41 protein-coding genes and 1 pseudogene (1 of these 42 running past the window's edge) are annotated in these 57,671 nt (G+C 37.1%); 33 read left to right on the top strand and 9 right to left on the bottom strand.

Annotation, left to right across the window (positions count from 1 at the left end):
- The 8 genes from DHU68_RS00220 to DHU68_RS00175 form a co-directional block, all read left to right on the top strand.
- A protein-coding gene (locus DHU68_RS00220) for a TonB-dependent receptor (protein ID WP_108820967.1) crosses the window boundary here: on the top strand, window positions 1-2,948 show its 3' portion. The gene continues 280 nt to the left of window position 1, outside the view; the window shows 2,948 of its 3,228 coding nt (coding positions 281-3,228); the start codon falls outside the window, past its left edge; its stop codon occupies window positions 2,946-2,948.
- Window positions 2,949-2,960: 12 nt separating this feature from the next.
- Window positions 2,961-4,922: a RagB/SusD family nutrient uptake outer membrane protein gene (locus DHU68_RS00215; protein WP_108820966.1), complete on the top strand. Its 1,962-nt coding sequence runs from the start codon at window positions 2,961-2,963 to the stop codon at window positions 4,920-4,922.
- A gap of 46 nt (window positions 4,923-4,968) precedes the next feature.
- Window positions 4,969-8,079: a SusC/RagA family TonB-linked outer membrane protein gene (locus tag DHU68_RS00210; RefSeq protein WP_108820965.1), complete on the top strand. Its 3,111-nt coding sequence runs from the start codon at window positions 4,969-4,971 to the stop codon at window positions 8,077-8,079.
- A gap of 18 nt (window positions 8,080-8,097) precedes the next feature.
- Complete coding sequence (locus tag DHU68_RS00205; RefSeq protein WP_108820964.1) at window positions 8,098-9,867, top strand: RagB/SusD family nutrient uptake outer membrane protein; 1,770 nt, start codon at window positions 8,098-8,100, stop codon at window positions 9,865-9,867.
- 34 nt (window positions 9,868-9,901) lie between these two features.
- Window positions 9,902-11,917, top strand: a complete 2,016-nt coding sequence (locus tag DHU68_RS00200; protein WP_108820963.1) for a hypothetical protein — start codon at window positions 9,902-9,904, stop codon at window positions 11,915-11,917.
- A 54-nt stretch (window positions 11,918-11,971) separates the two neighbouring features.
- A complete protein-coding gene (locus tag DHU68_RS00195) occupies window positions 11,972-12,580 on the top strand; it encodes a hypothetical protein (protein WP_108820962.1) in 609 nt (202 codons plus the stop codon).
- A gap of 705 nt (window positions 12,581-13,285) precedes the next feature.
- Complete coding sequence (locus DHU68_RS00180) at window positions 13,286-15,106, top strand: glycoside hydrolase family 2 protein (RefSeq protein ID WP_108820960.1); 1,821 nt, start codon at window positions 13,286-13,288, stop codon at window positions 15,104-15,106.
- A gap of 158 nt (window positions 15,107-15,264) precedes the next feature.
- Window positions 15,265-17,742: a glutaminase family protein gene (locus DHU68_RS00175; protein WP_108820959.1), complete on the top strand. Its 2,478-nt coding sequence runs from the start codon at window positions 15,265-15,267 to the stop codon at window positions 17,740-17,742.
- Window positions 17,743-17,829: 87 nt separating this feature from the next.
- Here the strand turns inward: DHU68_RS00175 and DHU68_RS00170 are convergent, their stop codons facing one another.
- The 9 genes from DHU68_RS00170 to DHU68_RS00130 all read right to left on the bottom strand — a co-directional run bounded on the left by DHU68_RS00170 (window position 17,830) and on the right by DHU68_RS00130 (window position 34,199).
- Complete coding sequence (locus DHU68_RS00170) at window positions 17,830-21,849, bottom strand: hybrid sensor histidine kinase/response regulator transcription factor (protein WP_108820958.1); 4,020 nt, start codon at window positions 21,847-21,849, stop codon at window positions 17,830-17,832.
- A gap of 187 nt (window positions 21,850-22,036) precedes the next feature.
- Window positions 22,037-23,023, bottom strand: a complete 987-nt coding sequence (locus DHU68_RS00165; protein ID WP_108821605.1) for a DUF4973 domain-containing protein — start codon at window positions 23,021-23,023, stop codon at window positions 22,037-22,039.
- Window positions 23,024-23,042: 19 nt separating this feature from the next.
- Window positions 23,043-25,106 carry a RagB/SusD family nutrient uptake outer membrane protein gene (locus DHU68_RS00160; RefSeq protein ID WP_108820957.1) on the bottom strand — a complete coding sequence of 688 codons (2,064 nt, stop codon included), beginning with the start codon at window positions 25,104-25,106 and terminating at the stop codon, window positions 23,043-23,045.
- A gap of 12 nt (window positions 25,107-25,118) precedes the next feature.
- Window positions 25,119-28,229, bottom strand: a complete 3,111-nt coding sequence (locus tag DHU68_RS00155; protein ID WP_108820956.1) for a TonB-dependent receptor — start codon at window positions 28,227-28,229, stop codon at window positions 25,119-25,121.
- Window positions 28,230-28,258: 29 nt separating this feature from the next.
- Complete coding sequence (locus DHU68_RS00150; protein ID WP_255412387.1) at window positions 28,259-29,698, bottom strand: IPT/TIG domain-containing protein; 1,440 nt, start codon at window positions 29,696-29,698, stop codon at window positions 28,259-28,261.
- A gap of 604 nt (window positions 29,699-30,302) precedes the next feature.
- Window positions 30,303-31,421: a family 43 glycosylhydrolase gene (locus DHU68_RS00145; protein ID WP_108820954.1), complete on the bottom strand. Its 1,119-nt coding sequence runs from the start codon at window positions 31,419-31,421 to the stop codon at window positions 30,303-30,305.
- 34 nt (window positions 31,422-31,455) lie between these two features.
- Window positions 31,456-31,929 carry a 23S rRNA (pseudouridine(1915)-N(3))-methyltransferase RlmH gene (gene rlmH / locus DHU68_RS00140; protein WP_108820953.1) on the bottom strand — a complete coding sequence of 158 codons (474 nt, stop codon included), beginning with the start codon at window positions 31,927-31,929 and terminating at the stop codon, window positions 31,456-31,458.
- Window positions 31,930-32,025: 96 nt separating this feature from the next.
- Window positions 32,026-33,600, bottom strand: coding sequence for an Rne/Rng family ribonuclease (locus DHU68_RS00135; RefSeq protein WP_108820952.1), 1,575 nt, complete (start codon window positions 33,598-33,600; stop codon window positions 32,026-32,028).
- A 302-nt stretch (window positions 33,601-33,902) separates the two neighbouring features.
- On the bottom strand, window positions 33,903-34,199 hold the full coding sequence (locus DHU68_RS00130) for an HU family DNA-binding protein (RefSeq protein ID WP_369831328.1): 297 nt from the start codon (window positions 34,197-34,199) through the stop codon (window positions 33,903-33,905).
- Window positions 34,200-34,337: 138 nt separating this feature from the next.
- On the opposite strand from DHU68_RS00130, the gene mutY reads away from it, so the two are divergent.
- The 25 genes and pseudogenes from mutY to DHU68_RS00005 all read left to right on the top strand — a co-directional run bounded on the left by mutY (window position 34,338) and on the right by DHU68_RS00005 (window position 57,316).
- Window positions 34,338-35,405, top strand: a complete 1,068-nt coding sequence (gene mutY, locus DHU68_RS00125; RefSeq protein ID WP_108820951.1) for an A/G-specific adenine glycosylase — start codon at window positions 34,338-34,340, stop codon at window positions 35,403-35,405.
- A gap of 66 nt (window positions 35,406-35,471) precedes the next feature.
- Complete coding sequence (locus DHU68_RS00120) at window positions 35,472-36,398, top strand: glycosyltransferase family 2 protein (RefSeq protein WP_108820950.1); 927 nt, start codon at window positions 35,472-35,474, stop codon at window positions 36,396-36,398.
- A gap of 202 nt (window positions 36,399-36,600) precedes the next feature.
- Window positions 36,601-36,954, top strand: coding sequence for an NADH-quinone oxidoreductase subunit A (locus DHU68_RS00115; RefSeq protein ID WP_108820949.1), 354 nt, complete (start codon window positions 36,601-36,603; stop codon window positions 36,952-36,954).
- Complete coding sequence (locus DHU68_RS00110) at window positions 36,945-37,508, top strand: NADH-quinone oxidoreductase subunit B (protein ID WP_108820948.1); 564 nt, start codon at window positions 36,945-36,947, stop codon at window positions 37,506-37,508. The genes DHU68_RS00115 and DHU68_RS00110 overlap by 10 nt, the downstream gene beginning before the upstream one ends.
- A gap of 25 nt (window positions 37,509-37,533) precedes the next feature.
- Complete coding sequence (locus tag DHU68_RS00105; protein WP_108820947.1) at window positions 37,534-39,162, top strand: NADH-quinone oxidoreductase subunit D; 1,629 nt, start codon at window positions 37,534-37,536, stop codon at window positions 39,160-39,162.
- A gap of 34 nt (window positions 39,163-39,196) precedes the next feature.
- Window positions 39,197-40,306: an NADH-quinone oxidoreductase subunit NuoH gene (gene nuoH, locus DHU68_RS00100; RefSeq protein ID WP_108820946.1), complete on the top strand. Its 1,110-nt coding sequence runs from the start codon at window positions 39,197-39,199 to the stop codon at window positions 40,304-40,306.
- Between the two features lie 18 nt (window positions 40,307-40,324).
- Window positions 40,325-40,798, top strand: a pseudogene (locus DHU68_RS00095) (4Fe-4S dicluster domain-containing protein); the annotation flags it as partial.
- 248 nt (window positions 40,799-41,046) lie between these two features.
- Window positions 41,047-41,550, top strand: a complete 504-nt coding sequence (locus tag DHU68_RS00090) for an NADH-quinone oxidoreductase subunit J (RefSeq protein ID WP_108820944.1) — start codon at window positions 41,047-41,049, stop codon at window positions 41,548-41,550.
- Window positions 41,551-41,563: 13 nt separating this feature from the next.
- A complete protein-coding gene (gene nuoK, locus DHU68_RS00085) occupies window positions 41,564-41,908 on the top strand; it encodes an NADH-quinone oxidoreductase subunit NuoK (RefSeq protein WP_108820943.1) in 345 nt (114 codons plus the stop codon).
- Between the two features lie 20 nt (window positions 41,909-41,928).
- Window positions 41,929-43,863, top strand: coding sequence for an NADH-quinone oxidoreductase subunit L (nuoL, locus tag DHU68_RS00080; RefSeq protein ID WP_108820942.1), 1,935 nt, complete (start codon window positions 41,929-41,931; stop codon window positions 43,861-43,863).
- Between the two features lie 22 nt (window positions 43,864-43,885).
- Complete coding sequence (locus tag DHU68_RS00075) at window positions 43,886-45,364, top strand: NuoM family protein (RefSeq protein WP_108820941.1); 1,479 nt, start codon at window positions 43,886-43,888, stop codon at window positions 45,362-45,364.
- A 47-nt stretch (window positions 45,365-45,411) separates the two neighbouring features.
- Window positions 45,412-46,833, top strand: a complete 1,422-nt coding sequence (locus tag DHU68_RS00070) for an NADH-quinone oxidoreductase subunit N (RefSeq protein WP_108820940.1) — start codon at window positions 45,412-45,414, stop codon at window positions 46,831-46,833.
- A gap of 92 nt (window positions 46,834-46,925) precedes the next feature.
- Entirely contained in the window at window positions 46,926-47,639 is a 714-nt protein-coding gene (locus tag DHU68_RS00065; protein WP_108820939.1) for a MotA/TolQ/ExbB proton channel family protein, read from the top strand.
- 21 nt (window positions 47,640-47,660) lie between these two features.
- Window positions 47,661-48,071, top strand: coding sequence for a biopolymer transporter ExbD (locus DHU68_RS00060; RefSeq protein WP_108820938.1), 411 nt, complete (start codon window positions 47,661-47,663; stop codon window positions 48,069-48,071).
- A 127-nt stretch (window positions 48,072-48,198) separates the two neighbouring features.
- Window positions 48,199-48,747 carry an RNA polymerase sigma factor gene (locus tag DHU68_RS00055; RefSeq protein WP_108820937.1) on the top strand — a complete coding sequence of 183 codons (549 nt, stop codon included), beginning with the start codon at window positions 48,199-48,201 and terminating at the stop codon, window positions 48,745-48,747.
- A 1-nt stretch (window position 48,748) separates the two neighbouring features.
- Window positions 48,749-49,975, top strand: coding sequence for a hypothetical protein (locus DHU68_RS00050; RefSeq protein WP_108820936.1), 1,227 nt, complete (start codon window positions 48,749-48,751; stop codon window positions 49,973-49,975).
- A 22-nt stretch (window positions 49,976-49,997) separates the two neighbouring features.
- Window positions 49,998-50,807: a hypothetical protein gene (locus DHU68_RS00045; protein ID WP_160111025.1), complete on the top strand. Its 810-nt coding sequence runs from the start codon at window positions 49,998-50,000 to the stop codon at window positions 50,805-50,807.
- A gap of 155 nt (window positions 50,808-50,962) precedes the next feature.
- The gene (locus DHU68_RS00040) at window positions 50,963-51,424 is read left to right on the top strand and encodes a single-stranded DNA-binding protein (RefSeq protein ID WP_108820934.1); all 462 of its coding nucleotides are present in this window, start codon (window positions 50,963-50,965) and stop codon (window positions 51,422-51,424) included.
- Between the two features lie 190 nt (window positions 51,425-51,614).
- Window positions 51,615-52,166, top strand: coding sequence for a DUF1599 domain-containing protein (locus tag DHU68_RS00035; RefSeq protein WP_108820933.1), 552 nt, complete (start codon window positions 51,615-51,617; stop codon window positions 52,164-52,166).
- 7 nt (window positions 52,167-52,173) lie between these two features.
- A complete protein-coding gene (locus DHU68_RS00030; protein WP_108820932.1) occupies window positions 52,174-53,514 on the top strand; it encodes a BT_3928 family protein in 1,341 nt (446 codons plus the stop codon).
- Window positions 53,515-53,547: 33 nt separating this feature from the next.
- Window positions 53,548-54,294 carry a triose-phosphate isomerase gene (gene tpiA, locus DHU68_RS00025; protein WP_108820931.1) on the top strand — a complete coding sequence of 249 codons (747 nt, stop codon included), beginning with the start codon at window positions 53,548-53,550 and terminating at the stop codon, window positions 54,292-54,294.
- Window positions 54,295-54,358: 64 nt separating this feature from the next.
- Entirely contained in the window at window positions 54,359-54,862 is a 504-nt protein-coding gene (locus tag DHU68_RS00020) for an SPOR domain-containing protein (RefSeq protein WP_108820930.1), read from the top strand.
- Between the two features lie 26 nt (window positions 54,863-54,888).
- Window positions 54,889-55,452: a GTP cyclohydrolase I FolE gene (gene folE, locus DHU68_RS00015; RefSeq protein WP_108820929.1), complete on the top strand. Its 564-nt coding sequence runs from the start codon at window positions 54,889-54,891 to the stop codon at window positions 55,450-55,452.
- A gap of 80 nt (window positions 55,453-55,532) precedes the next feature.
- Window positions 55,533-56,201: a TatD family hydrolase gene (locus DHU68_RS00010; RefSeq protein ID WP_108820928.1), complete on the top strand. Its 669-nt coding sequence runs from the start codon at window positions 55,533-55,535 to the stop codon at window positions 56,199-56,201.
- A gap of 56 nt (window positions 56,202-56,257) precedes the next feature.
- Window positions 56,258-57,316, top strand: coding sequence for an asparaginase (locus DHU68_RS00005; protein ID WP_108820927.1), 1,059 nt, complete (start codon window positions 56,258-56,260; stop codon window positions 57,314-57,316).
- Window positions 57,317-57,671 lie beyond the last annotated feature (355 nt).

Raw genomic sequence — 57,671 nt, 5'->3', positions numbered from 1 at the left:
CTAATGCCACACTTGATTTCACCTATATAGGGATGGAAGCGAAGTCTGTTAAACTAGACGGAAAAACCTATATAGAAGTAGTTCTGAAAGAAGAAACTTCCGCTCTGAGTGAGGTCGTAGTAGTTGGTTATGGAACTCAATCGAAAGTATCCGTTACTGGAGCTGTATCGGCCGTCAAAGGCGATGATATAAAGAAAGCAACAGCAACCAGCTTTGGGAATGCACTGCAAGGACGTATCACAGGTCTGTCTATTACACAGTCTGACGGAGCATTGCCGGGTCTTGACGATGCACGTATCTTCCTCCGTGGACGAACCACAATAAACGAATCGTCTCCTTTAATTCTGATAGATGGCGTTCCCAGAGAGAACTTCAGAACGCTGGATGTAAATGAGATAGAATCAGTCAGTGTACTAAAGGATGCTTCTGCAACTGCAGTATTTGGAGTAAGAGGTGCAAATGGTGTAATTATGGTTACAACCAAAAGAGGACAAGTAGGAAAAGCCGAACTGTCAGCATCTATCCACCAAACATTCACAGCCTTTACGCGCAAACCAGACAGACTCTCATCTATTGAATACATAGATATGCGTAACGAAGCTTTTAGGAACGACGGGTTACCAGAGGCCTATTCTCCAGAAGTAAGAGAAAAGTTCATGAACCCTTATCTAGGTTTAGACCCTAATGCCGAAGATTATGAACATCAAATGGCTTTAAGAGACTATCTGTATCCCAATCATTATTACTATGGTATGTATTTTAAAGACTGGGTTCCCGAGACAAGAGCAAATGTAAACGTCAGAGGAGGTACCGAAACGGTGTTATACTATATGAACGTAGGATACATACATCAAGGAGGACACTTCAATACAGAAAAGAAATCACAGTTGGGCTATGATCCGTCTTTGAAACTCGACAGATGGAGTTTCCGATCCAATATGGATTATAAACCTACAAAATTCTTAACTACGCGATTAAATATAGGGACTTATATAGAAAAGCAAAATACCCCTCCTATCAATCAGTTCAAAGACGTAGAAGAAATGACAAGAGGAGTTATGCAAGAGATAATGAGAATGAACCCGACTACACTAGGCCCAACCACAGGCGAAGGTCTATTTCCGGACGTGATGCCTAATATGATGATCAAACCTCGTGTAGGAGACAATTCTCCGGGAAACCTTATAAACAGATCGGGATATCATAAAAACACCCGAATCAACTTAAATTCATCCTTAGAGGTAGAGCTAGACCTAAGTTCCTTTATAACAGAAGGATTAAGTTTTAAAGGCTTAATCTCGTTTGATACTTACCCAAGAACAACCATAATAGGGCAAAGAACAGAAAGAGACTATTATGCTGATCCTAATTATGAAAATGATACTGTTGAACTACAAGAAAAAACAACCCATGACTCTCCTATGAGTTTAGGGCGATCTAGTAGTAATCATTATAAATTCAATGCACAAGGGTCTATCAACTATAACCGAGCCTTTGGCAAGCACAATGTTACAGGTATGATACTGATACAAAGAGATCATTGGGAGTCAGAAGGAGCTGAGATACCATATAATGTGCTATCTTTTGCCGGACGCGGAACATACAATTACGATTCAAAATACTTTGTTGAAGTAAATCTGGGATACAACGGAACCGAACAATTTGCGCCTAGCAACAGATTCGGATTCTTTCCCGCAGGATCATTAGGATGGGTACTGACTAACGAAAGCTTTATTCCTAAGAATGGCATACTTACTTTTTTGAAACTAAGAGCTTCTTACGGAAGGGTAGGAAATGATAAACTCGGCTCTAGCAGATTTTTATATCAGGACAATTATCAATATGGAGGTAAAGATCAAGGGGTAGGAGGACTTGGCGAAGGTCAGGGAGTAAACATAATCCTATTAGGAAACAAACATATACAATGGGAAGTCAGCGACAAACTTAATTTAGGAGTTGATCTCCAGATAACCAATGATATAAAAGGAAGTTTCGATTATTTTAAAGAAAACACATCCAAAATGTTAATAAACAGAGGTGTGATTCCTCTCATACAGGGACATCCTGCCAGCGCTTTGCCAAAATCGAATATAGGAGAGTTGGAAAATTATGGATATGAATTTGAGATATCTTACAACAAACAAGTAACTCCTGACTTTTTTATCTCAGTGAATGCAAATATGTCAACAAACAATAATAAAATAACCTCTCATGATGAAGCCATGTATGACGATTCTTACGCATACCAATATCGTAATACGGGTTATCAGATAGGTCAGCAATGGGGTTATCTGGTTGACTGGGACTCTCCCGGAAAAGGTTATTGGACTTCTCAAGAAGAAATAGACCAAAGTGGAGTAAAGTATCCCAACCCTCCAAGACCAGGCGACCTTGTCTTTAAAGACCTGAACGGAGACGGAGAAATAAGTGAGAAAGATCATGCTCCTATCGGTTTTTCAGGCTCAGTTCCGGGTTATAATTACGGATTTGGACTTGATACCAAATACCGAGATTTCGATTTTTCCATCTTCTTTACCGGAGTAGGTGATATAAAAACCTATTGGTACGGACTAGGAGTTAATGAAGTTGAAGGTAAAGGAACTTATTACAAATACCACAAAAATGCATGGACATCGGAACGATATGCTAACGGCGAAAAAATAACCTATCCTGCACTTTCATCGAAAAGCAATTATAATCATTCGTCTAACGAATTCTTTGTTCAGAACAGAGCCTTTTTACGCTTAAGAAATCTAGAAATAGGATATACCATACCTAAAGGTTTTTTATCCAAAATAGGAGTAAATGACTTAAGAGTATATGTAACCGGACAAAACTTATTCGTATGGGATAAACTTCTTATCGACCAATACGATCCGGAAGCTGAACACCCTCGAAAATACCCTATTCAGAAAGTTCTTGGATTTGGAGTTAATGTCACATTCTAAAGTAAAACAGTAATGAAAAAAAATATATATAAGATACAGAATAGCCTCATATTACTCCTCATATTAGGACTATTAAGCTGTAATGAAGTACTCGATCAGGCACCTGATGGAAAAATAACCTTAAAAGAAGTATTTGAAGATCACTTCAAGACGGGTGCATACCTAAATACATGCTATCGTAAGATTCCACAAGGAGGCTTACACTATTGGTATACTACCAGAGGACCAGTTGTGGTAAGCGACGAGGCTTGGGACAACGACGACATCGAATATCCCCAAGGAGTAGCAGGAATGATGTATAATGGAGAGGCAACAAGTGCCCTTTATCCAATGACAGAATTGATTGGCTTCACAGGCTACGGCGACGGAAAATATTTCGAACGTCTTTATGAAGGGATTAAGGACTGCTGTGTCTTTATAGCAAACATCAACGAAGCCACAGTCAATACCGAAGCCGAAAGAAGAAGATGGAGGGCTGAAGCGCATATGCTTCGTGCATATTACTATTCGGAGCTACTGAAATGGTATGGCACAGGTCTTCCTATTGTCAGAGAACCGTACGAGGATCCCATAAATGCAGATTATACCACACTTGAGAAACCAACTTACAAAGAAGTCATAGATTTTATCCTCGAAGACATAGCTGTGGGCATGAACACCGAAGAACTACCTTGGCGGATTACCTCCAGTTCCGAAACTGCACGAATGACTAAGGCCGTTGGAGAAGCTCTAAAATCACGAATGACTCTATATGCAGCCAGTCCGCTCTACAATGAAGGTGAAAATTTTTGGGAGCTAGCATACAAAATAAATAAAGAGGCATATGATAATCTTTCCAAAAACGGCTATGAACTATATAACAAAATTAACTTTCCCGGCATTTACCAAAATGACATAGACAACCCTAACAATCAATCACATCTCCCCAATAAGCATGCCGCTCTAATGAATGAATATTTCACTCGCGACCCTGCTTATTCTACCAATCCAGTAGATAAAGAAACAATCTATTTTCATTGGAACTCGGCTGGAGCTAGTTTCGACATCGAAGGCATTGGTGCGCAGAGTGGTAAAGCAGGAACTGTCCCTACACAGGAAATGGTAGATGCCTACGAAACTATAGATGGTGAAACAATTCTCGATCTGAAAAAGCCATATTTAGATGAAAAACATCTACAACCGAATTTCAATCCTAAGAACACATTATATAAAGAAAATGATCCGTATGTAAACCGCGACCCACGTTTTTATGCTTCCATCTACTACAATGGTTCAAAACGAAGTTGTAAATGGTCAACATCTGAATCTGAAGAATGCAAAGACAATTGGAATTACAGTCCTAACGGAAACGGACCTGTTTTCAGAACCCGCATTATCTCTACTTGGGTAGGAGAACCTCTTACCGGAATACATCCTACCTCCAGAGCAGCAACACGCACAGGATATTACATCCGGAAGTTCTTAACTCCTAATCATGGCGATGGCTACGAAAGCAATGAACCTAAACCAAAACTATTCAGATTGGGCGAAGTTATGCTTAATCTGGCTGAAGCAGCCGTAGAAACCAACCATCTGGAAGAAGCAACTCTACTCATTAATCAGATAAGAGAGAGAGCAGGCATGCCTAAACTTAAGTCCGAAATAACTTCAAACCAAGAAGAGATGAGGCTTCGTGTACGACACGAAAGACGTATCGAGCTAGCTCTAGAAGGACATCGTTTTTTCGATATTCGCAGATGGCAAAAACCTGATGGTAACTTGCTGGCAACAGACAGATGGGCCACTGCTATGGAAATCACAAGACACGAAAAAGCTGATGGAAGTTTCTCTCACTACACATATAAGAGACGCAATGTAAGAGCTCAGGAAAGATCTTGCTACGACAACAAATACCTGAAAGCTCCAATCCCTCAAGCCGAAGCAAATAAGTTTTATACACTTACAGGAATGAGTTGGCAAAACCCTGGTTGGTAGTCCCACTATACACTATGCGTACTTCAAATTTGTAAAAAAGACAACTATGATAAACAAAAAGATTATACAGTTAATACTCGCTTTTGCATTTGTTGCATCATCCATTTTTGCGCAAGAAGCCATTACAAGCATGAGCGGTATTATAAAAGACAAATATGGAGAGCCTTTGGTTGGCGTTATGATTGTTTCCGAAAACGGGAATAACATGACTACTACTGGTATAGATGGGGCTTTCATTTTAAATGTGAATGATGATAGTAAATACATTACTGTTAATTATTTAGGCTACAGATCACAAAGGTTCGATACCGATACCGATCAACCCCTTCAAATAACACTGAAAGAAGACATTTATAATCAAAATCAGATGATTGATTTAGGATTGAATAGGGTAGAAAAAGAAGTCTTTGCCGGAGCAGCATCCACAGTAGCGGGCAGAGAGTTGGAAAAGACTCCTGCCTCCAACCTAACAGCGACATTCACAGGTAGACTACCTGGATTGATGGTCAGGCAAACCGGAAATTCATGGCATGATATGAGTCATCATCTTAAGATCAGAGGATACAATACGAATAATGGACAAGATGAGCTAGTCATCGTTATCGATGGATTGATTATCCCTGCCGATGGTATCCAATACCTTAATCAGATTACTCCTTCGGAGATAGAAACCGTTACAATCCTTAAGGACGCTTCGGCTTTGGCTCTATATGGTATGAAGGGTGCCAACGGAGTTATTGTAGTCAATACCAAAAGAGGAGAAATCGGAAAACTGGATATTGGCATCAGGGTAGAAGGAACAATGATGGAGTCTATCAAGAAACCATTCAGACCAAATTCAGGATTATATGCAACCTTGAAAAATCAGGCAGCCTATAACGACAATCCGGGTCTTGGAAAAAATCAAATATTCACTGATGAGCAAATTGCAAAGTTTAATTCAGGCGAAAACCGGAATTTATATCCTGACAACAATTGGTACGACGAATACTTGTCAAATTACCATTATATGCAACGAGTAGGACTCAACCTATCGGCCGGTAGCGAAAAAGCCCGTTTCTTTTCCAATGTGAATTTCATGCACAACGATCTTCCTGTTAAAGTTAGAGGAAACGAGCAATACAAGAATCCGCCTTCGTATTATGGAGTAAACCTCAGAACAAATCTGGATGTAAATCTGAACAAATACCTTAAGAGTTATCTCAATATAGCTGCTAGCATAAAGAGAGATAGAGGGCTCACATCCGACTTAGGGGATGTGTACCGGTACATTCTAATGACTCCCCCTACCATTTTTGGTCCTGTAACTCCTCAATTAGTGGATAAAGACGGGAATATTGTACACGAAGGAGGAAAAATATTAACAACACCCAATATGCCGGGAAACGAGAGTGTATATAGAATGATCAACAGATCGGGGTACAACACTATTACGACTACATATATATACACCAACGCTGGACTCGAACTCGATTTGTCTTTCCTTACCAAAGGCTTGAGCATTGGAGGAGATATCGGTTATGCCGTTAGTAGCAATAAGCGAAACAATACGGGACAAAACAGAGAACGTTGGATCAGAGTAATCGATTCTCTCGAAGACTGGGATGCCTATAAGTATGAGAAAATAGGAACTACCGAAGATTCTCCTTTGTCATACAACGGCGGCAATGACAATTTACATAACTTAAATCTAAAAGCCTATGTTAATTACAAGAGATCATTCGGACTTCACAATCTGTCGCTAAATGGTTATGCTTTATATCAGAATCTATCATCGCCAAGCGAAAGCATAGATGCTAAATTCATCTATTCTGGGGTCAATGTATTTTATGACTTCGACAAAAGGTATGCAATATCATTAGGCACTGGATATTCTGGGTCGGATAACTTTGCACCGGGAAACAGATTTAAAGCAACACCTGCCGTTTCGGGAGCATGGATAGCGTCTAACGAGAGTTTTATAAAAGAAAATATCAGTTGGTTGAGTCTTCTGAAATTTAAAGCATCTTATGGTATTAACTCAAGCGATCAAATTGCCGCACCATATCGTTATCCATACCTAGACAAATTTGATTTCTCTGGTCAGATCAGACAAGGAAATCCTCTACTTGAACCGGAAAAAGTAAAAAAACAAAATTACGGTATCGAGTTAGGATTATTCAACGAATTCTATATCGGGTTCAATCTCTTCCGTCACAAAATGAATAACATGACTATTGGTGTCACTGGATGGATTCCAAGCTATCATGGTGATAGAGGCTCTTATCCTAACGTACAGCAAGGAAAAATGTCCAACAAGGGCTATGAGTTGGAGCTAAACTATACGAAACAGTTCAATAAAGACCTGACCATAGGAGTCGGAGGATATGTAGCCTTCAGCAAAAATGAATTCATTGACGTTCAAGAAATGGAACGAGGCGAAGACTACGTTTACCCTATTCGCACCGAAGGTTATTCCATAGGAACTTCGTGGGGTTACCTTGTCGACTATAGCAATGGGAATGGCTTCTTCAACACAAAAGAGGAACTGGATGAATACTTGAATAGAATTTCTTACGGTTCGAACACACCTCGTGTAGGAGACCTAAAATATCAAGATCTGAACGAAGATGGGATGATAGACGACAAAGATCAGGTGCCTCTCAATAAAGGTGCAATCCCTAGATACAACTATGCTTTCAACATTTCGGCAGCATACAAAGATTTTGATCTCAGCATTATGTTCCAAGGGATAGGCGACTATAAATCTATTGTTAGCGGATCGTATGGTTTTTGGGAAAACCCAGGCGGAGGTTCGACCGAGCGGGTTTATTCAAAAATGCATTTAGATTCTTGGACTCAGGAAAAATACGAAAATGGGGAAACAATCAAATACCCGGCATTGACAGACAGACCTGCTTCTCCTAATACCAACTCTAGCGATTTCTACTTGCTCGACAAATCATTCCTCAGGCTTAAAAATGTAGAAATAGGTTATACACTTCCGCGTCATATCACACGACAAGCTAAGATGGAACGAGTTCGTTTTTGGCTGAGCGGCAATAACCTCATCACTTGGGACAAATTAGGTGACGTAGATTTTGATCCGGAGAACAACCATATAGGAGAAATACCTATTTCCCGGTCTTACAACATTGGTCTCAGTATTGATTTCTAACTTTAAAAATGAACTGCTATGAATAAAATATACATAAATATAACACTGGGTCTGTTACTGCTGTTAGGATCATGCTCCGGAACGCTAGATCATGAAGATCTGGGGTATCAAACACCGGAGGTCATATTCGCCAACAGATTTAAGATAGAAACATTCAAAAATATGTGCTTAAACATAGGTGTTGCCGGTCCCGACATACACTCAGCCAGTGTAACCGACGAAGCTTTTGCTGGCAATTATTTTGAAGATGCGTCTTTCCAGAATTGGTACGACGGAACTATCACTTCTACTTCCTTTTTGAGCTGGAACAGGCATGGAGGAAACCCTTGGGATGAACTGTTTTCATATATACGCCGTTGCAATATTTTCTTGAAATATATAGATGAAGAAACTGCCGGACTGATAGATGATGAAAGAAATGGGTGGAAAGCTCAAGTGTATGCAATGAGATCTTACTACATATGGATGCTGGCCAAACGTTATGGAGACATTCCGCTGTCTCTTGAAATGATGGGAGCCGAACATGATTTCACTACAGATAAGAAGATCTCATTCGGAGAAGTTGTCAAGCAGATTATCAGTGACGGAGAACTCGTAATGGAAATAGGACCTGAATCTATTTCTGGTTACCCATGGAGTTTTGTAAGCAAACTGGAAGGACAACTTACCAAAGGCGGAGTTCATGCTATCATGTCACAAGCCGTAACTTATGCCGTAAGTCCACTTTGGGACGATGGCACATTTACAAAAGAAGAAGCTGCGAAAATAACAGGCAGATCTCTATCCGAATGTTTAGCCCACGGATACGAACTGTTTAAAACAGAGTCGCCTGATGCAGTAAATGCATATGCCAATTATTTCTACAGTGTAGATAATTCAAGAACCGAAGACAAGGAAACTATATTCCGAGTAGGAGGACGCATCGGAATGTGGGACCAGGTAGGATTACCTACCACACCGGGACAGGTAAATTCGGGTCCATGTCCTACTCAAAATCTGGTAGATGCATACGAAATGCAAAGCACAGGACTTGCTCCTATAACCGGCTATTCGGATAAAGAAAAGTTGATTCCAATCGTTAATACCGCTTCGGGCTATGATCCTGAAAATCCGTATGAAGATAGAGATCCTCGCTTCTATGCCACCGTATTTTACAATTCGGCAGCCGTTGACCCTAAAGATCCTAACGGAAGAAAAGTAGAATCGTACCTAGGCGGAGGAGATGCTTATCGACAAAACAACAGAAAATACAGTTATACTGGATATTATACACGAAAATATGCTCATCCCGGCTCTAAACAAGGTACACATATCGACGGAACGATGAGAGTATTCCGTCTGGCAGAACTTTATCTCAACTTTGCCGAAACAGCCTATCAGGCCTATGGCCCCGATCAAGCTGTAGATATAGGAAATGGCATGAAAATGAGTGCCCGCGAAGCAGTCAACACAGTCCGCGCCCGTTCCCAAATGCCGCCTATACCAACTGGTCTGACAAAAGAAGCATTCGAAAAAGTCTATCGTAACGAAAGAAGAGTAGAACTGGCCTTCGAGGCGCACCGCTTTTTCGATATACGTCGATGGAAAGTATTGTCTGGCGAAACATTTATTTCGGGTATAGAGATCACTCGCGATGATAATAGCAAGTATTCTTACAAACGAATTCCTTTGGGAGAACGTAAGTCAAATACCGATAAATTCCTGATTTTCCCTATCCATCCTGCCGAACTGAGAATCATATTCAAACAGACAGGAGAACAATGGCAAAATCCGGGATGGGATTATTAATCACCAAGCGATTATAAACTAATATTTGTATGAAATGAAAATAAATATAAAGCAAGCACTACTGTTGTTAAGTTTTTCTGCATCCTACATGATACTCCCAGCCCAAGATAAAGAGGCATATAGAGACATCTACCCCGACACTTGGGTGGCAACAGATGCCTTAGGGCGTATCATGCCAGACTATGAAGAAGTTGGTCCTAGAAAGAACGACCAGCGCAGAGTAGTGGGCATATTCTATATTACATGGCACGCTGATAGTCATCACAATATTCCCGGAATAAGGATGAACGTAACCGAAATACTAGAAAAAGATTCTTCGGCCAGGCTAGATGGGAAACATCCCCTTTGGAATAACTCTTCTTTCCATTGGGGAGAACCCGAAATGGGTTATTTCTTATCAAAAGACGAGTACGTTATCCGAAAAGATATTTCGATGCTCGCCGATGCCGGTGTAGATGTTTTGGTAATGGATGTCACCAATGCTGTAAGGTATTGGAGCGAATGGGATGTACTCTTCAACACCATGTTGGATATGCGCAAGAATGGAAACAAAGTTCCTCAATTCTGTTTCTGGTCCTACAACGGTCCTGCTATAGAAGTGGTACAAGACCTCTACGAGAAAGTGTACAAAGTCGGCAAATATAAAGACCTTTGGTTTTATTGGGACGACAAACCATTGTTGCTCTACAATGCACACCCCGAATTCGACTCGGGAGGCAAAGCTCCTAAAAGTAAAAACCCTAATTATTCCTCCATTGCCGCCAACAATCCGGCAAGCATGTATTATGGAGATCCGGATTATGCCTTAGAATATTACGAAGATTACACCAAAGAAGTGAAAGAATTCTTCACACTACGTAATATGTGGTGGGGACGCTACATGTGGGGAGGCGAACGCTTTGTAGGTACAGAAGGCAACTGGAGTTTCGGCTACGAACTGGGAGACGAACCAATACCGGGCGAACCAATGGGGTTGGGCAGAGATTCGTTGAGACCAGATCAGCTTATCTCTCCTTACAACGGTAAGCCCGAACAGGCAGCGATTACCCCTGCTCAGCATTCGATCCTGAATGTAGGTAAATCGTGGACAAGAAAGAACAGGCAGCCCAAACTGAATGAATACGACATGCCCGTTCCTACCTATGTGCCATGGTTGGGAAAAACGGTGGACGATCCTACGGCTTATGGTATCTACTTTCAGGAGAGATGGGACGAAACCCTACCCGCAAATCCTCACTTCATCTACATAAACGATTGGAACGAATGGACAGCGGGAAAATATCAGCGTGAAGATGGAGGACCAGCTAATTTTCTTGGACGCAAAAGTAATTTCTGGTTTGTAGATCAATACAATGCTGAGTTTAACAGAACTATCCAACCGATGAAGGACGGATATACAGACAATTACTACATGCAAATGGCTCAAAATATACGTCGTTACAAGGGAGTTACTCCTATACCCAAAAACAAAGGATTCAACCCAATAAATATGGGTAACGAGTTCAACGACTGGAATAAGATAGAGACCGAATTTCGCGATACGCAGGGAGATGTTTTCCACAGAGACTACAATGGTTATAACGGATTGCATTACACCAACACGTCGGGCAGAAACGACTTCTTAACCAGTAAGGTATCTGTAGACAAAGGCAGCATTTATTTCTTTGCTCAAACAGGTAACACGATTAGTCCTTACACCGACAAACATTGGATGATGCTCTTTATAGACAAAGATGCTAACACCCAGACAGGTTGGTATGGCTACGACTTTGCGGTCAACATGAAAGTAAAAAGCGATCGTGTAACTACACTAATGAAGTATGATAACGGGCAGTGGATCGAAGTGTGTGATCTGAACTACTATGTAGATGGTAACAAAATAGAAATAGAGATCCCAAGAGAAAAACTGAATTTGGATAAAAACGAATTCACTTTCGACTTCAAGTGGAGCGACAATGCCGGAGAACTGAAAGATCCTATATCATTTTGCATCGATGGCGATACTGCTCCCAACAGACGATTTAACTATCGGTATATCTGGAAGAAATAAACAGCATTTCGCCTATGTTCAATGATATTATTTTTTAATTATTAATTTCTGATTATGAACACAAATAAAGAAAACTCAAAAATGATATGGATGCTACGGATGGCATTGGCTTTATTGGTTTCTACAACATTTTTTGCTTGCAGAGACTATGAGATGATAGATATTCCGACCATAACGCTGGACGAAACTTACGAACCCGGCAAAGTTACCCCCGTAGTCAAGCTGAAACCTAATCTTCAGTCAGGCATGTATCATGTTACAATAGAAGAAAGTTCATCCGGGGAATATACATTTGTGACCACTGGAGGAGATCCTCAGTTTCATTTAGAAGCTCTGACAAAAGACAGACCCGAAGAATGCGTTATATTCTCTTTCCGTTATCAACTGGGCAAAGACCTTTCCGATGTTGAACTATTCTTTTCCCCCATAGCAGGCGGACGATCTGCTGTATCGCCATCTGTAAAGAAAACAGAAGGTTACGAGTGGAAAGAGTTCACCTTTAACATTGCCGATCCGATCAAAAGTTTCGAGTGGGGAAAAGAAGGAGATTTCATACGTATGGATATTGGTACAGAAGCGGGTATAACTCTCATAATGAGAGATCTTAAAATACGAGAAATGACCGAAGAAGAAAAAGCAGAGATTGAGAAAAATAAAGGTTAGCACTAAATTCGTCATCAATCTCGGGTTAGGACTGGCAACTTATAAAGACACTCGTGATTGCCAGTTCTAATCCATGCTTCTTTAAATATAAAGGGCAGATGTGTTTCACCCCAAACAAAAAACGACCAACTATCTATATTGATAATTGGTCGTTTATGAAATTTCTTTGTTGTCTCACAAGGATTCGAACCTTGACAGGCAGAACCAAAATCTGCAGTGCTACCATTACACCATGAGACAATCCTTTGCCTAAGGCGGTACAAAAGTATATCAATTTTATTTAAAAACAAAAAAAAGAGAGTTTTTTTTTGATGAATTTAAGAAAAAGGGAATATTGGGCTCTTAGTGACCAGATATTACTATTTTTTGAATAGGAAATAGACTCTTCCTTGTTTTGTTGTATATATCTTTGTTTATAGTTGATTTTGAACTGTAAAATCGCTTCTTGCTGATAATTATAACTATATTTGATATTCTGGAAAGAAATTTGATATAAACGATACGTTTTATATGAAGGAATTGTATTTTTGAACGTTTTTTTAATAGAAACAGAGAGTCTACTGTGAATCGTATCGTTAGAACAGATTGTAATATCTGCTTGCCACGAAATAAACATAAAAAGATCTTATTCCTTATTATTTGCCCAATTGTAAAATAGAAATAATCGATAATTATATAAATTTTAATTTTAAGAAAGTTATATCCATGAAAAAAAGACTTTTATTTATTGTGTTAGTATTTGTCAGTGTAACTGCATTTGCTCAGTGGAAGCCTGCAGGAGACAAAATTAAGACTAAGTGGGCTGAGACATTGGACCCTAAAAATGTTTTGCCTGAATACCCACGTCCAATAATGGAACGTTCAGATTGGGCTAATTTGAATGGCTTGTGGGAATATGCAATTCTTCCTGTAGGAAAAGCAGAGCCTACTAATTTTGAGGGAGAAATCTTAGTCCCTTTTGCTGTCGAATCTAGCCTTTCAGGTGTTCAAAAGCCATTAGGCAAAGAAAATGAATTATGGTACAAACGTACTTTTACTGTTCCTTCAAATTGGAAAGGAAAAGATGTCTTGTTGCATTTTGGCGCAGTAGATTGGAAAGCTGAAATTTTCGTGAATGATGTAAAAGTGGGGGTTCATACAGGTGGATATACTCCATTCAATTTCAATATTACTCCGTTCCTGACATCAGGAAAACAAAAACTAGTAGTGAAGGTATGGGATCCAACAAATGATGGTTACCAAGCAAGAGGAAAACAGATAAACAATCCTCACGGAATTTGGTATACTCCTGTGTCTGGTATTTGGCAAACAGTTTGGTTAGAACCAGTAAATAAAAAACACATTGCTAATGTTAAGACTGTTCCTGATATTGACAAGAGTGTTTTGAATGTAAAAGTATGTGCGGAAAATGCAGCTGCTAACGATATTGCAGAAGTGGTTCTTAAAGATGGTTCTACTGTTATTTCTCGTACTAAGTTTACTGTAGGGCAAAATGCTCAGATTGCTATAAATAATGCTAAACTATGGTCTCCTGAGTCTCCATTTTTATATGATATGGAAGTGAACCTTTATAGCAATGGCAAGCTTCAGGATAATGTGAAGAGCTATGCAGCAATGCGTAAAGTTTCTATAAAGAGAGATAGCAAAGAAGTTGTTCGTCTTCAACTAAACAATAAGGACTATTTTCATTTTGGTCCACTTGATCAAGGATGGTGGCCTGATGGATTATATACAGCACCAACAGATGAAGCTCTACTATATGACATCAAGAAAACAAAAGATTTAGGATTTAATATGATCCGTAAGCATGTGAAGGTAGAACCAGCACGCTGGTATACTCATTGCGACCGCGAAGGTATTCTTGTATGGCAAGATATGCCTAATGGAAATCAAACTTCTCCTCAATGGCAAATGAGAAAATTCTTTGATGGTAAAGAGTTAGAACGTACAGCAGAGTCGGAAGCAGACTATCGTAAAGAGTGGAAAGAAATTATGGATTATCTGTATTCTTACCCTTCAATTGCTGTTTGGGTGCCATTTAACGAAGCTTGGGGGCAATTTAAAACTAAGGATATTGCAGAATGGACTAAGGCATATGACCCTTCTCGTCTAGTAAACCCTGCAAGTGGAGGTAATCACTATAGTGGAGTAGGTGATATTCTTGATGTTCATCATTACCCAGGACCAGAGCTTACTTTGTATGAGAGACAAACAAATGTAGCAACAGTATTGGGAGAATATGGAGGTATTGGACTTCCATTGGAAGGGCACTTATGGCAAACAGATAAAAACTGGGGATATGTACAGTTTAAGAGTGCAAAAGAAGTAACAGATGTTTATGTTCAATACTGTAAAGATCTGCTAGGACTGGTTAAAACTGCTTATTCAGCAGCTGTTTATACTCAAACAACAGACGTTGAAGGAGAAGTAAACGGGTTAATTACTTATGACAGAAAAGTTGTCAAAGTAGAAGAAGACAGAATTCGTAAGGCTAATCAAGAAGTAATCAATAGCCTAAATAAATAATTTGCATAGGTAAATGATGATTGACAAGCTATCAATATCATATACTAATTTAAAACTGATGCTGTGCCTTGGCGCAGCATCAGTTTATTATAATAGGCTTACTCTAATCTGTTTTACATGGTAATATTGATGTTTTGCCCATACTAAATATATTTAAAATGAAAAGAATACTTTATTTATTTTGTTTGATAGGTTTATTCGGCTGCGATGGCGGAAATAAATCTGTTGAAGTAATAAAAAATGATTTAAGAGCTCCTGGTTATCCTTTAGTAACGATTGATCCTTACACTTCTGCATGGTCTCTTACTGACAAGTTGTATGATGAATCTGTGAAGCACTGGACAGGTAAAGAATTTCCTTTGATAGGTGCTATTCGTGTCGATGGTGAAGTTTATCGCTTTATGGGTGTTGAACAAACGCCGATGAAAGCTTTAGCGGCGATGTCTACAGAAAAGGCTTGGGCTGGGAAATATACATTTGATGCACCTGCTAAAGGTTGGGAAAAACAAGATTTTTCAGACAATGGTTGGAAAGAGGCACAAGCAGCTTTTGGAACTAATGATGAAACGAATGTAAACACATTGTGGGAATCTAAAGATATATGGGTTCGTCGTCATATCAATATTGAAGAAGACTTAACAAACAAAAAAGTATTTCTACAGTTTTCTCACGATGATACGTTTGAACTTTATATAAACGGTATTCAAGTCGTAGAAACGGGGTATGAATGGAGAAAGAATGTGTGGCTGACTTTAAATGATGAAGTAAAGGCTTCTTTGAAAAAAGGAGATAATGTAATTGCTGCTCATTGCCACAATACGACAGGTGGAGCCTTGGTGGATTTTGGTCTTTATATAGAGGATGAAGTTGAGACATTTATGGCTAAAACAGCAGAGCAAAAATCGGCAGATGTACAGGCAACACATACTTATTACACATTCGAGTGTGGTAATGTGGAGCTAAAACTTTCTTTCTTGGCTCCTTTATTAATGGATGATTTAGAACTCGTTTCTCGTCCGGTGAATTATATATCTTATGATGTTAAATCTCTGGATGGTGCCGCTCATGATGTTCAGATATATTTTGAGGCTGCTCCCCATTGGGCTTTAGATGGTCCTTTTCAAGCAAATAGCGGAGAAGGTTTTGAAAAAGATGGTCTTCTGTTCTTGAAAACAGGAAGTGTGGATCAAAAAATATTAGGTAAGCGTGGAGATGATATTCGCATAGACTGGGGATACTTTTACTTGAGTGCAGAGAAAGATGGATCAACCTATCATGTAGGGAATCCTTATGAAATGAGAAATATGTTTGCTAGAGGAGGAGAGCTAAGTGGAGACGTATCTCCAAAAGGAAATGCTAATTTAGCTTTGGCTCAAACTTTAGGAAAAGCAACATCTGCATCAGGTAAGATCATGATAGGGTATGATGATATCTATTCTATTCAATATTTTAAAGAGAATTTACGTCCTTATTGGAATAGAAAGGGTGATAAAACAATAGAGGAAATATTTGTTACGGCGAATAAAGAATATTCGAAACTGAAAGAAAAAAGTGCAGAGTTTGACCATCAATTAATGGTTGATGCAATAGAATCGGGAGGAAAAGAATATGCTGAACTTTGTGCATTGGCATATCGTCAGGCTATATCAGCTCACAAATTAGTTGAAACACCAAATGGTGATTTAGCTTTTCTTTCAAAAGAAAATAATAGTAACGGCTCAATTGGCACGGTAGATATTACTTACCCTTCGGTCCCAATGTTCTTATACTATAATCCTAAGTTAGCAAAAGGTCTGTTGAATCATATTTTCTATTACAGCGAAAGTGGACAATGGACAAAACCTTTTCCTGCACATGATATAGGTACTTACCCTTGGGGTAATGGACAAACTTATGGAGGCGATATGCCAATAGAAGAGGCTGGAAATATGTTGGCTATAACAGCTGCGGTTGCTAGAGTAGAAGGAAATGCTAAATATGCCGAAAAGCATTGGGATGTATTGACTGTATGGACAGATTATCTTGTCGAGTATGGTCTTGATCCCGAGAATCAACTTTGTACAGATGATTTTGCAGGGCATTTCGCCCACAATGTAAACTTGTCCGTGAAAGCTATTATGGGTGTTGCTTCTTACGGCTATTTAGCCGATATGTTAGGTAAGAAAGATGTTGCTGAGAAATATACATCTAAGGCAAAAGAAATGGCTGAGGCATGGGTTAAAATGGCTGATGATGGAGATCATTATCGCTTAACATTTGATAAGCCTGGTACATGGAGTCAGAAATATAATTTGATATGGGATAAAGTTCTAGAACTTAATATATTCCCAAAGTCTGTTGCTCAAAAAGAAATAGCTTACTATTTAACTAAGCAAAATGAGTATGGATTACCATTAGATAGCCGTATGTCATATTCTAAGTCTGACTGGATTATGTGGACAGCTACTTTAGCAGACGATGATGCTACTTTTCAGCAGTTTATTACTCCATTGCATAAGTTTTATAATGAAACAGATAGTAGAGTGCCAATGTCAGACTGGTACTATACAGACAGTAAAAAGCATGTAGGGTTTAAGGCCCGTTCTGTTGTAGGAGGATATTATATTAAGATGCTTAGTGACAGATTACTAAAGTAAATACTTCATAGTGAATGTTAAAGAGCATTAGTTCAGTCCGAAAGGTTGATCTAATGCTCTTGTTTTTTATACTTAATACACAATGCTTTATTCCCTATTCTTTTTCTTATTTAAGATATCTGTAACATAATCCTTAGGCAGTACTCCGAATTGAGCTTTGAAACATTTGGCAAAATAAGAAGAGGAGCTAAAGGCTACCTGATCACATATTTCTGATATGGGCAGGTTGTTTTCTAATAGAAGTTCAGCAGCCTTGTTTAATCGGAAGACTTTTAGGTAGTCGTTAGGAGACATACCTGTAATACTCTTTACTTTACGGTAAAAACTGGATCGACTCATAAACATAGTCTCAGCAATATTATCGATAGAGAAGTCTAATTCTGCAATATGGTTTTCTGTCTCTACGTGAAGTTTTTCAATGAATTCTCTATCTTTTTTAGAAATAGCTGCTTCAATTTTAGCCTCAAGGGAAGGGCTTGAGGTTATCATTTTTTGGAATGTTTGTCTCAGCTTTAGAAGGTTCTCGATTTGTTTATGTAAAAACCTGATAGAAAAAGGTTTTTCTATATATACATCCGCTCCATACTCTAAGCCCTCTATTTTAGATTCTAAAGTCGTTTTAGCAGTTAACAGAATGACAGGGATATGACTATAGTTCATATCTGATTTAATCGATTTGGTTAGCTCTAGTCCATCTATATCAGGCATCATTATGTCGCTAACGATAAGATCTATATTCTCTTTCGATACAATTTCTAAGGCTTGTCTGCCGTTTTCTGCTTTAAAAATAGTAAAATGAGAGTTTAAGGAGTCTTCAATTAAATTTAATAGATCAACATTATCTTCAACGAGTAAAACCTTATTCTTAAAGAACTCATTACCCTTATTTTCTTCGTTCGTAGAGATTATCATAGCTTTCTCTTCAAAAGAAGAGATAAACTCAATCAACGATAAATCGTCCTCTTCGTACTCAGTAGGAATTGTTAAAACGAAAGAAGAGCCTCCCCATTCGTTATCTTTTAGAGTAAGGGTTCCTCTGTGATTCTCGGCTAATAGCCGAGAAAAAGTAAGACCTATTCCTGTTCCGGTTTTTGCACTATTCCCGCTATTCATTTTTGCCTGATAGAAAGCCTCAAATATTTTTTCTTTTTCACTGTTAGGAATACCGGGCCCATCATCTAAGACTCTAATCTCGAAACTATTGCTTAAAGACTTAAGTTGGAGTTCTATCTTAGAGTTTGCAAATTTGAGAGCATTGCTTAATAGGTTATTGGCGATTTTAATGATTTTCTCTTTGTCTACGAACGAAATGATCTCATCATCAGGTAAAGAAAGAGACATTGTTATATTATTTAAATTGGCTGAGTGAGAAAACTGATTGTATATATCTTGAAGCAGCAAATTGATGTTCAGCTCTTGCAATTTCAATACACTTTTGTTACTATCCACCTTTTGGAAATCTAAAAGTTGATTGACTATGTTAAGTAGATATGTAACATTCTTGTTTATGATAGTCAGATATTTTGACTCTTTTTCATCTTGATTATGCTGTTCAGATAGTTTTTCTAAAGGTAGCTTTATTAAGCTCAAAGGTGTTCTGATTTCGTGAACAAGATTAATAAAGAAACCTATTTTTGACTGATATACTTCTTTTTCTTTTTCTAATCTATATTCTTCTAATTGTTTTTTGAACTTCAAATTCGATCTATGAGCCAAGAATCTAAATATGAAATACAACAGAGTGAATAGACATAGCGAATAAATCAGATAAGCTATAGTTGTTCTCCACCAAGGAGGTAATATCGTGATATGAATAGCTGTTCCATCTTCGTTCCATTTACTATCATTGTTGGAACCGATAATTCTTAATGTATATTCGCCAGAAGAAAGGTTGGTATAAGAAGCTATGTTTGAATGATCATTATTGACCCAATCTTTGTCGAAACCTTCCAGTATGTATGCATACTTATTTCTTCCTGGCTCTTCGTAACTAAGAGCCTTAAATTCTACAGTAATACTATTCTTATTGTGAGGTAATTCTATTTTTTCGGTTAAATATACAGGTGTTGTCAGCTGAAGGAGCTCTTTACTTTCACTCTCAGTTGTATTATACAATCTAACATCCACAACATATACAGGAGGTAAATAATTATTTTCTTTAAAATCGTTTGGGAAAAATGAATTAAATCCGTTTATCCCTCCAAAATATAATTCACCAGAAGAGGTTTTTAATGATGCCTTAAAGTTGAACTGATTACTTTGCAATCCATCTTCTTGAGTGAATAATTTTTTATTGTTTTTTGTTTCAGGATTAATTCTTAAGAGACCAGCATTACTTGATATCCAAAAATTCCCTCTGTTATCTTCCTCTATAGAATAAATTACTTTGTTTGGGAGAATCATATTCTGAGGGTCAAAATCTTTGAAGGACTCATCTTCTTTATTGAAAGAGCATAGCCCCCCTCCATTTGTCCCAAACCATATTATCCCATTCGAATCTTCGAAGATACGAATTACAGAATTACTTGTTATTGAGTTGAGGTTTGTATCCTCGTGAGAATAATGTTTCCATTCGCGAGTTTGTGAATTATATCTGAATACTCCGGAACTATTCGTTGCTATCCATAGATATCCTGACTTATCTTCATGAAGATCTGAAACAGAGGCCATTGTGCCAACAAAGTTAAGTGTCTCAAAATTATCTTGATCTTTATTATATTTACATAAGCCCCATGTCGTTCCTATATAAATATCTTCTTTGCGATCTTTATATAGAGAAAGAATATCATTGCTACATATACTTTGAGCAGACTCTCTTATGTGATAATATTCTGTAAGATTATTTGTCTTTAGATTCAGTCTTTTTAATCCATCCGAATAGGTTCCTATCCATAAGTTATCATTATCTATAAGTAAGGACCTAATGTCGTATTTCTTATTACTGCCAGGTATTATGTATGGTTGTAAAGATTCTGTTCTTCTGTTTAATATTTTTAGTCCATCTTGTGCACCAACCCAAATGTTTTTGTTATTATCTTCACAAAATTGAGTAATGATTTTTCCTGTACTAAAATAAGTATCGTATGTTGGAGGGTAGTAATCAAAAACTTTTGTTTGCTGAGCCAGATAGTTAACTCCGCCGAGATATGTTGCAATCCAAATGCCTCCTTCTTTATCCTTTACTATGGCATGTATTGACTGGTCGCTCAAGCTTCTGTTGTCAAATGGATTATCAACTCTGCGAAAGGTTTCAGTGAATGTATTGAATAAATAGAGACCATTGTCTGACCCTATTAATAAGTCTTTGTCTGAATATTCAATGATAGCTTTTATTGTCCCAATATGTAGGCTGTTGTTAGAAAAACTTTGTATTTGCTTTGTCTTTGTATCCAGAGCATTAAGGTTATTTACCCCGATACTGAACCAAACTTTATCTTCAATTGCTTGTGTGCAGTTAATTTTTATATTACTTAAATCTTTCTTCTCTAGGAAAGAAGTATATGTATTAACTTTATTTCCGTTTTGGTCATAGCTAATTAATCCTTCTTGCAAAGAGGAAGAATGTATTCTACTATTTTTGTCTTCACAAAGATCCCAAGAGAAGGATGTGTCTTTACTATTTTGTACTAGCTCTTGTGTCTGAGGATCATAGATGAAAAGACTTTGTCCTAGTGTTGCAATCCAGATCTGACCTTTTTGTGTCTTTATAATTTTTGTAATCTCTCCACTTATAGATACTTCATACTTTGTTTTCTTATTGAAATGAGAAAAATTATCAGTTTTACGATTGTATATATAAATACCACTATTGGTTCCTATCCAGATATTACGATCATCATCTTCAAATAGAGTTTGCACGTAATTGTTTCCAAGAGAAGAAGAGTCTTGTATGTCGTTTCGGTATACGACAAATCTCTGTCCGTCAAACCGATTCAGCCCATCTGTTGTGCCAAACCACATAAAACCGTAACTGTCTTGTAAAATACACCATACGGTATTGTGAGATAATCCTTTATCTACTTGATATTTCTTGAAATAGAATTGTTTTGCTTGTAAAGGATACGAAGCAAATAGAAGTAAGATATAAAAAATATAAAGTTTCCTCATGATCCTATGTTATAGAATAAGAATACCTGAACAGAAAATGCTCAGGTATTAGATTCTTTTTTTGTGCGACAAAAGTAATGTTTTTCTTCATTTTTTATTTGAGCAGCTAATATAGGTTTAGCTTTGTCTATGTCTATTGATAGAAAATAAATAAAGGTGCAGGAACGCACCTTTATTTATTATTAGATTAATCCCATTCAATAGCCTGATCTTCATCTGGTATCTGAGTATTTAGCTTACGCTCAATGATTAGAGATCCTTGAACTTTGTATTTGATTTTCACATTAGGGATCATTGTGTAATCAGTGTATTCGTAATCTATATTATGAATTGTCAGATAACGATGCTTGAGGTAGGGGCGAACTTTATCCATCTCTTCCATAATAACGTAGCTTGGATCTTTGTTTACTTTAAATTCAATATCAGAATTTTCTGAAGAGAATTTAATTCCCCCTTGATCACTAAACTCTGCGTAAATTTTATATTTTCCTCTATCTATACGCTCTTCATCTATATTTCCTGCGTAAAAGAAGATAGTCTTCTCATCCACAACGTAGGATGGAATAGTCTCTTTCACTATTGGCGTTTCATTTTCAGACCCATCTAGATATACTTTTAGTCCGGTTCCACTATATCTACCTGAATAATCATTGAAAGGAATTACTCTAAGCAAGGCCTTTTTATAATATTTACGGGGGTGGGAGATATAGTTATAGGAAGGATCATCTACTAACGTAAGAGGAAGTACCCATTTATCTACTAAGTCTACATCTTTCATAGAAAAGTTAATTTCAAGTAAAGATGTATTTTCTCCACTTTTTATTTCCACTGATTGAGGAAACGAAAAATGCTTACTTTCAAGTTCTTTATAATAATGATCCACTCTGCTTTGGAAACGTTCAAAATTTAATTGCTTCAAAGTGTCAGAATCCACAGCTATATTTACAGTTCTGTTGATAGAATTATTTACAGACCCACTGATGATTATAGGAAGTTGGTATGGAGTGCTTACGTCAGATTTATAACGCACATAAATAGGAGTTACACCTTCGCTCCCTACTGGAGCTTTAAACGATATGTATTGTTCATATTGCTCATCTTTCCACTCATCGTTGCACGAGCTGCTTAAAATTAGTATAGCAAGCAAAGAGAGCAAACCATATATTTTTTTCATAAACTTATTCATTTTGAGATTAATCATTATATGTCCATCCTGGGTTTTGAGTCAGACGCCTATTACGTTTAAGTTCACTGTGAGATATTGGCCAAAACCACATTTTATCAGCAAAAGTTGTCTTTAGAGTCCAGATTGCAACAGGCTGATGGAATAATTCTCTATCTTTCTCTGTCATTAATACATTGCATCCATAAACAGGAAGAGCTTCTTCTGTTGAGGCATCTAGCCATCTACGTAGATCATAATAACGTTGGCCCTCTGCTAGAAATTCAATTTGACGCTCACGTTTAATTCTTTTACGCATTTCGTCTCTTCCCGATTCTGTATAGACATCTGCAGGATAATCAGGGACACCTGCGCGGATACGTATAGGATGTATTCCCTTTTTCATCTCTTCAATATCGCGACTAATAGTATAGCTGGCGTCTTTCCATGATTGAATCGTATATGATCCTTTTAGCTCATTTAATGCTTCAGCGTACATTAGAAGAATGTCTGCATAGCGTATTGCGGGTTCAACCTTTGTTTTAATCTTATTTATATTACCTCCTTCGTAAGTGTCGTCCATGTGAACATACTTCATAACTCCGATTCCCGTACGTAGCCAATAAGCATTGGAAGAATTGTAGCCATTACTATTTGGATCGTTGCGATAATAGAAAATCTGTTTGTTACGGTTGTAATCATGGGTTTCATTTAATAGATTCCAGAAAGAACCATTATAAGAAACTGAGGCGTAGAAACGAGGCTCTCTATTGGCATATTGTAAAGAGACACCCTCTCTTAACGGTCTATATTTACCAGACTCGTAATCTTCTTTTGTAACAAAGCCCGTCAATCTTTGACTACCATCATCACGTCCTATCTCAATGTCTCTACCCGGTGCATCAGAACCATCATTCATGTAATAAGCATCTACCTGTTTCTGTGTAAGTCCATGAGTATTCCAGCCATTTGCTGAACGTGGAATTTGATGAGATACCATGCTCCCTAAATTTTCCCCTCCTTGATTTTGTCCACGGGTAAAAATTAATTCAGGATTACTTGATGCACTGAGAGTACCATCAAAAATATGTCTATATGATCTGTATGGATCTATATTAGCCCAACCATTAGGCCAGTCTTTTTCAGAGAAATTTCCGTCTTTAGGAGGATTTATTGTAGGAGGGTCTATTTCGTTTCCTGAAGTCTTAGTCGGAGTTGTATAAATTCTATACACACCAAGCTCTATAACATCTCTTGCTGCAGCTGCAGCTTTAGCCCATTTTTCTTCACTGTATTCAGAAGAAAGAAGAGGTCTTCCTGCATCATCAGTTAAAGTAGTTGCCCATGGTTGGGTGTTGCCGTTTGCAATAGGGCTAGCTGCATATAGAAGAACTTTAGCTCTAGCAGCTAAGGCTGCACCACAAGTAGGACGAGCTATATTATCTTGACTACGAGTCATCCATAATTTTTCCATCTCTCTTGCTGCCAATAACATCTCATTACTGATATATTCGGCACATTCTTCGTATGTGCTGCGAGGTGTTGCAATATCATCGTAACTATCAGTATAATTAATCCCTTGGTCAGGAAGAATAGGAATAGGGCCATATTTGCGCAACAACAACCAATAGAGATAAGCTCTTGCAAAACGAGCTTGTCCTCTATAGTCTTCTATTTCATCTTGATCCATTTCCTCATTCATATAAATTTTATGTATAAATGTGGTAGCATTCCGTATTCCTCTGTATGATCTTACCCATGAGTCTTGTTTGTCATTTTCATTATAGAGTCCCATTTTAAATTTGTTATATGAGAGTTCATTTTTAGACGGGTCATAATCGCTGTCGCGGTCTCCATAATACATGTCGTCTGCGAAATTGTGAGGAGTATGCCCCTTGCTGGCTACATCTGCATTCATATCCATAAATTCAGAGAAGACGTGAGATAGCCACATTTCAGAATAAGTCTTGTTCTTAAAAACAGATTCTTCTGTAGTACGATCTTTAAAATACTGATCTGATTCTAGATAATCAGAACAAGAATAGTTAATTCCTATTACAAGTATAAAGGCTAGGATATATAGATTCTTTATCATATTTCTTACGTTTTATAGATTAATGCTTAGTCCTAATGAAACAGATTTTGCTAAAGGGTAATCTTCTCCACGTGGACTAGCTAGCTCTGGATCCCATGGTTTAAATTTAGACCATGTTAGTAAGTTAGAGCCAACCATGAATACACGGATATTGTTGCAGTATATTTTATTAACGATATGCTTAGGTAATGTATAGCCGATATCAATAGTTTTCAGGCGTAGATACTGACCATTGCGCAACCAAAATGTAGATTCTTGGAAGTTGTTTCCATTGGCTCCGTAGCTTAGTCTTGGATAAGATGCGTTTGGGTCTTCTGTTGAAGGATCACCAGAAATCTCTGAAGATATCCAGCGATTTGGTCCCATAATGTCTTTTAGGACTGATCCCCATTCTCCTTCACTAAAGGCGTGAACTGTTTTTCCATATGTAGAGAATGTCGATTTTCCTGCACCTTGGAAGTGTACACTTAGATCTAAGCCTTTCCAACTAGCAGAAGCTCCAATACCATAAATTAAATTAGGGCGTGAAGTTGCGCCTATCGCCACTTTGTCTCCTCCGTCTATTATACCATCACCATTAACATCTTTGTATTTTATATCTCCGGGCTGATATGTACCAAAACTTTGTTTTGGACTGTTTCTTATATCATCGTAGTCTTTAAATAAACCAAGAGAAATAAGACCTTTAACCTGATTTACTCGGTAGCCTCTTTCGTTTTGGTATGGATATACATTGTTCTCTTCATCTTTCTCTTCAATTTCATTTTTGCTATATGTAAAGTTTCCTCGAACAGTAAGATTTACTTCTCCTACTTTTTGTTTGTATTCGATACGCCCATCGAATCCCGAAGACTTAACAGCTCCGACATTAGCTCTAGGTGTACTCTCTAATCCAACTATAGACGGCAAGTATTTTCGCTCCATGTAAATTCCTTCACGTTTTTCGTCAAAGAAATCAACATTGGCATTAAACTTATCTCCGAATAATGACAGGTCAAAACCTAGATTTTCTTTCGTCGCTATTTCCCAAGTTACAAAGGGGGATGCAACCTGAAAATATTTCATTCCTCCATAGTATCTGTTTAATCCATAATCAGCCCATTGATATCCACCTTCTGGAACCCATTCATTTTTGTCATTAACATGTCCTATTTTTCCTATATCATATAGGAATGGGAAACGCTCATCATTCATTAGTTTATCGTTACCGACCTTTCCCCATGAGTAACGAATTTTAAACATATCCATCCATTCAAGGTTGTTTTTGATGAAGCCTTCCTCTGCAACATTCCATCCCACCGAAAAAGCAGGAAAGAATCCGTACTGATTGCCTGTTGCAAAGTTTTCAGATCCGGTATAACCGAAGTTAAAGTCCGCAAAGTAGCGAAGATTCCAGTTGTAAGTAACACGACCAGCTAAGCCTTGATTACGCTTTGAGACGCCATCTTTTATGTCGCCAATGTCTACTGTTTTTACAAAGGAGTCGCGTGTGTATTTTAGAGCTCCTCCAACATTATGGCCATCAAAACCTCGATCATAGTTAAGCATCATGTCTAAAAATTCTCTACGATCCCCTTTGGACGAGCTGTTTTGAAACATTGCTGATTGATCAGATACTTTAGTGTAGACTAGCTCTCCTTCTTCATTTCTGGAACGCTCAGCTCTCCACAGTTCAGGCATCCTATGTCGACTAATATTACTTTCATTATTCGTGTCAAATCCGAAATGTCCGACAAAACGAAGACCTTTTGTTATGAAATCTAAATTTTGTTCTAGGGAAGCATTTGTTTGTATTTTATTTTCCCAGTTTTCATTGTAGCCTGTTTGGGTAGCGAATACCCACGGGTTTACATAATTGTCTTCTCCTATTGAAGGGGTTTTTCCGTCAGAATATGTGATGGGCATGCGGATAGGCGAATAACCGAAAAGGGATTGCCATACTTTGTCATCTCCTAATCCCGGACTATTTCTCTTAGCGAGCGATCCTGAGACACTTAATTTCAAAAGGGTGGATTTAGTTATGTCAATATCTGTATTTAGCCGATAGTTCCAGCGTTTGTAATTAGCATTAGTGTCATAGTCTTTTCTCAAAGTCTCATCGGTATTATACATACCTCCTTCTTCTATATAGCTAGCAGAAGCAAAGTAACGGGCAGTACTACCCCCACCGCTAAGGTTCAGATTGGCACGATAGGTCATTGCTCCATCTTTTAACAATAAATCTTTCCAATCTACATTGGGGTATAAATCAGGGTCTAATCCCAAGCGTAAGATTTCTAGTTCTTCAGGTTGATAGATCGGAGCAAAGTTTCTAGTTATGCGAGCTTCATTTATTAGACTTGCATATGTAGATCCATCTACAAATTCGGGAGTAATTGTGCGTGTATTGTATATTGTCTCAACTTTTGCATCAATATTAATTTTTCCTGCACTACCGCGTTTTGTAGTGATTAAAATAACACCATTAGCTCCTTTAGACCCATATATCGCAGTAACCGAGGCATCTTTTAATACAGAAAAATCTGCAATATCTTCAATATTGATGTCATTTATATCTCGCTCAAATCCATCAACAAGGACATAAGCCTCATTCCCTCCACCAAAGGTAGAAATACATCGAATCCAGAACTCAGAAATATTTTTCCCCGGTTGCCCGGATTTTGTCATTGCTAATACGCCAGCTACATTTCCTGCTAGTGCATTGGATATACTAGAAGTGGGGTTTGATTTTAAATCATCTACTTTAACTGTTGTAACAGCTCCTGTTAGAGTTTGCTTTGTTTGAACACCAGTACCAGTAACCACAACCTCGGTTAACACACTGGTTTTAGCCTCTAGCATTGTGATGTTTAGCACTTTCTGATCGGTAATAAGAATTTCTTGTTTTTCGAACCCAACGTAAGAGAAAATGAGCTTTTTGTATCTCTCTACGTTGATTGTGAATTTTCCGTCTAGATCAGTTACTGTTCCTAATCCGGCAGATTCGGCGACAGATATATTAACCCCAATAAGAGGCTCTTTATTTGTATCAGTGACTATCCCGGTTATCTCTACATTTTCTTGAGCAAGAATACTGAGGAAAGCAACCAGAAGTAGTATGCACATTATTAAAAATTTCTTCATAATATCAGTATATATTATTTATTTATAAATTACTCTTCGTCCATTTCCTCAAGGGCAATTTTTCGAACTCGACGATTAGATGAATCTACTATGTAAAAAGCATCTTCGACTTCATTATATGTAATAGCAGTAGGGTGGTGGAAGCGTGCTTCTTCCCTTAAGTCTCCATTAACATATCCGTTTGGATCAGAATTAATACTAGAACTACCTCTTCCGGCAAATGTGGTAACGGCTCCTTCTGGTGAAAGCTTGCGAATTATGTGATTATCTATTTCAGTGAAATAAAAATCATAAATGTCACTTTTGTTTTCTGCTTCATATTGGGCATTTTTTACAAAGACTCCTTGATAAGGACGATTTATGAGGGCACTTGTTCCAACTCCATCTTCATAACCTTTATTTTTCAGTTTACCACAGACAATATAAGGCTGGTTGAATTTCTCTTCTTCCCAATTGTAATCACAACGAAGAATATAATGTTGGTTTACTACCATTATATATGCATAATTCCCTGTAGGATGTATGATTATCCTATATTCCCACTCCTGGTCATGTATAAGGAATAGTTGTTCGTAATCTTTTTCACCCAGTCCCTCTTCAAAATATTTATTTAAGTCGAAACGGAAGAATTGACCTTTTTCGTAACTGTTGAAATACATTTCCCCATTTTTAGGATGAACAGCAACTGTATTGCATTGTTTATATCTAGTTACAACTTCAAGATCTTCAAACCTCTTTTCTCTTGATAACTTCAATATATTACGGTCCTGATCTCCTCCTCTATCTTCAGCGATAAGCATATGCTTACCATCAAGAGTAAAGTCGATAGCCCTAGGTCTATCAAATCCACCCCTTCGTTTAGTAACAGTACTGTCCTCAAAGTTAAGTAGATAAAGACCATCATTATGATCGTATACCAACCATAGATGTTTGGAGTTTATAGGGTCAAAATGAAGCCATCCATATTCGCTGAAGCCTGCAGCCATTTTTCGTTCATCTTCGTCTTTGAATTTCCCATCTTTCCAACCTTGGTCGTCTCTTTCTGTTCTGTATCCAGCTAAAGTGCTAACGACCTTTTTTCTTTCGTATTTGAAAATCGAATCAGCTGTAGCTATAGTTGGGCTTTCTCCTCTCCCAAGTTGAACTTCAATATCCCCTTTCATCGCTTTTCTTGGAACAAGGCAATATAAGCTACTTCCGTTTACACTAATAACTTTAGCTTCTTTTCCTCCAATTAATACACGTACAAGTTCAGGGTCATTCCCGAAATTTTCGCCATATATAACAAGGCGTTGTCCCATACCTCCTTCTTTGGGAAGGAAGCCTGATACCAAGACAGGTTTGGATGGGTCAAATGGTGGGGCCGCCTGTCCCTTGTCGTTATTGTTATCATCTTTGCAGCTTATTAAGCAAAGAGCCAATAATGCTAGCATTAACCAATGGGTTTGCCAACGCTTGGTTTTTTTCATAATACTTTTGATTGTCATAATTACATTAGATTTTGATTTTATATTCGCTGAGATGAGTAAAACCTTTAATGAGAGGTTCTTAACGTTGTTGTTAGTTGATTTAATGTGTTTTTCTAAACAGAATGATAGGCTATGTATTTATATATCCTCAATGTTTAAGAAAAGATCATGTCTGTCTGATATAGGAAATAGCCGTATTGGATATTATTATCATTTGAAGATCATTATCCTGTATTCTTTTAAGCTTATATTTCTTTTTGAGGTTAATAAACTTTAGCTCTATGTCTTAGGGCCCTTTTATTTATCATTCTTCTTTTAATGGCTTTTCTATGGTTGTTCTTTGGTTATTGTTTCTGGACGTTTCAAAATTATTTCAAATTATATAGTGAGGGGAGCAAAAGCTGTTCAAAAAAAACAATATCTGAGCAAAATGCTTTTAAGGGTGAAAAGAAGCTCTGTATACGTATTTTTCTTTCGGGGTAGAGATTTTGAGAGATGAAACTTATCTTGTAGGCGGCTAGACGTGCTACTGAATGATAATATTACACAAAAAAACTTAGCCAATATTGGCTAAGTTTTCTGCTATAATAGGAATTTATATAAGTTATTTTGTTCCGGAAGGTTTTTTTATTTTCTCTATTTCGGATAAAGCTTCCCCTAGAATAGGAACACCATCTTCATCCCATTCCATCTTTTGTAGACGAGGGGAACGGGTGTCCATCGTGCTGGCAGGGAGAGATCCATAAGGTTCTTTCTCGATAGAACGAGCCTGGTAAAGAAAATAAGTTTCTTCTCCGTCAGGTGAAGGAATAAAGCAAGGAGTTCCTGTTGCAAAGACTTGATTTTCAATATTCTGAATAAAAACAGGTATTTCTGATTTAGTCCAAGATTTAGCATCCAGCAGATCGCTATTGCTGTCTGCTGCTAATAATCCTACGGCATAATATGGAGTCCAAGTGCCACTCGCTGCATAATATATTAATATTTTGTTCTTATCTTTAGTATAGTAGCATTGAGGATCTTCATTTACATATATGGGATAGCCTGTTTTACTCCCGTCAGGATTTATCCATTGACGTTCCCATTCGTATTCGGGCTTAGATATAAGAACTCTTTCTGATGCTAGAGTCCAAGGATTTTCCATTTTGGCAATATATATGCATTGGGTTTCGGTCTCTATTCTTCTTGTTTGCCATCCAGACCATATTAAATATAGCTCCTCTTTATGTTTAAAAACACTAGGATGTATTGCCCAATTATCTTCTTTATCAGTTTTTATTCTTCCTTTCATTATAAATTCACCCTCAAAAGGATCTTCCGCCTCATTCTCGATGACATATAGTTGATGGTTGTCTGTATTGCCATCATCGGCGGCAAAATAGATGTACCATTTACCATCTATTCTGTGTAATTCCGGCGCCCATAGATGAGATGCACTATTCTTGTCTTTGGGTATCCATATTTCTTTACTTGGAGCATTCTTTATATTTGTAATATCATTGGTTCGCCACAAGATAATTCTGTCATCGGCATCTTGTAAATAGAAATATTCTCCGTTATAGAAAGTAGCCCAAGGTCTTGCTCCCGTAGGTAGAAGAGGGTTAGTGAATGTAGCTTCTGACTCTATTTCTTTCTGAGAAGATTGAGTCTCTTTGCTGTTGCAGGAGTATAGTAGGATTATTGAAAAAATAATTCCTATAAAATATGCTGTATTTTTATTCATGTGCCAGTATAGATTAACTATATAGAAAGAAACATTATTCGTGATGATAGGGTTCGTTGTTTAAGATAGTCATAGCCCGGTACAACTGTTCTACAAATATGAGACGGACCATTTGGTGAGAGAATGTCATTTTAGAAAGTGTTATCTTCTCATTTGCCTTATCATATACATTTGGAGAGAAACCATAAGGGCCTCCAATGATAAAGATTAATCTTTTAGATACTACATGAGATTTTTTTTCTATATATGATGCGAACTGAGTAGAAGTAAAATCTTTGCCTTTTTCATCTAACAAAACAACATAATCTCCGTTTTGAATGTTTTTGAGAATTAGCTCACCTTCTTTTTCTTTTTGTTGTTCGGTAGTTAGTTTTTTAGTGTTTTTGATATCGGAAATAATCTGTATTTCGAATGGGATATAATGTGCGAGTCTTTTCTCGTACTCTTTAATGCCTTCAGAAAAATAGTTTAGGTCTGTTTTTCCTATTGTGAGCAAGATTATTTTCATATTCTGGTAGAGTTGTTTTATACTGTCAAAAATACGAATATAACTGGAAATTAAAAAAGAGGAACTAGTTTAGTTCCTCTTTTTGTAAAAGTAATTTTATTTTACTTCAAAATCTTGCTTCATATCAATTTCTTCTCCTTCGTTGTCATAAAAATGGTATTCAAGAAATGCCAGACTTTGGTTTGGAATTATTTTAACTCCCATTCCATATCTCCATTTCCACTGCCATTTTAGGGAAGGAAATCCTTTATTGATAAATGCTGCTACATATGGATGTATATGCAGAGTGAATTTCTTTACTTTTAAATCTTTGACAAGATAACTGATTTTCATTCGCAAGGTATCGGTGAATAAGATAGATGGTCTTATCTCTCCTCTTCCAAAACATGTAGGACAAGTCTCGGTAGTCGAAATTTCCATTTCAGGGCGAACGCGTTGTCTGGTTATCTGCATTAAGCCAAATTTGCTTAACGGCAGTATATTATGTTTGGCACGATCGTTAGCCATCAGTTCTTGCATTTTGGCTATCAGCTGACTTCGGTGCTCACCCTCAGTCATGTCTATAAAGTCGATTACGATGATACCCCCCATATCTCGCAATCTAAGTTGTCTGGCTATTTCTTCTGCCGCAGCAGTGTTTACTTCCCAGGCATTGTTCTCCTGACCAGCTTCCGGCTTTTTAGATCTGTTGCCACTGTTGACATCAATGACATGTAAAGCCTCGGTATGTTCTATAATCAAATATGCACCATTTCGGAATGTAACTGTTTTGCCGAAAAGGGCTTTGATTTGTTTTGTAATTCCAAAGTTGTCAAAAACAGGAAGTTCTCCCGAGTATAATTTGACAATATTTTTTTTGTCCGGAGCTATGAATGAAATATAATCCTTGATCTGATTGCATGTATTTAGATCGTTAACATGTATTTCTTGAAAGCTAGGATTAAATATGTCTCGCAGTAGTCCGACTATGCGTCCGGTTTCTTCGAAAATTAAAGTAGGGAGCTTCGCTTTTTGTATTTTAGGGAGGTTGTCTTCCCATCTCTTTATAAGAGTTTTTAGCTCGGTATCCAAGTCTGCAACCTTTTTCCCTTCGGCTACTGTTCTTACAATAACACCAAAATTTTTAGGTTTTATACTTTGAATTAGCTGTCTGAGGCGAGCTCTTTCTTCTTTGGATTTTATTTTCTGTGAAACGGAGACTTTGTCGTTGAAAGGTATTACGACAAGGAATCGTCCGGCTAAAGACAATTCGGATGTTAGGCGGGGGCCTTTTGTTGATATAGGTTCTTTGGCTATTTGTACGAGTATTTCTTGCCCTGGTTTTAAAATGTCGCTAATTGTGCCGTTTTTGTCAATTTCCGGCTCTAGCTTCATTTTTGATATGTTCGGGAATTTCTTCTTGTCGGCAAGTGCTTGTTTGTAAAACCTATCAACGGAGTTAAATTGAGCACCAAGATCTAAATAGTGAAGAAAAGCGTCTTTCTTATATCCAATATCTATAAAAGCAGCATTTAATCCTGGCATTAGCTTTTTTACCTTGCCAGCATAGATGTTGCCTACCGCATATGAAGCATCTGTTCCTTCTTTCTGTAGCTCTACAAGTTTTTTATCTTCGAGTACAGCGATAGAAACTTCATCCGGTTGGACATCGATAATTAATTCGCTATTCATAACTATACTTTAGTGTTTAAATTAGATTTAATCAATAAATCTGTATAAGAGTCATCCTCTCTATTAATAAAATAAGAGGAGCGTGATCTAAAATACACAAAGAACAAACCCTAAATTGAATAATTTACAAGTTTGTTCTCGTATATTTCCCTCAAAGAAAGAGTTAGACTTATTTTTTCTTTTTATGTCTGTTCTTTCTTAGTCTTTTTTTGCGCTTGTGCGTAGACATTTTATGTCTTTTTCTTTTCTTTCCGCTTGGCATTGTAGTATGTATTTAATAATTAATTAATAAGTTCTTTTTATTACTTTCTAACTTGGTTAACGAAAGTTTTAGCTGGTTTGAACGCCGGGATTGAATGTGCCGGGATGATGATAGTCGTATTTTTAGAGATATTACGAGCTGTTTTTTGCGCTCTAGTTTTAACGATAAAACTACCAAAACCTCTTAAATAAACGTTCTCATCTTTGCTTAGGGCATCTTTTACTACCTCCATAAACGATTCAACTGTCTTTAATACAGTAGCTTTGTCAATGCCTGTATTCTTGGCAATCTCGTTAACGATATCAGCTTTTGTCATTTTTTTATTGTCTTTTAAAATTCTAGTAATTAATTTTTTGGACTGCAAATATATAGCTTTTTATTTACCTTTGAAACAAATAATTATCATTTTTTTGTAAAAGACGAGTAAATTAACTTTCTCAATAGAGAAAGTCAGAGTGTTTATAAATAATTGTAAATGAGTAAAAAAGATTTAAGGATAAGCAATATATTGATCGATTGGTATAATGATCATAAAAGAAATTTACCTTGGCGTGATACTCAAGATCCATATGTTATCTGGATATCAGAGGTTATTCTTCAGCAGACTAGAGTAGATCAGGGATATGAATATTTTCAGAGGTTCGTCGAAAGATTTCCAACTGTAAATATACTTGCTTCAGCGGAAGAAGAAGAAGTGTTGAAATTGTGGCAGGGGTTGGGCTATTATAGCAGAGCTAGAAATATGCATGCGGCGTCAAAGATGATTATGAACTCTCATGGAGGGGATTTTCCAAAAGAATATAAAGATGTGCTTGCTCTAAAAGGGGTGGGGGAGTATACAGCTGCGGCCATAGTCTCTTTTGCATATGGAGCACCATATGCGGTGTTGGATGGGAATGTGTATCGAGTTTTATCAAGATTATTCGCTATAGATACACCTATTAATACAACTAAAGGAAAAAAAGAATTCTCTGAGCTGGCTCAGGCATTATTAAATATAAGTAATCCGGGGATTCACAATCAGGCAATAATGGAATTTGGAGCATTGCAATGTGTGCCGGTTTCGCCTAATTGTGAGATATGCCCTTTGTCTACCTTATGTGTTTCTTATGCTGAGGGCAGGGTGAAAGAGCTACCTGTAAAAGAAAAAAAACTGAAGATCAGAGAACGTTATTTTTATTATTTCGATATCCGTTATGGTGAAAATACGTTTTTGAGAAAACGCGTAGATAAGGATATTTGGCAAAATCTGTATGAGTTCCCCTTGATAGAGAAGTCTAAGGCGATGCGGCTCGAAGAGTTGTTGAAAGATGAGGAATTTCGTTTGTTGTTTTCAGAAGCTAAGAATGTTCAGATAAGAGAAATGTCTTCAGTGAAGCATGTTCTCTCTCATCAGGTAATATATACGTCTTTTTACTTGGTTAATGTGTCGAGTATACTGCTGAGTGACGCTTATGTATCAGTAAAACTAGAAACTGTAGATTCCTTTCCCGTATCTCGGCTTATACATAAATATTTGGAGCAGATAGAAGTTAATTTATAATCAATTCTTTTGTGTAAGTGGCGAAAGAATATAACTTTGCGCATAACATAAACCAATACATAAAACATGGATAAGATATCGTTAATCGTACCTTGCTATAATGAAGAACAAGCTTTACCTTTCCTTTATAAAGAGATCGTAAAATTGGCAGAAGAAATGCCTGAGCAAGAGTTCGAGTTTATCTTTATAAATGATGGATCTAAAGATCGAACACTCCCTCTGCTAAAGGAATTGCAACAGTCAGATGATAGAGTGCATTATGTGTCTTTTTCAAGAAACTTTGGGAAAGAAGCTGGTATTTACGCAGGATTGAGAGAGGCGACAGGTGATTATATATCCCTTATTGATGCCGACTTGCAAGATCCGCCATCTCTAATCAAAGGTATGTATGAAACCCTTAAGACGGAGGATTATGATTGTGTGGCCACTCGCCGTTTAGATAGAAAAGGGGAGCCTCCGGTTCGTTCTTTTTTTGCAAAACAATTTTACAAACTGATCAATAGTATCTCCGATACCGAAGTTGTGGATGGAGCGCGCGATTTTCGCTTAATGACAAGGCAAATGGTTGACTCTATCTTAGATATGGGAGAGTATAATCGTTTTTCTAAAGGTATTTTTGGTTGGGTAGGTTTTAAGACGAAATGGGTTGCCTTTGAAAATGTAGAGCGTGTAGCTGGCGAAACGAAGTGGTCTTTTATTGGTTTATTCCTTTATTCATTAGAAGGTATTATTGCCTTTTCAACCAGACCTTTGTTAATAGCTTCCTTGTTTGGGATCTTATTTTGCTTAATCGCATTTTTTATGATTTGCGTTATTATCGCAAAAACTCTGATTTGGGGAGACCCGGTTGCGGGATATCCTTCTCTTATTTGTGCTATTTTCTTTATGGGAGGAATTCAGTTGTTTTGTTTGGGGATTTTGGGGCAATATCTGTCTAAAACCTATTTGGAAACAAAAAAACGTCCAATCTATATCGTTAGAGAAAAAGCTTAAAAGTCTATTTTGTAATCTATAGTTGTCAAATTTGAGTATTTTGACCTTTTATTTTTTTGTGTTTAAAAAATAAAAGTTTAATTTTGCCGCCATTGTAGAGTGGGTTTTGTTATATTTTTTCAACGGGCTATGTGTCATAATGTCGCAAAAGTATACTGCAAAACAGACAAATAACAGAGATTATACTAATATAATATAAAACATGAGTACTTCTGCTCTTTTTTTAGTCGTTCTTCTAACAGGAATGTTGCTCGTCTGTGCCGGATTAGGTATGGCGATTTTATTATCCCCGAAGTCTTTTAATGCCCAAAAAGGAGAACCTTATGAATGTGGAATTCCTACACATGGAACATCTTGGATGCAATTTAAGGTAGGTTATTATCTTTTTGCTATTCTTTATCTGATGTTTGATGTGGAGGCTATCTTCTTGTTTCCATGGGCAACAGTTGTAAGAGAATTAGGGATGCCAGGTTTGTATTGTATATTGTTCTTTATTTTAATACTAGGCTTAGGCTTGGCTTATGCTTGGAAGAAAGGAGCTCTAAAATGGAAATAAAAAATATTTATATAAAAGGTATTCCTAATGAAGATTTTAAGGATAATGAATACCTTGAAGATTATGTAAAAGAGCTTCGCGAAGGAGGCGTGCCTATTGTTGTTGGGAAATTAGATGACCTGATAAACTGGGGACGTTCGAATTCTGTGTGGCCTTTGGCTTTTGCTACAAGCTGTTGTGGAATTGAATTTATGGCAGCTGCAGCTTCTCGTTACGATTTGGCTCGTTTTGGAATGGAGGTTACTCGTAACAGTCCACGTCAGGCTGATACTATGGTTGTAGCAGGGACAATTGTGCATAAGATGGCTCCTCTGCTGAAACGTGTTTACGATCAGATGGCAGAACCTAAGTATGTGATAGCAATGGGAAGTTGTGCTATATCAGGAGGTCCTTTTGTAGACTCTTATCATGTTGTGAAAGGTATTGATGAAATAATACCTGTAGATGTTTATGTCCCAGGATGTCCTCCTCGTCCAGAGGCTTTGTTCTATGGACTAATGCAGTTACAACGTAAAATAAAGCTAGAGCGCTTTATGTTTAAAGTAAAAAAATAAAATAAGATATAACCAGAAATTATCGATGGAAAATATCAAGAAGGTAATACTTGAGGCTGTTCCGGAGGCTGTCATAGAAGATAAGGCTCCATTAACGGTAACAGTCGAACCCGATAAACTTCGTCAGTTGGCTATAGCATTGCATGACAATGCTGATATGCCATTCGATTATTTAGCAATGTTGACCGGAACGGATGAAGGAGAAAAGTTGATGGTAACCTATTTGCTTTGTCCTTCAAAAGATTTGTCAGTAGAAGTTGCTGTAAAAACGGGTACAGATGACCGAGAAGATCCACTTCTTTACACTGTAACTGATATATGGGAAACAGCTCATTATAATGAGAGAGAAGTATTTGCGATGTTAGGAATACGTTTTATAAATAATCCTGATATGCGTAGGTTCTTTCTTAATTCAGACTGGGTAGGGTTCCCTTTGAGAAAAGACTACGATGCAAATCCTGTGCTTAATGCTGTTAATGTAGAGAGTAAAGATATTGTAGATATTGCTCCTCGCATAATGGAGGTTGGCGGAAAACTGAAAGAAGAGAAAATAAATATCTTCGAGCCGGATGATTATATAATCAATATAGGTCCTCAACACCCTTCTACTCACGGAGTAATGCACTTTCGTGTGGCATTGGATGGTGAGATTGTAAAGAAAATAGATGTCCATAGTGGATATATTCATAGAGGAATAGAAAAGTTGAGCGAAAAGCTGTCTTATCCTCAAATACTACACTTCACAGACCGTTTAGATTATCTTTCTGCTAATATCAACCGTCACGGATTGTGTATGTGTGTAGAAAAAGCAGCGGGAATTGAGATTCCGGAAAGAGCTCAATATATACGTACTATCATGGATGAGTTGAATCGTATCGATTCTCATCTTGTAGCATGGGGTACAATGTGTATGGACTTGGGAGCTACTACCGCATTTATATACGGAATGCGTGAGCGTGAAGAAATTCTTAAAATAATAGAAAAAAATACTGGTGGTCGCTTGATTATCAACTACAACGTGATAGGAGGAGTGATGTTCGATATTAAGGATGACTTCCAGAAAGACGTAAAAGCATTTATCCCGGTAATGCGTAAAGCTTTGTTACAATACAACAAGCTGTTTACTGGTAATGTGATTGCTGTTGGGCGTATGAAAGGTTTAGGCATTCTGTCTAAGGAAGATGCAATATCTTATGCTGTAACTGGTCCTGCAGGTCGTGCTTCTGGTTTCTCTTGTGATATTCGCAAGCATATCCCTTACGCTTTGTATGATAAGGTAGAATTCAAAGAGGTGATTCGCGAGGAAGGTGACGCTTATGCTCGTTATTTGAATCGTTTGGACGAAATAGAAGAATCTTTGCATATCATCGAACAATTAATAGATAATATTCCTGAGGGAGATTTTCAGGCAAAAACAAAAGCCATTATCAAATTACCTGAAGGCGAATTTTATCAGAGAATTGAAGCCGGACGTGGCGAGTTTGGTATTTACATTGAAAGTAGAGGAGATAAAACTCCTTATCGCTTGAAATTCCGTTCTCCATCAATGGCTGCTGTATCGGCTATGCCTTTGATCTGTAAGGATGAAAAGATCTCAGACTTTATTGGTATCGGAGGATCTATGGACTATGTAATCCCGGATATTGACCGTTAATAAGAATATTTATATTTTACTAATATAAAAACATATGCTGTTAAATTATTCACGACCGTTGGAATTAGTAGGCTTGTTAAAAACGTTTGATACATTTTTGACAGAAAATTTGCCTACATGGGCGGTTTTGGCAATAGAATTTGTACTGGTAGGTATTGTGTTGCTTACCTTATATGCAGTACTAGCCTTGATCCTGATATATGTAGAACGTAAAATAACGGCTTTCTTTCAAGCTCGTCTTGGTCCTAACCGTGTAGGTAAATACGGGTTGGTACAGAGTGTGGCCGATATGATTAAAATCTTGATCAAAGAAATTATACATGTAAATAAATCGGATAGATTCCTTTTCTTTACAGCCCCATTCTTTATGATTGTAGCTTCAATGTTGACCTTCGGGGCATTGCCTTTTGGAGAAGGGCTACAGGCTGTAGATTTTAATATAGGTGTATTCTATTTAGTAGCTGTATCTTCATTGGGTATTATTGGTGTATTGCTTGCCGGATGGTCTAGTAACAATAAGTACTCTATGATCGGAGCAATGCGAAGTGGAGCTCAGTTTATCAGCTATGAGTTGTCAGCAGGTTTTGCTCTTATGACAATGGTTGTCTTATCAGGAACAATGAGCCTTTCAGGAATTGTACAACAACAAGCATATTGTTGGAATATCTTTAATGGTCACATTCCTGCCCTTATAGCATTTATTATCTATTTGATATCGGGACATGCCGAAACAAATCGTGGACCATTCGACTTACCGGAAGCAGAGTCAGAATTGACAGCAGGTTATCATACTGAATATTCAGGTCTGCAATTCGGGTTCTTCTATTTGGCTGAATATCTGAATATGTTTATTGTTGCAGGTATTGCTACAACAGTATTCCTTGGAGGATGGATGCCTTTCCAAATCGAAGGATGGGATGGTTTTAATCAAGTGATGAATTATATTCCTTCTTATATTTGGTTCTTTGGAAAAACAGCAGTTCTTGTTTTCCTAAGCTTGTGGGTGAGATGGACATTCCCTCGTCTGCGTATCGACCAACTATTAAGTCTAGAGTGGAAGTATTTACTGCCAATTAATATGGTGAATATATTATTCATGGTAATCATTGTATTAGCAGGATTAACATTGACAGATATATTTTAATTTATAGCGAATAAAACAATGAGTTCAGTATCAGAATATTTTTCAGGTCTATTTGGAGGTATTAAGTCGCTTCTAACAGGTATGCGTGTGACTTGGGGTGAGCTATGGACAAAAAAAATAACAGAGCAATACCCTGAAAATAGAGCAACGCTTGTAATTCCGGATCGCTTCAGAGGCGAATTGGTTATGCCTCATGATGATAATAATGAACATGCTTGTACAGCTTGTGGTATTTGCCAAATGAATTGTCCTAACGGAACAATCAAGGTGATCTCTAGAAGTGTAGAAACAGAGGATGGTAAGAAAAAGAAAGTTCTTGATCGTTATATCTACGACTTAGGAATGTGTACTTTTTGTAATCTATGTGTTATTACTTGTCCTCAGGATGCGATAATGTTCTCCAATACATTCGAAAACTCGATATTTACACGAAGCAAGCTTGTTCAGCAGTTGAATCATGAAGGATCTCAATTGCGTGAAAAAAAGAAAGAGGTTAAACCTTTGGTAAGTAAACCTGTAGAAAAAGCAGAAACAGCTGTGTTTGGTAAAGATAAAACAGTAGAGGATAAACCTCAGACCCCTGTTCAGCCAATACCTGCACAAGATATTAAAGAAGATGGCGGTGTGCATCCGGAGAAAGACATTCCGAAGGATGTGACAACGAAAACAGTTCCTGCATCTAAAACTGATGCAGATATACCAGAGGAAGAAAAATAAAAACATACGATAATCAATAGATTATGGCAGAGCAAATTATATTTTACATTTTAGCAATAATAATCGTGTTTTCCACTATTATGGCGGTAACAACACAAAAGATTATTCGTTCAGCAACATACCTGTTGTTTGTCCTATTGGGTACGGCAGGCTTGTATTTATTGTTAGACTATCATTTCCTTATGGGTGTGCAGATTGCTGTATATGCGGGAGGTGTAATGGTGTTATTCATCTTTGCTATTCTACTTACCAACGAACCGGGTAGAGATGTTAAGTTTGAAAAACCAGGCAGAATGTTTATTGCAGCATTAGCTTCTCTTGCAGGGCTAGCTATATGCGGACATATTATATTCTATAATGTCAATAAATTCTACACTTATGTTACTCAGCCCGAAATGCCGATGCAACAAGTCGGTTTGGCTATGATGGGAACAGATAAATATCAGTATTTACTTCCTTTCGAAGCAATAAGTATTTTACTTCTTGCTTGTATTATCGGGGGGATTATGATTGCAAGAAAAAGATAAAACGATATAAGTTATGGGTGATTTTATAACAAGCCTTTTATCAGGACCGGTGCCTATCGAAGCATATTTGGCTATCAGTACAATTATGTTCTTTGCAGGTGTATATGGATTCCTATCTCGTAAAAACATGCTAATGGTTCTGATATCAGTAGAGTTGATGCTTAACGCTGCCGATTTGAACTTTGTAGTGTTTAACCGCTATTTATATCCGGGACAACTGGAAGGTTTCTTCTTTACACTGTTTGCAATAGGTATTGCCGCAGCAGAAACAGCGATTGCGATTGCTATCATCATCAACATATACCGCAATGTGAAGAGTATATATGTGGATGAGAATATTACTAAAATGAAACACTAAGCAAGGATAAAGATTAAGATATGGGACAATTTGATTTTACATATTCGATACTGATAGTTGCTTTGCCTGCTATTATGTTTCTTATTCTGGGACTGGGTGGCAAATATATGAAGCCTATCGTAGCCGGAACACTAGGAACGATATCGTTAGGTATAATGACAGTATTAGCATATTTTACTGCATACCAATATTTCTTTGTTGTAGGTAAGGTAGATGGAGTTTATCAGGCTATTCATACTGCAACTACATGGCTTCGATTTACAGATACATTACATATCGATTTAGGTATCTACCTTGATCCTATTTCGGTGATGATGCTTGTAGTTATCACAACAGTATCATTGATGGTACATGTGTATAGCTTAGGCTATATGAAGGGGGAAAAAGGCTTCCAACGCTATTATGCTTTTCTTTCTTTATTTAGTTTTGCAATGTTAGGATTGGTAGTCGCTACCAATATCTTCCAAATGTATATTTTCTGGGAACTTGTAGGTGTGTCGTCATTCCTGCTAATTAGTTTCTACTATATAAAACCTTCGGCAGTAGCTGCTTCGAAGAAAGCCTTTATCGTAACCCGATTTGCAGACTTCTTCTTCTTAGTAGGTATCTTATTACTGTCTTATTTTTCAGGATCATTCGATTTTGCAACTATAACATCTCCTGATGCACCATTCATCGCATCTATGCAAGGAACATCATTTATCGGCTTGTCTGTATTGACTTGGGCTATGTTGTTGATCTTTATGGGAGGTGCAGGAAAATCGGCTATGATGCCTTTCCATATTTGGCTTCCGGATGCAATGGAAGGTCCAACTCCGGCTTCGGCATTGATCCATGCTGCAACGATGGTTGTTGCGGGAGTTTTCCTTGTTGCTCGTCTATTCCCTGTGTATGTGATTACTCCATATGCTTTGGATGTGATAGCTTGGGTAGGTGCAATCACGGCTCTTTTTGCTGCTGTTGTTGCTTGTACACAGACCGATATTAAACGTGTGTTAGCGTTTTCTACAATATCTCAGATTGCCTTTATGCTAACTTCGTTAGGTGTCTCTAAATTTGGAGGTCACGATGGGTTAGGATATATGGCAGGTATGTTCCACTTATTTACTCATGCTTTCTTCAAGGCATTGTTGTTCTTAGGTGCAGGAGCAATTATTCATGCTGTTCATAGCAATGAAATGGATGATATGGGAGGTCTTTGGAAAAAACTACCTATCACGGGTATAACATTTGGTATCGCATGGCTTGCAATTGCCGGTATTTGGCCTTTCTCCGGATTCTGGAGTAAAGACGAAATCCTTGCAGCAGCTATGGAGAACAATATGCCAATATATATCATATTGAGTATTGCTGCTGGATTAACAGCATTCTATATGTCTCGCTTGTTCTTCCGTATCTTCTTCTACGAGAAGAAACAGTATCATCACGAACCGCACGAAGCAGGAGTTGCTATGGCTATTCCTTTAATTGTGTTGGCTACATTTGCGGTTTTTGCTGGTCTTATCCCATTCGGTAAGTTTGTGACTTCCGATGGAGTGCCTTATGATGCGCATTTGAATTATCAAGTGGCAATAACAAGTGTGGTTATCTCTCTTATAGGTATGTTCGTTGCATTCAAGCTATACTATAAGAAAAATGATATACCGGATAGAATTGTAGCAAATATAAATACGCTTTATACATGGGCATTACATAAATTCTATTTTGATGAATTGTGGTTGTTTGTGACACGTAAAATTATCTTTAAACGTATCTCTAAACCAATTGCTTGGTTCGATAAAAAATATGTTGACGGTTTCATGGACTCATTGGCATATGTAACGCAAGCATCGTCTCGTGCAATAAAGAATTTCCAGTCAGGTTATATACAACAATATGCTTTGGCTTATTTGGTAGGAGCCTTGATCCTTGTAGTAGGATTCTGTGGTTGGGTAATCTGTTTTATTTGTAAATAAGATATAGTAAAAATATAAAAAGATGAATATTCTTTCATTATTTATTCTTGTACCTGTTGTTATGATGTTGGCATTTATACCATGCCGCAATATAAAACAAGTGCGTACCGTTGGAGTCGTAGGTGCAGTTATTGAGTTAGCCTTAGCATTGGTACTCTTATTTATGTTCTTCCAAGAGCGAGGAGCAGGTAATGCAGCAGAAATGTTGTTTACGTATGATAAAGTATGGTTCGAGTCATTGAATATCCATTATGCAATTGGTGTTGATGGTATTTCGGTGTTGATGATTCTTTTGACATCCGTTATCATATTCACAGGAACATTTGCTTCGTGGAATATGGATCCGCTCCCTAAAGATTTCTTTATGTGGTTGACCTTCTTGTCAATAGGGGTGTACGGCTTCTTTATCTCGCTAGATATGTTTACTATGTTCTTCTTCTATGAGATTGCTCTGATTCCAATGTACTTGTTGATTGGGATATGGGGAACCGGAAGAAAAGAATATTCGGCGATGAAACTTACCTTGATGTTGATGGGTGGATCGGCTTTCCTATTTGTGGGAATATTGGGTATCTACTTTAATTCATCAGCAACAGGTGACTTTACTTTCAATATCTTAGAAATTGCTCAAAATGGGGCTATCCCCGTTGCAGCACAATATTGGATATTCCCTCTTACTTTTGTTGGGTTTGGAGTTCTTGGAGCTTTATTCCCATTCCATACTTGGTCTCCTGATGGTCACGCTTCTGCGCCAACGGCAGTATCGATGCTTCATGCAGGTGTGTTGATGAAGCTGGGAGGATATGGATGTTTCCGTATTGCTATGAAATTAATGCCTGAGGCTGCTGATGAGCTGTCCTGGATCTTTATCATCCTTACAGGTATCAGTGTTATATATGGAGCTTTGGGAGCAATATCTCAAACAGACTTGAAATACATTAATGCATATTCATCAGTAAGTCACTGTGGTTTGGTGTTGTTTGCTATCCTTATGTGGAACCAGACAGCAATGACTGGTGCAGTGATGCAGATGATTTCTCACGGATTGATGACTGCGTTATTCTTCGCCCTGATTGGTATGATTTACGGGCGTACTCATACGCGAGATATCAGAGAAATGGGAGGTTTGATGAAAATTATGCCATTCTTAAGTGTCTGCTATGTGATAGCAGGTATGGCCTCGCTAGGTCTGCCGGGGCTAAGCGGTTTCGTTGCTGAGATGACAATATTTGTAGGAGCATTTGCTCATAATGATATGTTCCACCGTGTATTCACTATAATTGCTATTTCATCTATCGTTGCCACAGCAGTTTATATACTGAAAGTGGTAGGTAAAATATTGTTTGGACCAGTTCAAGATCCACATCATCTGGAGTTGACTGATGCAACATGGCACGAGAAAGTAGCTACAGTAGGATTGATCGTTTGTGTGGCAGGAATGGGTATGTTCCCCGGATGGATATCTGACCTGATTAGTTCAAGCTTAGGATATTTGAATTAAGAATAGCTAAGAACATAATTGTAAACAATAATATATAAGATATAACAATGGATTTAAGTAATTATTTGTTGATGAAGCATGAGTTATCACTTGTAGTGGTATTCCTCTTATTTATTCTATATGATCTATTTGCTTCCGACAGTGCAAAAAAATATTATTTCCCGGTAGCTTGTACGCTATTCTTGATACATACAGTTGTTTGTTTCTTCTTTAAAGATAATGGAAGCTCATTTGCAGGGATGTATGTTACAGGTCCAGCTTATCTTACGATTAAGAATATTTTGAACATAGGAGTATTCCTTATCATGTTGCAAGCCAATGCTTGGCTAAAGCAACCAGATAATATAATCAAGCGAGGTGAGTATTTTATGCTAACGATACTTACGTTGATTGGTATGAATCTGATGATATCGGCAGGTAATTTCTTGTTATTCTATATTGGATTAGAAACAGCATCATTACCAATTGCCGCATTAGTAGCATTTGATAAACACAAACATAAATCAGCTGAAGCAGGTGCGAAATATATTTTTAATGCTGCATTCTCTTCGGGGATAATGGTGTTTGGCTTATCTCTTCTTTATGGTGCTTGCGGTACGCTTTACTATCAGGATATAGCTTCAAATATCTATTCAGCACCTATGGCTATTATGGCAATGATATTTGTGCTGTCAGGGTTATTCTTCAAAATATCTTTGGTTCCATTCCATTTATGGGCACCAGATACTTACGAAGGAGCTCCTACTAATATAACATTATATCTGTCTACAATCTCAAAAGGAGCAGCAGTATTTGCTCTGATGGTGATTCTTTATAAAGTATTTCCGGTATTGGCAGACACATGGAAAGGTATTATATGGATTCTTATCCTTGTTACCATAACAATAGGAAACTTGTTTGCACTGCGTCAGAAGAATTTGAAAAGATTCCTTGCGTTCTCATCTATTTCGCAGGCAGGATACATTATGTTGAGTTTATTTACCGGAACAGCTGAAGGTATGGCTGGTACAATTTATTATATATTTGTTTATGTATTCTCTAACTTGGCTGCGTTCGGAGTTATTTCAGCTATCGAAGATAAGACGGGTAAAGTAAACATGGATGATTATAATGGTTTGTACGCAACTAATCCAAAACTTTCATTAGCAATGATGATTGCAATGTTCTCTTTGGGTGGTATTCCATTTGCAGCAGGGTTCTTTAGTAAACTGTTTGTGTTTAAGGCTGCAATGAGCCAAAACGAAGTATTATTGGTTTTCCTTGCTTTCTTAAATACTGTTATTGCTTTATACTATTATCTGTTAGTAGTAAAAGCAATGTTTATAAACAAGAACAATTCGCCTATCGAGACTGTTAATACAGATGGTTACTTGAAAGTATCGCTTGTAATGTCAATGGCTGGTATCTTCGTAGTTGGAGTTGTAAGCTGTTTCTACGAATATATCAACAGTATAAGTTTCGGTATATAGTATTAAAGAATATTAAAGAATAAAAGAAAATTCGACAGAAGGTTTTATCTTTGAGCTTCTGTCGAATTTTATATCAAAAAGAATAAAAATTTATGAACTTATTCACTCTTCTTCAAGTTCCAATGGACTCATCTGTGGTTGCTTCAGTCGATCAAGTCGTACAATCAGCACCCGAAGAAAGTTATTTAAGCCTTGTAATGAAAGGAGGTTGGATTCTATTGCCAATTTTCCTTTTGTCGCTTTTATCCATTTATGTGATCATAAATAAATGGCTCGTAATAAACCGACTTGGTAAAAAAGATTCGGTATGGTTATCTCGAGTAGTAGAGTTAGTACATGAAGGGAAAATAGATAAGGCTTTAAAATTCTGTGTGGAAAGACCTTATGCGTCAGCAAAAGTAATCGCAGCAGGATTGAAAGAATTTGATAAAGAAGATGCGGAAATACAAGAAGCAATGGAAGTTGAAGCCCGTGTGCAAATCAGTACAATGGAAGATCAAATGAATTGGTTGGGTATTACAGCATCTATAGCTCCAATGTTAGGATTCTTAGGGACAATATTTGGTGTTATAAAAATTTTCTATGATATAGCTCGTACTAACGATTTGGCCATTGATACTATTTCGACAGGGTTGTATCAAAAGATGATCTGTTCAGGAGCCGGTTTGTTAGTTGGTATAATTGCTTATTCTGGATACTATATTTTGAACGGGAGAATAGATAAAGCTGTTGTAAGTATAGATAAAGAATCGAATGAGGTATTGAAAGCGATTAGAGCAAATAAAAGAGGTACAGTAGAAGCCTAATTAAAAACAGATAGATAAGGTATGAAAATCCAACGAAGAAAAATGAGAACAGCAGAAGTTTATACAGCTTCTTTGAATGATATTATGTTCTTCCTGTTACTTTTTTTTCTTATCATATCAACGATGGTAACACCTGCTGCTATCAGAGTGTTGCTTCCGAATGCTACAACAGCAGAGAATGTTGTTACTAAGAAAAATATAAACCTTATTATAACTCAAGACCTGCGATATTATATCGATGATAAAGAATTAGCTAAAGAAGAAATAGAGCCAATGTTGGCAGATATCTTAGCTAAAAAATCAGAGAATGAGGAAATGAACGTTTTATTGCAGGCTGATAGATCTCTTACTATCCAAGACTTGGTAGACGTCATTGATATAGGTAATAGACTACATGTGAAGATGGTCTTGTTTACCCAAAAACCAAACTAATCATTTAATTTATTAAGACAAATAGATATTGTCAATTCTCTTAATTGTGTAATTGGTGAAATTTATTTGCAATCTACATGCAGCATTTTTTGAAAAAGTGCATCTACTAAATGAAGCTTAGCCAAAGATGAATGAACTGCAAATCATAGCAGGCTGTAAAGAACAAAAGCGTGAAGCTCAAAAGATACTGTACGAGAAGTATGCTCGTGCGATGTATGGTATCTGCTTGCGTTATAGTTCCGATATGGATACTGCTCAGGATTTGTTACAGGATGGATTTATGAAAGTTTTTGCAAACATAAATTCTTTCCAGAATAAAGGTTCATTTGAAGGATGGCTTAAGCGCATTTTTATTAACCATGCTTTAGAAGACTTACGGAAAAAGAAATCATTCATTCAAGTCGCAGAAGATCCTCAAAATCTTCCGGATATAGTGGATGATGCAACCGAAGAAGAACAGATGTATCAAATCTCTGAAGATGAACTGTTGAAGATGATACAAGAACTACCAAGAGGATATTCGGCTGTATTCAACTTATATGCAATAGAAAATTATTCACATAAGGAAATTGCAGAAATGCTTGCTATTAGCGAAGGCACTTCTCGATCTCAGTATGTGCGTGCGAGGCAATTATTACAAACTAAGGTTAACCAATATATAAAGGAAAGATCGTAAGATGGATGTAGGAAAAGACAAAATAAAAGATCTATTCTCCTCAAAGTTAGGAAGCTTTGAGCCAGATGTGCCTGCCTCAGTATGGGGTGGACTAGATCAGCTTTTGTCTGCTGAGTCTACACCGGCTACAGATTCTTCTTCAAGCTCAAATTCATCATCATCTGCAGGAAACTCCTCTTCACTTAAAACCATACTAACAGTTGTTGGAATAACGGCGGCAATCGCTATGGGGATATTCTTTTTTAACAGAGAGGATCCTAAAATAGTATTAGAAGAACCATCCAAAACAGAGACAATAGTTGAAGGTGATTCAGTGGAGGTCCTGGAAGAGGATACTGTTCAGGTAGAGCCTATGGTTAACTCTAAAGTGAAGGCAAGAGCGATTGCAGAGCCTGCGCTAGTTGAAGAGGAAAATATAGAGCAGAAAATAGAGATTCAAGATAGGGAAGAAGAACCGGTAATAGAGAAAAAAGAAGAGCCGACAAAAGTTAGACCTGAAGATGAAATACGTATCATTCCTATTCGAGAGGAGGAAAAAGGTCGAGGGGTATCTATTGGAGTTGTGTCAGAAATAGGGCTAACTGGTTATACTAAAAAAGATGCTGGAGGAGATATGCTTTTGTCTCAAAAAAACAGAGGTAAAGAATTTCTGGATATTCTTGATGCGGAAGGAAATGAATTTATTCTTAAACACAATAAGCCTTTGTCATTTGGTGTAACTGTTGAAAAAGAGATTAGTCCTAGTTTAAGTATCGAAACAGGATTGGTTTATACACTCCTTTCGTCAGAGGTGACTTCCGCCAGTCAGTATAATATAAGAGAGACTCAGTCTTTCGATTATATAGGTATTCCTGTAGCTTTGAATTATACCTTTTACAAAGTTGGAGGGGCTAAATTTTATCTTTCTCTTGGAGGTATGATGCAAAAAGATGTTAAAGGTAGATATATTAGTCATCTCGATCTTCCGCAACCAAATGGAGAAAATACTATTAGTGAGGACATATTTTATGACGAGCCTTATTACATTAAAAAACACTTAAAACAAACTAATCCGCAATTTTCTGTAAGAACAAAACTTGGAGTTGCATATCCTTTATATAAAAAGTTGTATATTTACGGTGCGATAGGAGGTGTTTATTATTTCGACGCAAATAATAAATACCGAACAATATACTCTGATAAGAAAACCCAGCTGGACTTAAATCTGGGTGTAAAGTATGAATTTTAACTTTTATTACAGACGTAAAAAAATGAAAACTATTTTTATTAAGGTAGCAAGTGTATTATTTGCAATCTCTATGCTGACATCGTGTTTAGGAGATGGAGATAATTATATGGAGGTGTCAGGTGATTTTGCTTACATCAGAGAAGACGATCAGATTGGTAAATATGCAATGACTTTGAGATCTGGTCCTGTAAAGGCGGATAAAGTGAGTACATTGACTGTAGGGCGAGCTTATTATGTATCATATAAAGCGAGTTATAGTGGAGGCGGATATGCAGCAATAGCAGAGAGATTCGATCTAGTGGAAAATGAGCCAGTGCCTATAGCTAAATCTTATTTAGGAGAGCCTTACTCTAATGTTCCCGAATTTCAGATAAATGATACTATTAACCCTAAAAGTATTGCTATAGGCGCATGGGATCCATATAAAGATGTCTTTGATGATAATTGGCAGATATCTTATAATGTGTCGAAGAAAGAAGGTGATGAAATAGAGGCGTATTATTACTATGACAGAGATAACCAATTCGAAAACGGGCAAGCACTTAAAGAAAATCAAGCTATAATTGATGTTCGTTTTGTTAAAACATTGAAGAGTGGTGTGTCTAAGGATCCTAAAAACGAAACATTGAGTGCTTTTGGATCTTTGAAGCAATTCAGAGAAATGTATCGTCCTACTTATAAAGAAGAAGTGGAAGGGAAGAAGGTTGCAAATGTTCTGATCAAATTCAGATATATCAAAGATGCGGATAAAGAACCAACTGTTTCTTATTTGGGAACATTCTATACCTCAGGGTCAGAGCCGGTTTATGGTATGATTTTCGTTGAAGAATAATAATCTGAGAATAATATAATTAATGATTGTTAAGAGAAGTGTAGATCTACACTTCTCCTTTTTTTTGTTTAGAAAATAATACTAAGTCTATACAAGTGTTTTCTGTTTCAAAGTTTTTTCTATATTTGTGAAAAGTCTAATTAAGAAAGAAAAAGATGTCAGTAAATAAAGTAATATTGATAGGGAATGTAGGGAAAGATCCCGATGTTAAATATTTTGACAATGGTAGTGTTGTAGCCAATTTTACACTGGCAACTACCGAAAGGGGGTACACTGCTGCTAATGGAACTCAAATTCCGGATCGAACAGAATGGCACAATATAGTTTGTTGGCGAGGCTTGGCTAAAGTAGCAGAACAATTTGTGAAAAAAGGGGTTCAGGTATATATCGAAGGAAAGATCCGTTCTCGAACTTATGATGACGCTAACGGGGTTAAACGCTATGTGAACGAAATATATGCGGATAACTTGGAACTGTTAGGAAGCAGAAGACGCGAGGGTGCTGAGTTTGGATCTGATAATCCGCCTTACCCAACTCAAGGAAGTAATGAATCGTTTTCGACTAACACTAATTATAGTGCGCCTAATATTCAAGAAGAGGATGATCTTCCTTTTTAATGAATAGGATTGAAAGAGCATAAAACAGATTAAGTATGAAGTAATGAGTATTTAATCTGTTTCTTTTTTGTATAAACTTTCTAATTAACACTATGTGATTGCTGTAGAAAGAATCTTAATTGATCGTAATGCGTCTCAATACATTGAAGTATTTTTCATACCTTTGTAGCCTCAAAATAGAGAAAGAAATATGCTGGATACCAAACAACAATTTGAAATTGTAATAGCAGAATGCAGAAGTCTTTTTGCAAAGAAGCTGAAAGATTATGGCGCTTCGTGGCGTATACTCCGTCCACAGTCAGTTACAGACCAAATCCTGATCAAAGCTAAACGTATAAGAAGTATTGAAGAAAAAGGGGTAAGCCTAATAGATGAAGGCATTGCTTCTGAGTTCATAGGTATCGTTAATTATGGAATAATAGGTCAGATCCAACTTGCATTGGGTTATGCAGATAGTGTTGATTTGGACGAAGATAAAGTGTTGGAGTTATATGATAAGTATATGACGCAGACAAAAGAACTTATGTATGCCAAAAATCATGATTATGATGAAGCCTGGAGGGCTATGCGTATAAGTTCGTACACTGATCTTATTCTGACTAAAATATATAGAACAAAACAAATAGAAGAGAATAAAGGGGAAACAATTGTTTCGGAAGGTATCGATGCAAACTACATGGATATGGTGAATTATTCTTTATTCGGTTTGATTAAATTGAAATTTTCAGATAAAGAAGAATAGTCTTTAAATGAGCAAGAAAGATGCAGTCATAAAAGTCTTGGTCGAAATATCTAGAGTACTACTAGGTGTTACATTTATATTCTCGGGTTTTGTGAAAGCTGTAGATCCGTTCGGTACAGCCTACAAAATTACGGATTATCTTTCGGCTTTTAATTTATCCTCTCTTTCGTTCTTATCTCTCCCGGGTTCAGTTCTACTGTGTGGATTGGAATTTGCTATGGGAGCATGTATGTTGTTTGGCCTTTACCGAAAGTGGAACTCTCGCCTGATGTTGCTTGTCATGAGTTTTATGACTCTTCTGACCTTATATTTGGCAATAACAGATCCTGTTGAAGATTGTGGCTGCTTTGGAGATTTCCTGATAATAAGTAATTGGCAAACATTTTACAAAAATATAGTTCTACTCATCTGTTCTATTATAGTATTTGTCTATCCGGAACGTATAAGTAACATCTTTACAGGAAAATCATACTGGTTGGCATTCTTGTATATTTTTGTGTTTATAGGTTTATTTGTTTTCTACAATTATCTCTATGATCCGGTATTTGATTTTCGCCCTTATAAAGTAGGAGCAAACATAGCAGAATTGAAAAATATTGATGAAGGTAAAGGGCGTGAAGAACAAGTCGTGTTGGTGTACGAGAAAGATGGCGTAGAAAAAGAATTTACAGAAGAGAATTATCCTTGGGAAGATAGTACCTGGACTTTTGTTCGTATGGATTCAAAGACAATAAAAGAAGGAGAAGTATCTCCTATCAAAGATTTTGTTATAAATAAACTAGAATTAAATGCTTCCAGGACGGAAATTGTAGCTCAAGAAGATATAACAGAGGCTGTCTTGTCTGACTCTAATTATGTTTTTTTGATGGTGTCTCCTTTGCTGGAAGATATAAATATCTCCTATCTTAGTAGTTTCGAAGATATAGAAGCATACGCTACAGACAATGGTTATCGTTTTTATTGTTTGACATCATCTACTACAGATGGTATAATTGAATGGGCAGATATAAATACGATTAATTTCGATTTCTGTACTATGGATGAGAGAACATTGAAAACAATTATACGTTCCAATCCCGGATTAATTCTGTTGAAAGATGGTGTTGTTGTTAATAAGTGGGCTGATATCGCTGTGCCAAGTGAATCGGAGCTAAATAAACCATTGGCCGAACTTGAGTTTGGGAAGATGGAAGACACTGAAAAAGAAAATAAGAAAAAACTATTCTATATCTGTGCTATATTTTTCGTTCCTTTGTTGACCCTAAAGGTTTTGGATTTCCTAGTTTACAATAGGAGGGGTTACGAAGAGAAGCCCGATAAAGAAAAAGATGAATCCGTTTTAGAATAAATTAGTATCACAATTATAAATAATTAAAAAATTATGAGAAAGAATATTGTTGCAGGAAACTGGAAAATGAACAAAAGTTTGCAAGAGGGTGTAGAGTTTGCTAAAGCCCTAGAAGCTGCTCTTGCTGGTAAAACTTTGAAATGCGAAGTAATCGTAGGTACTCCGTTTATTCATTTGGCTAGTGTAGCATCAGCTACAAAACTTAATGTTGCTGCTCAAAACTGTGCAGATAAAGCTTCTGGAGCATATACAGGGGAAGTATCAGCAGCTATGGTAGCTTCTACTGGTGCAAAATATGTAATATTAGGACACTCAGAGCGTCGTTCTTATTACGGAGAAACTGATGCTATCTTGAAAGAAAAAGTATTACTTGCTCTGGAAAATGGCTTAAGTCCGATTTTCTGTATTGGAGAAACAAAAGAAGAAAGAGAGAAAAACGTACATTTTGATGTAGTTAAAAGTCAAACAGTAAATGCTCTTTTCGAACTTTCAGCAGAAGATTTCTCTAAAATAGTAATTGCATACGAACCGGTATGGGCTATTGGAACAGGTCTTACTGCTACTTCGGCTCAAGCTCAGGAAATGCATGCATTTATCCGTGAAACTATCGCTGAAAAATATGGTAAAGAAGTAGCTGACAATACTTCTATTCTATACGGAGGTAGTGCAAATGGAGGAAATGCTAAAGAACTATTCTCTTGCCCTGATATCGATGGAGGTCTTATTGGTGGTGCATCTCTAGACGTTGAGAAATTTATTCCTGTTATCGAAGGATTTTAATTTTAAACAATAATAATTTGTGGAAGAGTTTATTCTTCCACAAATTATCTTTTATACAACGAAAATGAAAAAAATACTTCACATTATTATTGCATTGAGCCTTTTGTCTATTAATGCTATTGCTCAAGATGGAGGAAAAACCATTGTTGACGAGATAAACTCTTCTAAATGGGGAAAAGGTAATGTTATGGTAATGCAAGATGAAGCAATTCAGGGAGAGGTAGCAGTTCGTCAAGAAACAGATATAGCTTTTCAAAAAGTGGGAGCTATAGATCCTAATGCTGATTATGAAAAAGTGAGAGGATTCAAAATTCAGGTTTACTCAGGCAATAATCAACAGAGATCGAAAAGAGAAGCAGAGTCTAGACGAGCACAAGTGAAAGAAGCTTTCCCGGAGTTAGAAGCAGATGTGAAGTTCCAGTCTCCATTTTGGAGGTTAAGGGTAGGTAACTTCCTTACCAGAGAAGATGCCTTGTTGGTCCTTCAGGAAATGAAGAATGCATTGCCGGGCTTGGCCAAGGAAATGTACGAGGTTGCCGACGAGGTTAAGCGCCCGATAAATAAATAATAAAACAGAAAGAAATAATCTTCATAATGCAAGAAGAACAAAATATTAAGGCGCTAGCAAGCCATTATAAGGAAATTATCAATCTTTTGGGAGAGGATGTCGATAGAGAAGGTTTACTGGCTACGCCTGATAGGGTCGCTAAAGCAATGCGCTTTTTGACAAAAGGTTATCATGAGAGCCCGGAAGAGATACTGAATAAAGCGCTCTTTAAAGAAGATTACAGGCAAATGGTAATCGTAAAAGATATTGATTTCTATTCACTTTGTGAACATCATATGCTTCCTTTTTGGGGTAAGGCTCATGTAGCTTATATCCCTAATGGTCATATAACAGGTCTGAGCAAAATAGCAAGGGTCGTAGATGTGTTTGCACGCCGACTGCAAGTGCAGGAACGTATGACATTGCAGATAAAAGAGTGTATTCAAAAAACATTGAACCCTCTGGGAGTAATGGTTGTTATTGAGGCACAGCACATGTGTATGCAGATGAGAGGTGTTGAAAAGCAAAATTCAACGACTACGACGTCCGATTTTACAGGTGTTTTTAATCAGGCGAAAACAAGAGAAGAATTCATTAACCTCATACGATAATTTTTGATATATCGAATATAGCGAGGTTTTCCCTGTAGGGTTTACCTCGTTTTTTTTATAATTATACTTCTTAATTTAATATGACTCTATTTGATATTCATACCCATAATGTAAAACCTTATACTAAGGGAGGTTTGATTGATATAAAAAGTATATTAAATACTTTTCCTGAGGATTTTAATGATTTGAGTAAGTCTGCAAATGAATCAACTTGGTTTTCTTGTGGAATTCATCCATGGTATGTAGATGGAAAAACAGAGAGATTGAAGTCTTTGGAAGAAATTATCAAACACGATAGAGTTGTAGCAGTAGGAGAAGTGGGGTTAGATAAATTGAAAGGTCCTGATCTAAATTTACAAATCGAAGTGTTTGAAGAGCAAATTAGCTTAGCAAATAAATATGGAAAACCCTTAATTATTCATTGTGTAAAGGCTTGGGATGAATTAGTTGCTCTGAAAAAGGGAGTGAAAACTGATATTCCGTGGATAATACATGGATATAGAGGTGGAGTTGAGCAGACAAAGCAGCTCGTTTCTTTAGGTTTTTATTTGTCTATTGGAGAGAAGTTCAATCTTGAGTCGTTAAAGCATATACCCGTGAACTCTCTTTTTTGTGAAACGGATGAATCAAGCAAATCGATTGAAGCTATTTATAAGCAGGTTTCTATGAGTCTGGGGTTCGATTTTAATCAATTTGCTTTCAGGATGCTAGGGAATATGAGTAAATTTGCCTTTGGTTTGACAAAATGATATATCTTTGCATCTTCATTTGTTTCCCAATGTCTATTAATTTAACATAAACATAAATGATCGATATAAATGCTCGCGTTTTACTAATATACACAGGAGGTACTATTGGAATGGTTGTAAATCCGGATACAGGATCATTAGAGCCTTTCGATTTTTCTCACTTAAATAGCCATATGCCGGAAATGGATCGCTTTAAATTTAAAGTAGATCATATTGTCTTCGAACCGGTTATAGATTCCTCCGAAATAACACCAGAGCATTGGAAAAAGATGGTACGAACCATAGAAGATAACTATGACAAATACGATGGCTTTGTTATTCTTCACGGAACCGATACAATGGCATATACAGCTTCGGCTTTAAGTTTTATGATCGAAAACTTACATAAGCCAATTGTATTGACTGGCTCTCAGCTTCCAATAGGAAAATTGAGGACAGATGCCAAGGAAAATCTAATCACAGCACTTGAGATAGCGGCTGATAAAGATGAAAATGGGCGTCCAATTGTGCCCGAAGTTTCAATTTTCTTTCAAAATGACTTGCTGAGAGGGAATCGAGCCACAAAAGTGAACGCAGACAATTTTAATGCCTTTAAATCCTATAACTATCCTAACTTGGGAAAATCAGGGATTCAGATAAAATATGACAAAAAGGTAATCTTTCAACCTGATTATACGAAAAAGACTATTTTTCATTATTACTTAGAGACAAGAATAGCTACATTGAAGTTGTTTCCGGGTATCAATAAGTATATAGTAGAGACAGTTCTTGGATTGAAAGATATTCAAGCTATAATATTGGAAACTTACGGTTCGGGAAATGCACCCTTATCTCCATGGTTTCTGAAGTTAATTCAAGAAGCTGTTGACAGAGGGGTTGTAATAGTCAATATTACTCAGTGTGAAATAGGGATGGTTAATATGGAAAGGTATGAAACCGGACGAGAATTGTTGAAGGCTGGAGTCGTGAGTGGCTTTGATTCTACATTCGAATCAGCTGTAGCTAAATTAATGTTTCTTATAGGGCACGATTATAATCCGAGCGAAATAAAACGTCGGATGAGTATTCCTTTAGTTGGAGAAATGACTCGTCCGGAAGAAAAAGATACAGAATAGACCAATCATTTATTGCTATATCTAAACGTAGGTATTGCTCGAATCTCTTATTGACAGTAGTTTTGTTGAAATATAAGTGTTTTATAACATGCTTTAAAATAGGTTGTTACAAAAAAGTTTCAATTTTATTAAAAAATAGTTTGAAATTTATTTGGAAATAAACTGAATCATTGCATATCTTTGCACCCGCTTTGGCACTGAAACGGCGACGTTCTAAGGGGCTGAGGTGAAAAAAGAAAGCGATCTTTAAAGGAACTGAAATAACAACATCAAGAGTGTAGTACAAGTATACATATTTTATATGTATGGGAAAAATACTACCGTCAATTTACTTTGATAAATTGAGGACAGGATC

Source organism: Dysgonomonas sp. Marseille-P4361, from assembly GCF_900343125.1.
In the GTDB taxonomy this organism is placed as follows: domain Bacteria; phylum Bacteroidota; class Bacteroidia; order Bacteroidales; family Dysgonomonadaceae; genus Dysgonomonas.
The sequence above is the reverse complement of the archived record's forward strand: the minus strand, read 5'-3'. Positions and strand labels throughout refer to the sequence as shown.

Bases quoted from the DNA above. Each gene is read 5' to 3' on its own strand.
- DHU68_RS00045 (WP_160111025.1), top strand. From the start codon at position 49,998: ATGAAAACTATTTTTATTAAGGTAGCAAGTGTATTATTTGCAATCTCT.
- tpiA (WP_108820931.1), top strand. From the start codon at position 53,548: ATGAGAAAGAATATTGTTGCAGGAAACTGGAAAATGAACAAAAGTTTG.
- rlmH (WP_108820953.1), bottom strand. From the start codon at position 31,929: ATGAAAATAATCTTGCTCACAATAGGAAAAACAGACCTAAACTATTTT.
- DHU68_RS00205 (WP_108820964.1), top strand. From the start codon at position 8,098: ATGAATAAAATATACATAAATATAACACTGGGTCTGTTACTGCTGTTA.
- DHU68_RS00065 (WP_108820939.1), top strand. From the start codon at position 46,926: ATGAACTTATTCACTCTTCTTCAAGTTCCAATGGACTCATCTGTGGTT.
- mutY (WP_108820951.1), top strand. From the start codon at position 34,338: ATGAGTAAAAAAGATTTAAGGATAAGCAATATATTGATCGATTGGTAT.
- DHU68_RS00110 (WP_108820948.1), top strand. From the start codon at position 36,945: ATGGAAATAAAAAATATTTATATAAAAGGTATTCCTAATGAAGATTTT.
- DHU68_RS00160 (WP_108820957.1), bottom strand. From the start codon at position 25,106: ATGATAAAGAATCTATATATCCTAGCCTTTATACTTGTAATAGGAATT.
- DHU68_RS00155 (WP_108820956.1), bottom strand. From the start codon at position 28,229: ATGAAGAAATTTTTAATAATGTGCATACTACTTCTGGTTGCTTTCCTC.
- DHU68_RS00055 (WP_108820937.1), top strand. From the start codon at position 48,199: ATGAATGAACTGCAAATCATAGCAGGCTGTAAAGAACAAAAGCGTGAA.
- DHU68_RS00210 (WP_108820965.1), top strand. From the start codon at position 4,969: ATGATAAACAAAAAGATTATACAGTTAATACTCGCTTTTGCATTTGTT.
- DHU68_RS00060 (WP_108820938.1), top strand. From the start codon at position 47,661: ATGAAAATCCAACGAAGAAAAATGAGAACAGCAGAAGTTTATACAGCT.
- folE (WP_108820929.1), top strand. From the start codon at position 54,889: ATGCAAGAAGAACAAAATATTAAGGCGCTAGCAAGCCATTATAAGGAA.
- DHU68_RS00195 (WP_108820962.1), top strand. From the start codon at position 11,972: ATGAACACAAATAAAGAAAACTCAAAAATGATATGGATGCTACGGATG.
- nuoK (WP_108820943.1), top strand. From the start codon at position 41,564: ATGGGTGATTTTATAACAAGCCTTTTATCAGGACCGGTGCCTATCGAA.
- DHU68_RS00050 (WP_108820936.1), top strand. From the start codon at position 48,749: ATGGATGTAGGAAAAGACAAAATAAAAGATCTATTCTCCTCAAAGTTA.
- DHU68_RS00105 (WP_108820947.1), top strand. From the start codon at position 37,534: ATGGAAAATATCAAGAAGGTAATACTTGAGGCTGTTCCGGAGGCTGTC.
- DHU68_RS00150 (WP_255412387.1), bottom strand. From the start codon at position 29,698: ATGAAAAAAACCAAGCGTTGGCAAACCCATTGGTTAATGCTAGCATTA.
- DHU68_RS00010 (WP_108820928.1), top strand. From the start codon at position 55,533: ATGACTCTATTTGATATTCATACCCATAATGTAAAACCTTATACTAAG.
- DHU68_RS00030 (WP_108820932.1), top strand. From the start codon at position 52,174: ATGAGCAAGAAAGATGCAGTCATAAAAGTCTTGGTCGAAATATCTAGA.
- DHU68_RS00005 (WP_108820927.1), top strand. From the start codon at position 56,258: ATGATCGATATAAATGCTCGCGTTTTACTAATATACACAGGAGGTACT.
- DHU68_RS00070 (WP_108820940.1), top strand. From the start codon at position 45,412: ATGGATTTAAGTAATTATTTGTTGATGAAGCATGAGTTATCACTTGTA.
- DHU68_RS00165 (WP_108821605.1), bottom strand. From the start codon at position 23,023: ATGAAAAAAATATATGGTTTGCTCTCTTTGCTTGCTATACTAATTTTA.
- DHU68_RS00200 (WP_108820963.1), top strand. From the start codon at position 9,902: ATGAAAATAAATATAAAGCAAGCACTACTGTTGTTAAGTTTTTCTGCA.
- DHU68_RS00215 (WP_108820966.1), top strand. From the start codon at position 2,961: ATGAAAAAAAATATATATAAGATACAGAATAGCCTCATATTACTCCTC.
- nuoL (WP_108820942.1), top strand. From the start codon at position 41,929: ATGGGACAATTTGATTTTACATATTCGATACTGATAGTTGCTTTGCCT.
- DHU68_RS00170 (WP_108820958.1), bottom strand. From the start codon at position 21,849: ATGAGGAAACTTTATATTTTTTATATCTTACTTCTATTTGCTTCGTAT.
- DHU68_RS00020 (WP_108820930.1), top strand. From the start codon at position 54,359: ATGAAAAAAATACTTCACATTATTATTGCATTGAGCCTTTTGTCTATT.
- nuoH (WP_108820946.1), top strand. From the start codon at position 39,197: ATGCTGTTAAATTATTCACGACCGTTGGAATTAGTAGGCTTGTTAAAA.
- DHU68_RS00180 (WP_108820960.1), top strand. From the start codon at position 13,286: ATGAAAAAAAGACTTTTATTTATTGTGTTAGTATTTGTCAGTGTAACT.
- DHU68_RS00075 (WP_108820941.1), top strand. From the start codon at position 43,886: ATGAATATTCTTTCATTATTTATTCTTGTACCTGTTGTTATGATGTTG.
- DHU68_RS00135 (WP_108820952.1), bottom strand. From the start codon at position 33,600: ATGAATAGCGAATTAATTATCGATGTCCAACCGGATGAAGTTTCTATC.
- DHU68_RS00120 (WP_108820950.1), top strand. From the start codon at position 35,472: ATGGATAAGATATCGTTAATCGTACCTTGCTATAATGAAGAACAAGCT.
- DHU68_RS00090 (WP_108820944.1), top strand. From the start codon at position 41,047: ATGGCAGAGCAAATTATATTTTACATTTTAGCAATAATAATCGTGTTT.
- DHU68_RS00115 (WP_108820949.1), top strand. From the start codon at position 36,601: ATGAGTACTTCTGCTCTTTTTTTAGTCGTTCTTCTAACAGGAATGTTG.
- DHU68_RS00035 (WP_108820933.1), top strand. From the start codon at position 51,615: ATGCTGGATACCAAACAACAATTTGAAATTGTAATAGCAGAATGCAGA.
- DHU68_RS00040 (WP_108820934.1), top strand. From the start codon at position 50,963: ATGTCAGTAAATAAAGTAATATTGATAGGGAATGTAGGGAAAGATCCC.
- DHU68_RS00175 (WP_108820959.1), top strand. From the start codon at position 15,265: ATGAAAAGAATACTTTATTTATTTTGTTTGATAGGTTTATTCGGCTGC.
- DHU68_RS00145 (WP_108820954.1), bottom strand. From the start codon at position 31,421: ATGAATAAAAATACAGCATATTTTATAGGAATTATTTTTTCAATAATC.